This is a genomic window from Streptomyces sp. NPDC059897 (genome assembly GCF_042730865.1).
Taxonomy (GTDB): Bacteria; Actinomycetota; Actinomycetes; order Streptomycetales; family Streptomycetaceae; genus Streptomyces.
Genome location: NZ_JBHWKQ010000030.1, coordinates 1 through 56805 on the forward strand (window position 1 = coordinate 1; position 56805 = coordinate 56805).

Here is a 56805-nt window from a genome sequence, read left to right on the forward strand (position 1 = left end):
GTCTCGCTCGGGGCCGCCGCCTTTGTCGTTCAGTGCCGTACGCGGCAGTTCAAGTGCCGTACGCGGCAGTTCAGTGCCGTACGAGGATCAGGCCTCGCGGCGGTGTCGCGCGCGGCCGCCGTTCTCGGCGCTTGAGGCCTCCGCCTTCTCGCGGTCGGCCTCCTTCTGCCGCTCGGCCTCCTCCATCTCCGCGAACACGTCGATGGGCGCGGGCGCCTTGGCCAGGAAGACCCACGTGAGCCACACGGCCAGCAGGAACGGCGGGATCTTCAACGCGACGAGCACCCAGCCGAATTGGGTGTTGGCCGAGTCCGTGTCCGCCCAGAAGTACATCGGGAACAGGATCGCGCACTTGGCCAGGAGGATCAGGCCCCAGGCCCAACTCGCCTTCGCGTAGGCCTTCTTGCGCCCCGGGTTACGGGTGCGCCACGACAGGTTCTCCTTGAACACCGGCCCGAGGATCAGGCCGATCAGGGGCACCCCGCACAAGGTGGTGACGATGTAGGCGAGCGCGAGCCCCAGCGTGTAGAGCATGCCGGGCAGATAGAAGTCCTTGGCGTTGCCCGTCATCATCGCGAAGATCACGCCGAAGGCGACGCCGAAGACGCCGCTGAAGGCGTGCTTCACGGTGTCCTTCATGACCAGGCGCACGGCCACCATGACCAGGGACACCGCGATGGCCGCGATGGCCGCCATGTGCAGGTCCTTGTTGACCGTGAAGATGCTCACGAAGAGGAGGCCCGGCAGGACGGTCTCCACCATGCCCCGCACGCCGCCGAAGGCCTCGAAGAGCGCGGCCTCGGTCACGGACTTCTCCGTCACGTCCTGCCCGTCCTGGCCTGTGGATTCGCGGTCGGTCGGCTTGTCGAGGGACGTCACCGGCTACTCCCGTCCGAGCGGTCTGAGTTCGTACTTCGGGTTGAACAGCACCCTACGGCCCCGGCTCATCGAGATCCGTCCCGAAGCTATGAGTTTGCGCCCCGGCTCGATCCCGACGATCGAGCGCCTGCCGAGCCACACCACGTCCACCGCCGCCGAGCCGTCGAACAGCTCCGCCTCCAGTGCGGGAACTCCGGCGCGTGGCCGCAGGGTTACCGTGCGCAACGTACCAGTTACGGTGACCATTTGTCGGTCCGTGCAGTCGCCGATACGCGTGCAGCCGGTGGTCTCCGAGTCCTCGCGCAGCTCCTCCGACTCCAGGTCCTCCTGGGAACTGGACAGCCGGTCGAGCATGCGCCGGAACCGGCCCGCCGGCTTCTCGGACGCCCTGTCGGAACGCGGAACAGCACTCATACTGGAAGCGTACCTGGGCCCTGTGACAGGCTCGTACCCGCTGGTGTACCCGGCTTTCGCCCGGCTTCAACGCCCGGACCCTCCACCCGGACTCACCGCTCGAACCGGTACCCCATCCCGGGCTCGGTGACGAAGTGCCGCGGGTGCGAGGGGTCGGTCTCCAACTTGCGCCGCAGCTGCGCCATGTACACCCGCAGGTAGTTGGTCTCCGTCCCGTACGACGGCCCCCACACCTCCTGCAGCAGCTGCTTCTGGCTCACCAGGCGGCCCGTATTGCGCACCAGGACCTCCAGGAGATGCCATTCGGTGGGGGTCAGCCGTACGTCGTGCCCGCCCCGGTTGACCTTCTTCGCGGCCATGTCGACCGTGAAGTCCGAGGTCTCGACGATGCCCTCGTCCTCGGTCCCGCCCGTGGGCTCGGCCCGCCGCACGGCCGCCCGCAGCCGGGCGAGGAGCTCGTCCATCCCGAAAGGCTTGGTCACGTAGTCGTCGGCGCCCGCGTCGAGCGCCTCGACCTTCTCGTCGGACGAATGCCGCGCGGACAGCACCAGGATCGGCACGCGGGTCCAGCCGCGCAGCCCCTTGATCACCTCGACGCCGTCCATGTCGGGCAGGCCCAGGTCGAGGACGATCACATCGGGGTGGCGGGCGGCGGCCAGCTGCAGCGCCTGCGCCCCGTCCGTGGCGGCGTCCACCTCGTACTTGCGCGCCTTCAGGTTGATGACGAGGGCGCGCACGATCTGCGGCTCGTCGTCGACCACGAGCACCCGGGTCATGCGTTCCTGCCTCTCTGGGGTCCTGCTGCGGTGGGTGCGGCCTCCGGGGCCGCGTCCGGGGTGGTGGTGCGGGCGGCGGCCCGCAGGGTCAGGACCATGGTGAGCCCGCCTCCCGGTGTGTCCTCGGCGCCCAGCGTGCCTCCCATGGCCTCGGTGAAGCCGCGCGCCACGGCGAGCCCGAGGCCCACCCCGGCGCCGCGCGGAGCGTCACCGTAGCGCTGGAAGGGCTCGAAAATCCGGTCCTTCGCATCGTCCGGCACCCCGGGGCCGCGGTCCACGACGCGCAGCTCGACACGGTCGCCGAGCGCGCTCGCGGAGACGAGTACGGGCTTGTCGGACGGGCTGTACTTGACCGCGTTCTCGACGACGTTGGCGACGGCCCGCTCCAGGAGGCCCTTGTCGACGCTGACCATGGGCAGTGTCTCGGGCACGTCCAGGTCGACGCTGAGGTCCGGGTCGGGCACGCCGACCAGCGCCATCGGCACGACCTCGTCGAGGTCGATCTCGCGGATGAGCGGGGTCACGGTGCCGGTCTGGAGGCGCGACATGTCGAGCAGGTTCCCGACGAGGTGGTCGAGCCGGTCGGCGCCCTCCTCGATCCCGGCGAGCAGCTCGGCCTGATCCTCGGGCGACCAGTCGACGTCCTCGGAGCGCAGGGACGACACCGACGCCTTGATGCTCGCCAGCGGGGTGCGCAGATCGTGCGAGACGGCGGCCAGCAGGGCCGTACGGATGCGGTTGCCCTCGGCGAGCGTGCGCGCCTGGTCGGCCTCGGACTGCAGGCGCTGACGGTCGAGCACGACGGCGGCCTGCGCGGCGAACGCGGCGAGCACGCGCCGGTCCTCGGCCGGCAGCACCCGCCCGGTGAGGGCCAGCGCCATGTGGTCGCCGACCGGCATGTCGACGTCGGCGTCCTCGGGGCGGCCGAGGGACTGCGGGCCCACGCTCGCCGCGCAGGTCCACGGCGCGGTGTCGCCCTCCCGCTCCAGGAGCGCCACGGACTCCATCGCGAAGGTCTCCCGTACGCGTTCGAGCAGCGCCTCCAGGCTGGTGTCGCCGCGCAGCACGCTGCCCGCCAGGACGGAGAGGATCTCGGACTCGGCGCGCAGCCTGGCCGCCTGGTGGGTGCGCCGCGCCGCGAGGTCCACGACCGAGGCCACCGACACCGCGACCCCTACGAAGATCACGATGGCGACGATGTTGCGCGGGTCGGCGACGGTCCACAGGTGCAGCGGCGGCGTGAAGAAGTAGTTGAGCAGCAGCGAGCCGAAGGCCGCGGAGGCCAGCGCCGGGAGCAGCCCGCCGACCAGCGCGGCGGCGACCGTCAGCGACAGGAACAGCAGCATGTCGTTGGCGAGGCCGAGGTCGCTGTGGGTGTGCGTGAGGACCAGCGCGAGCAGCGCGGGGCCGCCGACGCCGATCAGCCAGCCCCACACGATCCGGGACCGGCCGAGCCGCGCGCCGCGGGCGACGGGGAGGCCGCGCCCCTTGGCGACCTCGTCGTGCGTGACGATGTGCACGTCGAGGTCGGGCCCGGACTCGCGGGCGACGGTCGCGCCAACGCCGGGGCCGAACATGTACTGCCAGGTCTTGCGCCGCGAGGAGCCGAGGACGATCTGGGTGGCGTTGACGCCGCGGGCGAACTCCAGGAGGGCGGCGGGGATGTCGTCGCCGATGACGTGGTGGAACGTGCCGCCCAGGTCCTCGACCAGGGTGCGCTGGACGGCCAGTTCCTTGGGCGATGCGGCGGTGAGGCCGTCGCTGCGGGCGATGTAGACCGCGAGGACCTCGCCGCCCGCGCCCTTCTCGGCGAGCCGCGCCGCGCGCCTGATGAGCGTGCGGCCCTCGGGGCCTCCGGTCAGGCCGACGACGATGCGTTCGCGGGCCTGCCACGTGGAGCGGATGTTGTGCTCGCCCCGGTACTCCTGGAGGTACTCGTCGGCCCGGTCGGCGACCCACAGCAGGGCCAACTCCCGTAGCGCGGTGAGGTTTCCGGGGCGGAAGTAGTTGGAGAGCGCCGCGTCGACCTTGTCCGGCTTGTAGATGTTGCCGTGGGCCATGCGGCGGCGCAGCGCCTGGGGCGACATGTCGACGAGCTCGATCTGGTCGGCCCGGCGGACGACTTCGTCGGGGACCGTCTCCCGTTGACGTACACCAGTGATCGAATCAACCACATCGCCGAGTGACTCAAGATGCTGGATGTTGACGGTCGATATGACGTCGATGCCCGCACCAAGCAGTTCCTCGACGTCCTGCCAGCGTTTGGCGTTGCGCGAGCCCGGTACGTTCGTGTGGGCCAGTTCGTCGACGAGGGCCACGGCGGGGGCGCGGCGCAGTACGGCGTCCACGTCCATTTCGTGGAAGGCGGTCCCCCGGTACGCCAGTTCCTTGCGGGGTATCTGCTCCAGGCCGTGCAGCATCACCTCGGTGCGCGGCCGGTCGTGGTGCTCGACGAACGCGACGACGCAGTCGGTGCCCCGCTCCACCCGGCGGTGCGCCTCCGACAGCATCGCGTACGTCTTGCCGACGCCCGGCGCCGAACCGAGGTAGATACGTAGTTTGCCGCGCCTCCCTCGTCCCATGAACCTGAGCCTAAGGCCAGTGAGCTGTACAAATGGGCCGGAGGGCGGCCGTGCGGGCGGCTTTGACGCAACCCTGATGCGGCCCGCGGGCCCCTGACGCGCGAAACCGGGGCCGCGCACCCTCACGGATGCGCGGCCCCGGTCATGTACTGCGAAGGAGGTGCCTCAGCGGACCTCGGTGATCTCCGGGCCGCGGGCCAGCTGGCCCATGCCGCCGGAGAAGCGCGAGGCTTCCTGACCCTCGGCCTGGGCGCTCTCGGCGACCATCTGCGCGTCGTCGGGGAGCTTCAGGACGATCGGGTCGCGGGGGGCCATCGGGCCCTCGCCGCGCACCACGACGGTGTCGCGGAAGATCTGCTCCAGGAGCCCTGCCGCCTGCGGCTGCACGGCGCCCTGGCCCGAGATCACGCCGCGCAGGAACCAGCGCGGGCCGTCCACGCCGATGAACCGCACGACCTGGAAGCCGCCCGTGCCGTCCGGCAGCTGCACCGGCACCTGGGCCCGCAGCTCCCAGCCGAGCGGGCCCTCGATCTCGTCGATCACACCACCCTGCTGGGTGATGCCCGAGGCGATCTCCTCGCGGACCTCGCCCCAGATGCCCTCCTTCTTGGGGGCGGCGAAGGCCTGCAGCTGGATCGCGCTGTCCTGGAGGACGACGGTCGCCGCGACGATCGCGTCGCCCGCGACCTCCACACGCAGCTCCATGCCCTCCACGCCGGGGACGAAGACGCCGCCCAGGTCTACCCGGCCCTCGCCGGGCTCGCGGACCTCGGAGGAGTCCCAGGGGCCGTCGGGGCGGGGCTCGGGCTCGAGCCGGGCGCGCTCCTCCCCGTCCGTGTCGCCACTGTCGACGCCGTCGACGACCTGCTCGGCCTCGCCGGCCGCATCCTCGGCGGCGCCGTCCTTGTTACGACGTCCGAACACGTCACTGTCCTTCCCGGTCGGATACGACCGAAGCGTATCGATTCCCACCCTTTTGACCGTCCGCGCCGTCACCGGCAACGGTCGGGCCACCTACGGCAGCGTGCCCGCCGGTGGACCCGAAGCCCCCTTCGGCCCGCACCGAATCGGGAAGCTCCGCGACCTCCTGGAAGCGGACCCTCTCGACCTGCTGGACCACCAGTTGGGCAATCCGGTCGAAGCGCTCGAACCGCACGCTCTCGCGCGGATCGAGATTCACCACGATCACCTTGATCTCCCCACGGTACCCGGCATCCACCGTCCCGGGGGCATTCACCAGAGCCACGCCACAGCGTGCTGCGAGGCCGGATCTGGGGTGCACGAAGGCCGCGTACCCCTGGGGCAGGGCGACAGACACACCGGTGGGCAGAACGACCCGCTCACCGGGCGCGAGTTCGCACGCCTCGGTGGTCCGCAGATCGGCTCCCGCGTCACCGGGATGCGCGTACGAGGGCAGCGGCACGTCGGGGTCGACGCGCCGCACCAGCACGCCGAGTTCGTTGCCGGGACCGCTGGGGGCAATGCTCACGGGTTCACCTCGAAGGCGCGGGCGCGCCTGACCTGATCGGGGTCGCTCATGGCCGCCTGGATCTCTTCCTCGCGGCCGTTCTCGATGAAGTGGTCGACCTTGACCTCGATGAAGAGGGCGTCGGCGCGCACGGCAACGGGCCCGTCGGGGCCTCCGATCCGGCCGGTCGCGGTCGAATAGATCTTGCGTCCTGCGACGGCCGTCACCTCGGCGGACAGGAACAGCACCGTGTCCACGGGGACGGGCCGCACGAAGTCGGTCTCCAGGCGGCCGGTCACGGCGATGGCCTGGAGCAGCCAGTTCAGGGAGCCGAGCGTCTCGTCGAGCGCGGTCGCGAGGACCCCGCCGTGCGCGAGACCCGGCGCGCCCTGATGCGCGGGGCGCACGGTGAACTCGGCGGTGACGGTGACGCCTTCACCGGCCCGCGCCTCCAGGTGCAGCCCGTGCGGCTGCTCGCCGCCGCAGCCGAAACAGTGTCCGTAGTGCGCGCCGAGGAGCTCGCCCGCGGCGGGCGCGTCGGGGTGCCGCACCGGGGCTATGGCGTCGGCAGGGGGCGTCAGAGCTGCAGAAGTACCACTCACAGCCGCAGACCTTACCCGCGCGTCCTATCAGTGCACGCATCGTGCCAAGCTTGACCCCATGGAGCTCTCGACGACGCCTTACGACGAACGACTCACCGCGCCGCGTTCGTGGTGGCTGATCACGTTCATGGTGGGGGTCGTGGGGGCCATCATCCTGCTGCCGTTCGGCACGTTGCCGCTGCTCGGCGGATTCGTCGGCGGCCTGCTCGTCGCGGCCGTGATCACCAGTGCGTACGGCTCCGCGCGGGTGCGCGTCGTGGCCGACTCGCTCGTCGCGGGCGACGCGAAAATCCCGCTGTCGGCCCTCGGCGAGGTGCACGTCCTGGACGCGGAGGAGGCCCGCGCGTGGCGCACCTACAAGGCCGATCCGCGCGCCTTCATGCTGCTGCGCAGCTACGTCCCGACCGCGGTGCGGGCGGAGATCACCGATCCCTCGGACCCCACGCCGTACGTGTACCTGTCGACGCGCGAGCCCGAAGCTCTGGCGAAGGCTCTGAGCCGCGCCTGACAGCGGGCCGCCCGCGGGCTCAGGCCCCGATCTCCAGGGCGTCCGGCGGGTCCTCCAGGGACGGCAGCTCGCTCAGCGCCTCCCAGGGCACCTGGTGCCGCCGCAGGTCCTGACGTACGCGGTCGGCGAGCTTCTTGGTGTCGCGCCGGTTCATGAACGCCCCCACCGCCGCGCCGATCATGAACGGCGTCAGGCTCGGCAGGTTCCGCACCATCCGCTTCATGATCTGCTGGCGCAGCTCGCGCTTCATCTGGCCGCCGAGCGCCGCGTTGATCGTCGTCGGCTTCGCCACGTCGATGCCGCGCTCTTCGGTCCACGAGGTCAGATAGGCGGTGCTGCGGTCCTTCAGATTCCCGGGCGGGCGCAGCCCGTAGACCTCGTGCAGCTCGGCGATGAGCTTCAGCTCGATCGCGGCCACACCGGTGATCTCCGTGGCCAGCTCGTACGGCATCGCGGGCGGTACGGGCAGCATCGCGGCGGCGCCGACTCCCGCGCCCACGGTGGACGTGGCGGCGGACGCGCCCGTGACCAGCTTGTCCGCGAGGCGCTCGGGGTCGAGGCCGGGGAACTGCTTGCGGAGGGTCGCCAGGTCCCGCACGGGAACCCGCGGCGCGCTCTCGATGATCCGGTCGGCGAGAAAGCCGATCGAGGCCTTGGCGGCAGCGCCGCCCTTGGCCAGCCCCGTTCTGGCTGTTCTGGCGCTTCTCGCGACGGCGCCGCCTCTGCGCGCACCGTCACTGCCGGCCGCCGGGGTCACCGGCAGGTCGCCCGTCGACTCAGGGGCGTCCGCCGATTCGAGCGAGGCTTCTTCTCCGGGGGCACCGGGCTCCGCACCGGGTGCTCCTGGGAAAGAGCCTCGCTCGTCGTCACGCACGGCCTCTGACGGGCCTTGAACCGCTCCGTCGGCCTTCTTGCCGTGGAAGCGGCGCTTCCAGGGCGGGGTCGAGCTGGTCATGCCCGACCCTTCCCTAGTCGCAGTCGCGGCAGATGGGCTGCCCGTTCTTCTCCCGCGCGAGCTGGCTGCGGTGGTGCACCAGGAAGCAGCTCATGCAGGTGAACTCGTCCTGCTGCTTGGGCAGGACACGGACGGCCAGCTCCTCGTTCGAGAGGTCGGCGCCCGGAAGCTCCAGGCCCTCCGCCGCCTCAAACTCGTCCACGTCGACGTTCGACGCCGACTTGTCGTTACGCCGCGACTTCAGTTCCTCAATGCTGTCTTCGTTGAGGTCGTCATCGGTCTTGCGTGGGGTGTCGTAATCCGTTGCCATGTCGCTCTCCCCCTCTGGGTGTCTGCGGTGTCTCAAGCGCCGTAACGCATGAGAGGCCGGACTTGTGCCCGACCTGAGGCGGAGATTTTGCCTCACATCAAGGTCTGTTACTCAATCGACACCCAACTGGACCCCTCACGAGTGATCGTCTTGGGTGGCGAACGGGACCGTACACGGTCCGATTGCCGCACTGCACGGGCGCCACCCCGTGTACTTCCCGTGATCAAGGCGCCCGAAAACCCGGACTTTCCCGGCTTTCACACGGCTTTTGCGATCACGGAGAGTGGACGGCCGAAAAAACGCCCATGTGATCGATCACACACGGAGATCCTCGGCGCAGGTCCGGAAAATTCAGCCAAAAGCGAACGTCCCCAGCGCGTCGGCGGAAGCATGTCAGATCCATGCGCGGGACGCACATCGAACCGGCCTAGATCGGCAGGGTGACCCGCATCACGAGCCCACCCCCCTCGCGCGGCTCCGCTGTGATGCGGCCGCCATGGGCGCGCGCGACGGACCGGGCGATGGAGAGCCCGAGGCCCACGCCCTTGTCACTGCCGGTGCGCTCGGTCCGCAGCCGCCTGAACGGTTCGAAGAGGTTGTCGATCTCGTACGCGGGGACCACCGGGCCCGTGTTCGCCACCACCAGGACCGCCTGGCCGTGCTGGGCCTCCGTGTCCACCTCCACCCAGCCCCCTTCGGGGATGTTGTAGCGGACGGCGTTCTGCACGAGGTTCAGGGCGATGCGCTCCAGGAGCACGCCGTTGCCCTGGATCACTGCTTCCCTGCACTCGCCGCGGATCTCGACGTTCTTCTCGTCGGCCTCGGCCCTGGCCTGGTCGATCGCCTGCGAGGCGACCTCCGCCAGGTCCACGGGCTTGCGCTCGACGATCTGGTTGTCGCTGCGGGCGAGCAGCAGCAGGCCCTCCACGAGCTGCTCACTGCGCTCGTTCGTGGCGAGCAGCGTCTTGCCGAGCTGCTGGAGCTCCACGGGCGCGCCCGGGTCGGAGAGGTGCACCTCCAGGAGGGTGCGGTTGATCGCGAGCGGTGTGCGCAGTTCGTGCGAGGCGTTGCCGACGAAGCGCTGCTGCGCCGTGAACGCGCGCTCCAGGCGGTCCAGCATCTCGTCGAAGGTGTCCGACAGCTCCTTGAGCTCGTCGTCGGGACCGTCGAGCTCGATGCGGCGCGTCAGGTCCGTGCCGGCGACCCGGCGCGCGGTGCGCGTGATCCGGCCGAGCGGGGACAGCACGCGGCCCGCCATGGCGTAGCCGAAGGCGAAGGCGATGACGGCGAGCCCCATCAGGGCCATCAGGGAGCGGCTGAGCAGCACGTCGAGGGCGTGCTGGCGCTGCTTGTTGACGCAGGCGTTCATCAAGTCGTTCAGCTCGCTCGCCGAGATGTTCCCCGGCGGGAAGTTGCAGCTGGTGCTGATGACGTGCCCGTCGGTGACCTTGAACGGCAGGTCGCTGCCCACGTCGAGGGCCTGCGCGGCCAGCAGGTAGATGATCGAGAGCAGCAGGATGCCCGCGATCAGGAACATGCCGCCGTACAGCAGCGTGAGCCTTATCCGGATGGTCGGGCGGAGCCAGGGGAAGGGCGGCTCGGCCTTCGTCCCGGGCTTCCATGTCGGTTTCGGCGGCGCCGGAGAGGGTGGCGCGGGTGCGGCGGCCATCGAGGGATCAGATCCGGTAGCCCGAGCCGGGCACAGTGACGATGACGGCGGGCTCGCCCAGCTTGCGGCGCAGGGTCATCACGGTGACCCGCACGACGTTGGTGAACGGGTCCGTGTTCTCGTCCCAGGCCTTCTCCAGGAGCTGCTCGGCCGAGACGACGGCACCCTCGCTGCGCAGCAGCACCTCGAGGACCGCGAACTCCTTGGGGGCGAGCTGGATCTCCTTGCCGTCCCGGAACACCTCGCGGCGGTTCGGGTCGAGCTTGATCCCGGCGCGCTCCAGTACGGGCGGCAGCGGCATGCTCGTACGCCGCCCGAGGGCCCGCACACGGGCCGTCAGCTCGCTGAACGCGAAGGGCTTGGGGAGGTAGTCGTCCGCCCCGATCTCCAGGCCCTCCACGCGGTCACTGACGTCGCCCGAAGCGGTCAGCATGAGGATGCGGGTGGGCATGCCCAGCTCGACGAGCTTGCGGGCCACGTCGTCGCCGTGCACGAGCGGGAGGTCGCGGTCGAGAACGACCACGTCGTAGTCGTTGACGCCGATGCGCTCCAGGGCGGCCGCACCGTCGTACACGACGTCGACGGCCATGGCCTCCCGGCGGAGTCCGGTGGCCACCGCATCGGCGAGCAGTTGCTCGTCCTCGACGACGAGTACGCGCACGTCGCTTGTCCTTCCTCTGGTCGCCCACCTGCGCGTTTCTCGGGCGCGCGGGCAGGTTCGGGGTTTGCTGTGGTCACCATCCTGCCCCTTTCGGCCATAAACCGGCTGTAAGGCGGACCGGCGTCCCGGGGAATGCGGGATTTTCTGCGCGGGTTGAGGTTTCTGCGGAAGGGGCCTTGGGGAGGACGGCTGTACACCCGCGATCACGCTTTGTATGTGGCATGCCACGAGCCGCTGTCGAGACCGCACATCCGCCAGGGGCGACTCGGGACGTGATCGACCCTTCCCAGGGCACACCCCCGTGCCATCGACCCACGACCCAGGACGAGGGGGCGCAACCATGGACGCATTCACCGCAGGACTTCTGCAGCGCATTAGGGCGGCCGAGACCGACCTGTCGCGGGCGCGCGAGACCGGCGACGACTTCCTTGCCGAGGTCGAGCAGGGCGAGCTGGACGACCTCCGCCGCCTCGCCGCCGAGCATGGCGTGGAGGTTCACGCCTCGAGCGTCTGACGCACGCAGAAGGGCCCCGGCGCCTGGTTCGATCCAGGCGGGCGCCGGGGCCCTTTCGTGTGCGCTCTCTAGTCGTGCCAGGCGCCGAGTTCTTCCAGCCAGTTCTGAAGCGGCTCGAAGACACCGGGGGGCGCCGCGATCGTCAGCTCGGGCGAGAGCGGCTCCCCGGGACGGCCGCCGGTGCGGGCGCCCGCCTCGCGCGCGATGAGGTCGCCGGCCGCGAAGTCCCAGGGGTTCAGGCCGCGTTCGTAGTACGCGTCCATGCGGCCGAGCGCCACGTCGCAGAGGTCGATCGCGGCCGAGCCGCCGCGCCGGATGTCGCGCACGCGCGGCACCAGCTGCCCGAGGACCTCGGCCTGGCGGGCGCGGCGCGCCTCCAGGTAGCCGAAGCCGGTGCCGACGAGGGCCTGCTCAAGGGGCGGCGCCACGCGGGTGTGCGCGGGGCGGTCGTTCACGAAGGCGCCCCCGCCGAGGACGGCGCGGTAGGTCTCGGCGCGCATGGGGGCGGCGACGACGCCGACGATGGTCTCGCCGTCCTTGCGGGCCGCGATGGAGACGGACCAATCGGGGCGCCCGTACAGGTAGTTGACCGTGCCGTCGATGGGGTCGATCACCCACTGGACGCCGCTGGTGCCCTCGCTGGAGGCGCCCTCCTCGCCGAGCACCCCGTCGTCGGGGCGGCGCTCGGCCAGGTAGTCCGTAATCAGCTTCTCGGAGGCGATGTCCATCTCGGTGACGACGTCGACGGCGCTCGTCTTCGTGGCGGCGACGCCGAGGTCCTCGGGCCTGCCGTCGCGCAGGAAGACGCCGGCCCGGGCCGCCGCCTCCAGGGCGATCTCGAGCAGCTCCGCCTTCAGCGACGCGAGGTCGTCGGCGGTGTGGGCGGCCTCGGTGGCCTTGGGATCGGTCACGTGACTGTCCTTACGCGTACGGGCTGTCGGCGCCGGCGGCGGCCGGCTTCGGGGTGCGGGCGGGGCAGCAGCCCACGGGGCAGAGGTCGTGGCTCGCGCCGAGGGCGCCGAGCGCGCAAGGCGCGACGTCCGCTCCCCTCTCGGTGGCGGCCCGCTCCAGGGCCAGCTCCCGTACGGCGGCTGCGAAGCGCGGGTCGGCTCCCACGGTGGCGGAGCGGCGCACCGGAAGACCCAGCTCCGCCGCCTTCGCCTCGGCCTCGGTGTCGAGGTCGTAGAGGACCTCCATGTGGTCGGAGACGAAGCCGATGGGCGCCATGACGACGGCCGGGACGCCCGCCGCGTGGCGCTCCTCCAGGTGGTCGCAGATGTCGGGCTCGAGCCACGGGATGTGCGGGGCTCCGGAACGCGACTGGTAGACGAGCTGCCAGGGGTGGGCGACGCCGGTCTCCTCGCGCACCGCGTCGGCGATGAGCCGCGCGACCTCCAGGTGCTGCTTCACGTACGCGCCGCCCTCGCCGTGCTCCTCGGCCGGTCCGGAGGTGTCGGCCGCCGCGTTCGGAATGGAGTGCGTGGTGAAGGCGATGTGGGCGCCCGCGCGGACGTCCTCGGGGAGCTCGGCGAGGGACTTCAGGACGCCCTCGATCATGGGGCGCACGAAGCCGGGATGGTTGAAGTAGTGCCGCAACTTGTCGATCCGCGGCGGCTCCAGGCCCTCGGCCTCCAGCACGGCGAGCGACTCCGCCAGGTTCTCCCGGTACTGGCGGCAGCCCGAGTACGAGGCGTAGGCGCTGGTGGCGAGGACGAGGATGCGGCGGTGGCCGTCGGTGACCATCTCGCGCAGCGTGTCCGTCAGGTACGGCGCCCAGTTCCGGTTGCCCCAGTAGACCGGCAGTTCCAGGCCGTGGTCGGCGAAGTCCTTGCGCAGGGCGTCGAGCAAGGCCCTGTTCTGGTCGTTGATCGGGCTGACCCCGCCGAACAGGAAGTAGTGCTGCCCGACCTCTTTGAGCCGCTCCTTGGGGATGCCCCGGCCGCGCGTCACGTTCTCCAGGAACGGGACGACGTCGTCGGGGCCCTCCGGGCCGCCGAACGAGAGCAGCAGCAGGGCGTCGTAGGGGCGGGCATCGGGGCTGGCAGCGTGCGCTTCTGGCATGTCTTCGATCCTGCCACCCGGCACTGACAGGCGGGAAACCGCGTGTGCGCGGGTCGTGGCGCGCGTAAGCTGTATCAACCACTTTTATGCCTTACCGGAGTCGAGTTGCCCAGCCCCTACCGCGCCATCTTCGCCCCGCCCGGAACCAAGAGCTTCTCCGCGGCCGGGCTCCTGGGCCGGATGCCCCTGTCCATGATGGGCATCGGCATCGTCACGATGGTCTCCCAGCTGACCGGACGCTACGGACTGGCCGGCGCCCTGTCCGCGACGGTGGCGCTGTCCGCCGCGCTGATCGGTCCGCAGATCTCCCGGCTCGTCGACCGGCACGGGCAGCGCCGGGTGCTCCGGCCGGCCACGCTGATCTCGCTCGTCGCCGTCACCGGTCTCCTGCTGTGCGCGAAGTACGAGGCGCCGGACTGGACCCTCTTCGCGTGCGCGGCGCTCGTCGGCTGCGTCCCGAGCGTCGGCTCGATGATCCGGTCCCGGTGGGCGGCCCTCTACGGAGACGTCCCGCGCCAGCTGCACACCGCGTACTCCTTCGAGTCGGTGCTGGACGAGGTCTGCTTCGTCTTCGGGCCGATCATCTCGATCGGCCTGTCCACGGTGTGGTTCCCGGAGGCGGGGCCGCTCCTGGCGGGCTGCTTCCTCGCGGTCGGCGTCTTCTGGCTGACGTCGCAGCGGGCCACGGAACCGGTGCCGCACCCGCGTGAGCAGCACAGCCGCGGATCGGCGCTGCGCGCGGGCGGGTTGCAGGTTCTGGTGGCGACCTTCGTCGCGACGGGCGCGATCTTCGGCTCGATCGACGTCGTCACGGTTGCCTACGCCGAGGACCTCGGGCACAAGTCGATGGCCAGCGTGGTGCTCGCGGTCTACGCGGCCGGCTCCTGCATCGCGGGCGCCCTGTTCGGCCTGCTGCACTTCAAGGGGGCGCCCGCTCCCAGGTGGCTGGTGGGTGTCGTCACGATGGCCGTGAGTATGATCCCCCTCCAACTGGTCGGGAACCTGCCACTCCTGGCCGTGGCGCTCTTCGTCGCGGGCCTGTCCGTCGCACCGACGATGATCACGACGATGGCCCTCGTCGAGCAGCACGTACCTCGCGCGAAGCTGACCGAGGGCATGACCTGGGTGAGCACCGGACTCTCGGTCGGCGTCGCGCTCGGCTCCTCCGTGGCCGGCTGGGTGATCGACGCGGCCGGTGCGGAAGTCGGGTACGCGGTGCCGGGAGTCTCCGGCGCCGTCGCGGTCCTCGTCGGGCTCCTGGGCTACCGCCGGCTGAAGCGGCCGGTTCCGCAGCGGGGAGGAAGCACGGATGAGCAGGGCACAGCGGGGCACGCCGGGCACGCGGACGGGCAGCCGGAGGGGCAGCGAAGCCTGGCGTAACTGGGCGGGGAACGTCACCGCACGCCCCGCGCGCGAGGTGACGCCCGCCTCTGTCGAGGAGCTGACGGCAGCGGTGCGCGGCGCCGCGCAGGACGGCCTCAAGGTGAAGGCCGTCGGCTCAGGCCACTCCTTCACGGCGGCGGCCGCCACCGACGGGATGTTGATACGCCCGCAACTGTTGACCGGAATCCGCAGCATTGACCGGGCGAACGGGACCGTCACGGTCGAGGCCGGCACCCCGCTCAAGCGACTCAACATGGCCCTGGCCCGCGAGGGCCTGTCGCTCACGAACATGGGCGACATCATGGAGCAGACGGTCTCCGGCGCCACCAGCACGGGCACGCACGGCACGGGCCGCGACTCGGCGTCGATCGCCGCGCAGATCAAGGGCCTTGAGCTGGTCACCGCGAGCGGCGAACTGCTCACCTGCTCCGAGAAGGAGAACCCCGAGGTCTTCGCGGCCGCCCGCATCGGCCTCGGCGCCCTCGGCATCATCACGGCGATCACCTTCGCCGTGGAGCCGATCTTCCTGCTCTCCGCGCGCGAGGAGCCGATGAGCCTCGACCGGGTGCTCGCGGACTTCGAGGAGCTGCACGCGGAGAACGAGCACTTCGAGTTCTACTGGTTCCCGCACACGGGCAGCTGCAACACCAAGCGCAACAACCGCAGCGCGGGCCCGGAGGCCCCCGTCTCGAAGTTCAGCGGCTTCGTCGAGGACGAGCTGCTCTCCAACGGCCTGTTCCAGGTGGTCAATTCGATCGGCCGCGCCGTGCCCGCCACCATCCCGTCGATCGCCAAGGTCTCCAGCCGGGCACTGTCCTCCCGGACGTACACGGACATTCCCTACAAGGTCTTCACATCGCCGCGCCGCGTGCGGTTCGTGGAGATGGAGTACGCGGTTCCGCGCGCGGCCCTCGTGGACACCCTGCGCGCGTTGAAGTCCATGGTCGACCGCTCGCGCCTGCGGATCAGCTTCCCGGTCGAGGTCCGCACCGCCCCGGCCGACGACATCACGCTGTCCACGGCGTCCGACCGGGAGACCGCCTACGTAGCCGTGCACATGTACAAGGGGACGCCGTACCACCGGTACTTCACCGCGGCCGAGCAGATCCTCACCTCCCACGAGGGGCGTCCGCACTGGGGCAAGATGCACACCCGCGACGCGGAGTACTTCGCGCGCGTGTACCCGCGCTTCGGCGAGTTCACGGCGCTGCGCGACCGCCTGGACCCGGACCGCGTGTTCGGCAACGCCTATCTGCGGCGGGTCCTCGGCGACTGAACCGGCGACCCCCGAAGGGGCACGCATCGGGTCACTCCGACTGCGGCTGGACGTCCGAGCCCTGCGTGGGCGCGGTGGTCGGGTCGGTGGTGCTGCCACTGTCCGAACCGGAGTCCGAGCCGCTGTCGGAGCCGGAGTCCGAACCGGAGTCCGAGGACCCGCTGTCCGAACCCGAGTCCGAATCCGAGTCGGAGGACCCGCTGTCCGAACCGGAGTCCGAGCCCGTGCCGGAACCGTCGGTGGCCCCCGTCGACGGAGTGGAGCTCGGGTCCGGAGCGGTGGTGGCCGGGTCGTCGTTCTGCTGCGTACCGCTGTCCGAGCCGCTGCTGCTGCCGTCGGACGGCGCCTGCGTGGTGTCCGGAGTCGGGTCGCTGTCGGACGACGAGTTCCGCCCCTTGAAGGCGTCGCCGATGGTGGTGCCGCCACCGCCGCCACCGAAGGTGTGGCCCGACACCAGTTCGTACGTCGTGATGCCGCACATGGTGACGCCGAACACGAGGGCCGCGGCGATCAGCGGCCGCTTCCAGCTCTTGATGCGCGAACGGTGCACGGTGCCCTCGGTGAACTCGTCGTCGACGTCCGCGCCGCCTTCGGCGAAGTCGCCCTCCGGGGCACGCAGCATCCGCGTGGCCTCGTCGACCGTCTCCGGCCTGATCAGCTGGGTCTTGTCGGGGTCGGCCGCGGCGGTCGCGCCCACGGCGCCCAGCAGCTGGGTCTTGTCGGTGTCCTCGTCGGGCAGCAGGTCGGCCACGGCGCCCGTGTCGAGGAGCTGGGTCCCGGCGGTGGCCGAGTCGGGGATCCGCTCCATGGCGGTGGCCTGCTCGATCGCGGAGACCTGCGGCAGCGCCGACGCCTCCTCGGCGTCCGCGGCCGGGGTCGCGCGTGTCCCCCAGGTCGTCGTGGTCGGCAACGCCGTCACGGCCGGCCGCGGCGCGGGCGGCTCGGAGCCCGTGACCATGGAACGCGTGGCGTCCATCGAGGAGTCCGAGCGGAACGTACGGGGCACGGGCGTGCCCTGCGCCGTCACCGGCACCTGCCGGGTCTTCGGCTTCACCACCCGGACGTCGCGTATCTGCTCACCGGTGCGCCTGAAGAAGTGCTGGAAGAGCGTGCCGCCGCAGGTGGCGAGGGCACTGACCACACCGGCGCCGAGGATCGTCCCGTAGACACCGAGGCCGGAGGCGAGCTTCGCGGCCACGACGGCTGCGACCGCGCTGCCCGCCACCTGCGGGACGCTCAGATCGAGCCGCTTCCCCTTGGGTGCTTCCTCCTCGTTCTCGGATATGTCCTCGGAGATCTCCGGCTTCTTGCCCATTGTTGGAACTTGCCTGCCTTTCTCGACAAAACCACCCATGCCCCATCGAAGCTCCCAAGAGTAAGCGAACTCCCTAGGACACAAGAGAAAGGACGTATCGGAGGAGGAATCAGTTCCGGTTCCGGAGATTTCGTGAAGCAGAACACGCGGCGCCCACACATCACCCGCAAGGTTCGGGAGCCCGCGGCCCCAACTCCCGCGCCCCGCCAGAACTTCGGCGGCGTGCCGATCCACGCAAGTGGCCCGAATGGAGTACTGTTGCGAGCCCTGGGTCCGGTCTCCCGCCAGGGTGCTCGGGTCCTGCCAGGACCGTGGGGAGGGGGTTCGCTGCACAGGGTGACGGAGTCCGTCACTTAGCGTTGCGAATAGGTAACCGTGCCATAACGGCGAACCAGGGCCCATGCCCGACACGCCGGGCAACTCGGCAAGGTTGTGGCAGGCTGCACCCGGGCAGGCCACACTCGACTAGCGGAAGCAGCGACGCACGTGACGTCGGCAGGCACCACCCGGGAGGTCCCCATGCCCGAACTGCGTGTCGTGGCCGTCTCTAACGACGGCACACGGCTGGTGCTGAAGGCTGCGGACAGCACGGAGTACACGCTGCCGATCGACGAGCGCCTCCGGGCCGCCGTACGTGGCGACCGTCCGCGCCTCGGCCAGATCGAGATCGAGGTGGAGAGCCACCTCCGCCCGCGCGACATTCAGGCGCGTATACGGGCCGGCGCGACCGCCGAGGAGGTCGCGCAGTTCGCCGGCATCCCGGTCGACCGGGTGCGCCGCTTCGAGGGCCCCGTGCTCGCGGAGCGCGCGTTCATGGCCGAGCGCGCCAGGAAGACCCCCGTGCGCCGCCCCGGTGAGAACGCGGGACCCCAGCTGGGCGAGGCGGTGCAGGAGCGCCTCCTGCTGCGCGGCGCCGACAAGGACACGGTCCAGTGGGACTCCTGGCGCCGGGACGACGGCACGTGGGAAGTCCTGCTCGTCTACCGGGTCGCGGGCGAACCGCACTCGGCGAGCTGGACGTACGACCCGCCCCGCAGGCTCGTCCAGGCCGTGGACGACGAGGCGCGCTCGCTGATCGGCGAGTCCGACGACATCGGCACGCCCGAACCCACGTTCCCGTTCGTGCCGCGCATCGCCCGGCTGCCCCGGGACCGCCCCCTCGACCGGGCCCTGGACCGGCAGCTCGAGCGGCCCACGCCGCCCGCGGAGCCGGAGCCCGAGGAGACGGAGCTGCCGGCGATCGCCTCCTCGGCCCCGCCGGAGCGCGACTCGCTGACCAGCCTCCTGGAGGCCGTGCCGAGCTACCGCGGCGACCTCGCCGTGCCGGAGCGCCCCTCGGTGGCTCCTGAGCGTCCTTCGGTGGCACCCGAGCGTCCCGCCGTGGCTCCCGAGCCGCCGCAGGAGGAGCCGGAGGCCCCCGCGGCCGCCGAGGTGGAGGAGTCGGCGGCTCCCGCGGCCTCGGCCGGGGCCGGATCGGCGTACGCGGACATCCTGATGCCGCGCGCCGTCGCAGGTCACCGCGACCGCCTCACCGGCACCACCGACCGCCAGGCGGAGGCCGACGGGGTCCGCCCCGGCCGCCGTGCCGCCGTGCCGAGTTGGGACGAGATCGTCTTCGGCACGCGCCGCAAGAAGCAGGAGTAGCCCACCTCTTGTACGGGAATGGGGCCCGCGCCGTTCACTCGGCGCGGGCCCCTTTCGCGTACGGGAGGCTTGGGACGGCCTGCTACTGCGGGTCCGGCCCCGTGGCCACCGGGCGCGCCTCGTCGGCGGACCACTGGGACCAGGAACCGACGTACAGCCGGGCCTCGATGCCCGCCACGGCGAGCGCCAGGATCTCGTGCGCGGCCGAGACGCCCGAGCCGCAGTAGACGCCGACCTGGCCCGGATCGCCGTTCGCGCCAAGGGACTTGAAGCGGTCCGCGAGTTCGGCGGCCGGGCGGAAGCGGCCGTCGTCGCCGACGTTCTCCGTGGTCGGGGCGGACACCGCGCCCGGGATGTGGCCGCCGACGCGGTCGATGGGCTCCACGTCGCCGCGGTAGCGCTCGGCGGCCCGGGCGTCCAGGAGCAGGCCGGAGCGGGCCAGCTCCGCGGCGGCGTCCGCGTCGAGCAGTCCGGTGGCACCGGGTGCAGGCTCGAAGGTGCCCGGCTCCGGCGTCGGGGACTCGGTCTCCAGGGGGCCGTTCCAGGCGGCGAGTCCGCCGTCGAGGACTCGCACGGACGGGTGACCCGTCCAGCGCAAGAGCCACCAGGCGCGCGCGGCGGCCCAGCCCTGACCGCCGTCGTATACAACGACGTCTCGGTTGGCCGAGACGCCTGCGGCGCGCATCGCCGCGCCGAACCCGGACAGCTCGGGCAGTGGGTGCCTGCCCTCGCCGGGTCCCGCGTGACCGGCGAGTTCCGTGTCGAGGTCGACATAGACCGCGCCCGGCACATGGCCCGCCGCGTACTCGGCACGACCGTCGAAGGCGGGCGCTCCCGCGGCCTTCGCGACGCTGAGCTGCCAGCGGACGTCGAGCAGTACGGGGGGCCGCTCGCCCGCCAACTCGCTCGCAAGTTCGGATGCGGAGATGATGGCATTCATGGGCCCATCCTTGCTCATGCTCTGGCCCGCGCGCTCCCGGTCGTATAGCGTGCTCGATCGACTACCGAGCGTCTATTGACCGGACATGGCAGGGTCGTGGCGCCGAAACGTATGCGAAACACCGTTTCGGGCACCCACAGCGGGGAGTCCGCTGGTTTCGGCGCGGCCGAAGAGCGTCGCGCGGCACCGAGTGCCACGATCGACACGGCGCCACTGACATGTGGGATCCCGAGCCGCGGGCCCCGAGGGTTCCGTTCCGAGGAGAGAGTGACGATGACCGAGGCAGCAGCCCGGCGCGTACCCGGCACCCCTTGCTGGGTGAGCCTGATGGTGCACGGCATGGCGGCGACCCAGGAGTTCTACGGGGCGCTGTTCGGCTGGGAGTTCAGGCCCGGCCCGCAGCAGCTCGGCCCGTATGTGCGGGCGCTCCTCGACGGCAAGGAGGTCGCCGGGATCGGCCAGCTGCCGCCCGACCGTCAGCTGCCGGTCGCCTGGACCCCCTACCTGGCCTCGGACGACGTGGACGCGACGGCCGAGACGGTGCGGCACTGCGGCGGCACGGTGGGCGTGGGCCCGCTGGACGCCGGGGAGGCCGGCCGGCTGGCGATCGGCTCCGACCCCTCGGGCGCGGTGTTCGGGATCTGGCAGGCCGCCGAGCACGCGGGCTCGGCGGTGACCGGGGTGCCGGGCGCGATGGCGTGGAACGAGCTGGTGACGCGGGAGACCGCGAGCGTCGCGAAGTTCTACCAGGCGGTCTTCGGATACACCGAAGAGGCCCTCGTCTCGGCCGACTTCGACTTCCTCACCCTGCACCTGGAGGGCCGTCCGGTCGCCTCCGTGCACGGCGCCGGTCATGCCCTGCCTCGCGACCAGGGCCCGCACTGGATGACGTACTTCAAGGTCGAGGACGTCGACGAGGCCGTGGAGCGGGTCGCCGACCTGGGCGGCCATGTGGTGTCTCCCGCCCGGGAGGGCTCGCAGGGGCGGGTGGCGACGGTGGCGGATCCGGAGGGGGCGGAGTTCTCGATGGTGGCGTCGCCGGCCACGTAGGGCGGCTGTCGGCGCCTGTGTTTCGGTCAGGCCGAGCCGACGCTCAGGCCGAGCCGACGGGCAGCACGTCCGGGGAGAGTGCCGCCGCGTGCGCCGTGGCGCTCGTCATGCGGCGCCGGTGATGGCGTCGGCACAGCACTTCGTAGCCGATCTCGTCCGGCATGTGGTTCACATCGCCGACGACGACCTGGGCGCCCTCGACGACCATCGCGCCGTTGACGGTGCGGGCGTTGTGCGTGGCGCGGGCGCCGCACCAGCACAGCGCCTCCACCTGCAACACCTCGACCCGGTCGGCGAGTTCGACCAGGCGCTGCGAGCCGGGGAACAGCTTGGAACGGAAGTCCGTGGTGATGCCGAAAGCGAAGACGTCGAGTTCCAGCTCGTCGACGACGCGGGCCAGCTGGTCGATCTGCCCGGGCGCCAGGAACTGCGCCTCGTCCGCGATCAGGTAGTCCACCCTGCCGCCGTGCGAGAGATGCTCGACCACGTACGCGTAGACATCCAGGTCGTCCGCGACCTCCACGGCGTCCGTGACCAGGCCGAGGCGGGAGGAGAGCTTGCCCTCCCCCGCCCGGTCGTCGCGGGTGAAGATGAGGCCCTGGAGGCCGCGCGCCGAGCGGTTGTGCTCGATCTGCAGAGCGAGGGTCGACTTCCCACAGTCCATCGTTCCGGAGAAGAACACCAGCTCGGGCATGGGGAGTTGAGCACCTTTCGCGATACGTGAGGGGTTGCCGAAGCGGCCGACGGGGCCGGAGGGGTCAGGACCGCACTTCCAGCAGGGGCACGAGCTGCTCCGCCGGGGTCATCGAGCCGTGGTTGCCGACCATCTGGGACTCCTTCGGCTCGTTCCGCGAGGCGATGAGGAGCACGTCGTCGCGGGCCGCGGCGATGACGTCGCCGAGCCGGTCGTACACACGTTGATCAACCTGTGGACCGAACCAGCCGGCCGCGATCGCCTCGTCGCGCGAGGCGATCCAGAACTGCTCGCCCAGCACCTCGCGCCACACCGTGAGCACATCGCTCGCCGCGCCGGGCACCGCGTACACATGGCGGGCTCGGCCCTCGCCGCCCAACAGGGCGACGCCCGCGCCCAGTTCCCAGTCCTCGTCGAAGTCGATGCGGGACTGCTCGTCGAAGGCGATGTCGACCATGCCGTGGTCGGCGGTGACGTACAGGGCGCTGCGCGGGGGCAGTTGCTCGGCGAGGCGCTGCGCGAGCCGGTCGACGTACATGAGCTGGCCGCGCCAGGCGTCGGAGTCGACGCCGAAGCGGTGCCCCTTGCCGTCGACCTCGCTGTAGTACGTGTAGACCAGCGAGCGGTCGCCCGCGGCCAGCTGCTCGGCGGCCAGGTCCATGCGGTCCTCGCCGGAGAGGCGCCCGTAGAACGTGCCGCCGCTGAGGGCGATCTTCGTGAGGGGCGTCGATTCGAAGTGCGGTGCGGACACCTGCGCCGTGCGCACGCCCGCCTCGTGGGCGCGCTGGAAGATCGTGGGGTACGGCTGCCAGGTCCGCGGCTTCGTCCACGGGTTCCAGCGGAGCTGGTTCATCAGCTCGCCGGTGTCCGGATTGCGCACGGTGTAGCCGGGCAGGCCGTGCGCGCCGGGGGGCAGTCCCGTGCCGACGGAGGCGAGGGAGGTCGCGGTGGTCGCCGGGTAGCCCGCGGTGATCGGGCGGCCGGTGCCGCCGCGCGAGGACGGTATGAGCGAGCTGAGGAACGGGGCCTCGTCCGGATGCGCCCGCAGCTGCTCCCAGCCCAGGCCGTCGATCAGGAACACGCAGGCGCGGTCGACCGGCCGCAGCTCGGGGATGCCGGCGGCGCAGCCGGGCACGCCCAGGTGGGCGCCGATGGTGGGCAGCAGATCGGCGAGGGATCCGGTGCCGTACGCCGGGACGGGAGCGGAGTGGACGGGCAGCGGCTCTACGTCGTCCCAGGCGGCCTGCGTCATCGACGGCCCGCGTCCGCGATGGCCTCGGAGAGGGACTGGGAGAAGGCAAGGGCCTGGCGCACGGTCTCCGGGCCGTCCCCGGCCTCGCTGACGCGCAGGCTCAGGTCGTCCGCAGTCGTGCTGCCCGTGTATCCGTGGTCCGCCTCGCAGTTGGGGTCGCCGCAGGTCGCGGGCTCCAGGTCGATGCGGGACACGGCGCCCCAGCCGATGGTGAGGACGACCTCGCGCGGCAGCGAGCCCGGGACGTACTTCTCCGGGTTGGCGACGACGCGGCTGAGCACGACCGACGAGATCCGGCCGATCTGCACGGACTCCGTGGACGTCGTCGCGTACGACGTCGGGGACGTGCTGTCGGCCGCCTGCTCGTCGGTGTGGCTGACGATGAAGCGGCTGTCGGTCAGGACCAGGACGGTGACATGACGACGGACCTCGTTCGCATCGAACGTGGTCTCCTGGTGCACCAGATACGACGAGATCGGCTCGCCGCCGACCGCGGCTTCCACCGCCTCGGCCACGAGAGCGGGGTAGTAGCCGCTGCGCTCGATCGCCGTGCGGAGCCCTTGGGTCGTCGTACTGGTCTTGGCCATGGGGTCCATCCTAAGGCCCGTAAAGAGACTGCCGGTGCCCCTGTGGATAACTCTCCGTGAGGGCTTCGTACGGTGTGGTCGCGAGGCGGTTCAGTAGGCGGCGGGCAGGGTGCGTGGGCCCGATTCGTCACGGCCGTCGCGGGCGGGCGGCGGCGCGAGCCGGACGGAGGCGCCGAGGACGGTCAGTCCGCGCTCCGCCACGACGACGGGTTCGAGGGCGACGCCGACGACCTCGGGGTGGTCGTCGACCAGGCGCGACACCCGCTGCAGCAGTTCCTCGAGCGCGGGCGTGTCCACGGGGGCGGCGCCGCGCCAGCCGAAGAGGATCGGGGACGTCTTGATGGACCGCACGACGGCCTGCGCGTCCTTGTCGGTCACCGGGATCAGCCGGTGCGCGGTGTCACCGAGCAGCTCGGACGCGGCTCCGGCGAGCCCGAAGGAGAGTACGGCGCCCGCGGCCGGGTCTATGACGGCGCGTACGACGGTGTCGACTCCGCGCGGCGCCATGGACTGCACGACCGGCCGCAGTTCGGCGGGCTTGCCTAGGCGCTGGGTCAGGTCGTCGTAGGCGCGCCGCAGCTCGCTCTCGCTGGACAGGTCCAGGCGTACGCCGCCGAGGTCGGGGCGGTGCCGCAGATGCGGGGCCGTCGTCTTCAGGGCCACCGGGTAGCCGAGCGCCCGCGCCGCCTGTGCGGCCTCATCCGGGCCCGGCGCGGGGAGCGTGCGGCGGACGTCGATGCCGTAGCGGGAGAGCAGCGCGCGGGCGTCCTCCGGGGCGAGGTCGGCTCCTCGCGGGTCGCCCTCCTTGGCGAGCAGTTCCGTGATGAGCTCCGCGGCCCCTTGTTCGTCGATGGCGTCGTACTCGGGCACCTTGCCGGGCGCTGCGGCGTCGCGTCGCCACTGGGCGTACTTGGACACCTGGGAGAGGGCGCGGACGGCGCGCTCGGCGGCCGGGTAGGCGGGGATGAGGCGCGGGGCGAGCTCGGCCTCCGCGGGGGGCGGCCCGTCATCGGAGGCCGTCTCGGGGGTGGTGCGCTGTGGTGGTGTGCCGGGCGCGTTGGGGCCCGTGCTGGCCGCGGCGGAGAGTGCCTCCGCGAGGCCACCCAGTTCGACGTGGACGACCAGCACCGGCTTCGTGGGTCCGGTGGCGGCGGCCGCGCTCAGGGCGGCGGCGAGTTCCGCGTCCTCCGAGGGGCCCTCCCCCACGGCGGGTATGGCGGTGACCACGACGGCGTCGGTCTTCTCGTCGGCCATGGCCTGCTCGAGGGCGGCCCGGAAGTCCGCGGCGGAGGCGGCCGTCGTCAGGTCGAGCGGCGGCTTGGGGCGCAGCCCTTCGGAGAGGCACACGTCGTACGTGAGGAGACCGAGCGACTCCGAGTTGCCGAGGATGGCGACGCGCGGCCCCTCGGGCAGCGGCTGGCGGGCCAACAGGAGTCCGGTGTCCACGAGTTCGGTGATCGTGTCGACCCGGATGACCCCGGCCTGGCGCAGCAGCGCGGAGACGGTGGCGTACGGGAGGCGGGTGGCGCGCACCGCGTGGCCCGTGGGCGCGATGCCGCTGTGCCGGGCGCCCTGGACGACCACCAGGGGCTTGGCGGCGGCGGTGCGGCGGGCGAGCCGGGTGAACTTGCGGGGGTTGCCGATCGATTCGAGGTACATGAGGGCGACGTCGGTGTCCGCGTCGTCGTACCAGTATTGAAGGACGTCGTTCCCCGAGACGTCCGCGCGGTTGCCCGCGGAGACGAACGTGGAGACCCCGCTGGCGCCGGTCACTCCCCCGCCCCTGCGGTGCAGTCGGGACAGGAGGGCGATGCCGATGGCGCCGGACTGGGCGAACAGGCCGATGCGCCCGGGGCGCGGCATCTCGGGGGCGAGCGAGGCGTTGAGCCGGACCTCCGGTGACGTGTTGACGACCCCGAAGGCGTTCGGCCCGACGATGCGCATCCCGTAGCTGCGGGCCTGGCGGACCAGGGCGCGCTGGCGCTCGCGGCCCTCCGCACCGCTCTCGGCATAGCCGGCGGAGACCACGACGAGGCCCTGTACGCCGCGCTCGCCGCACTCGGCGACGACCTCGGGGACGTCGGGCGCGGGCACGGCGACGACGGCCAGGTCGACGGGTTCGGCCGGGTCGATGTCGCGTACGGAGCGGTGGGCGGGGACGCCGTCGATCTCGGCGACGTCGTCCCCGAACGCCTGGTTCACCGCGTAGAGGCGCCCGGTGAAACCCGCGTCCTTCAGGTTGTCGAGGACGCTGCGGCCCACTCCTCCGGCCGCACGCCCCACGCCGATCACGGCGACGGAGCCGGGCGCGAGCAGACGCTGCACCGAGCGGGCCTCGGCGCGCTGCTCGCGCGCGTGCTGCACCGCGAGCGAGGCCTCGGTGGGCTCGATGTCGAACTCCAGGCGGACGACGCCGTCCTCGAAGCTGCGCTTCTGCGTGTATCCGGCGTCCCGGAACACCTTGATCATCTTGCTGTTGGCGGGCAGCACCTCGGCGGCGAAGCGGCGGATGCCGCGCTCGCGGGCGACGGCCGCGATGTGCTCCAGGAGCGCGGAGGCGACGCCGCGGCCCTGGTGGGCGTCCTGCACGAGGAAGGCGACCTCCGCCTCGTCGGCGGGCGCGGTCGCGGGCATGCCGTGCGCGTTGATCCTGTCGTAGCGCACCGTGGCGATGAACTCGCCGCCGATCGTGACCGCGAGGCCGACCCGGTCCACGTAGTCGTGATGGGTGAAGCGGTGCACGTCCTTGTCGGACAGGCGGGGGTAGGGCGCGAAGAAGCGGTAGTACTTCGACTCGTCCGAGACCTGCTCGTAGAAGCTGGTCAGGTGCTCGGCGTCGGCGGTCGTGATGGGCCTGATCCGCGCGGTGCCGCCGTCACGCAGCACGATGTCGGCCTCCCAGTGGGCGGGGTACGCATGCCGGTCCGACGGGGTCTCCATGCCGCAAGCGTAGGGCCGGGCACTGACATATGGCGGTCGGTCGTACGGGTCGCGGCCCGTGCGTGCGGAAGGCACCCTATGGAGGACCGAAGGGCCGTGCCGGTGAGGACCTGGGTCCGCGTCACGCACGCCTCCCGATATGGAACACTGGTCTAGACAACCGTGAGACACCTGAAGGGCAGCATCACATGGCTGAGCGCCGCGTCAACGTCGGCTGGGCCGAGGGCCTCCACGCCCGCCCCGCTTCCATCTTCGTCCGCGCTGCCACGGCCGCCGGCGTTCCCGTGACGATCGCCAAGGCCGACGGCAACCCCGTCAACGCCGCCTCCATGCTGGCCGTGCTCGGCCTGGGCGCGCAGGGCGGCGAGGAGATCGTGCTGGCCTCCGACGCCGAGGGTGCGGACGCCGCGCTCGACCGTCTGGCGAAGCTGGTCGCCGAGGGGCTCGAGGAGCTTCCCGAGACCGTCTGACACAAAGACGAAAAGCAGTACGTCTGAGCCGCGTGCCCCTCTTCGGGGCGCGCGGCTTTTTCGTTCACCATTGCGGCGCGAAATCGAGACTCGGAATCGCGACTCGAAATCGCGGCACGAACGGGTCGACGAAGAACAGGGAGAAGCGGGCAGCAATAGGCAGCGGGAATTCCCCGCACCTCGTTCGACCCATTCTCCGAATAGCGCACTTCTTTGTATACGGCGCCGTTGTTAAACCTGACGCCCCACCGTGTTGACTGCATGTTGCGAAGACCTCACACGCTCCCCCGCGCGGGGGACGCGCAGCCTGTGGGCGGCCGTCGCGCGCTCCGTGTGCAGGGCGGCCAGGGTCCGCGCACGCTCCGCGTCGCCCCGCGCCACGGCGTCGACGATGGCGCCGTGCTCGGCCCAGGACTCGGCCGGCCTGGCCGGGCTCTCCACCGCGTACATCCAGGCGATCTTGTGGCGGAGCTGGGTGAGCAGGGTGATCAGGCCCGGGCTGCCGGAGGCCTGGACGAGGGTCTCGTGAAACCAGTTGCCGAGGGAGCGCAGGTCCTCGCTCTGGCCCCGCCTGGAGCGCTCCTGACCCAGCCTGACCAGGCCGCGCAGGACCTTGAGGTGGGCCTCGGTGCGGCGCTGCGCGGCGCGGGCGGCGCCCATCGGTTCGAGCAGCATGCGGATCTCCAGGAGGTCGGCCGCCTCCCGCTCGGTGGGTTCGGCCACGCACGCGCCCGCGTGCCTGCGCGTGACGACGAACCCCTCCGCCTCCAGGGTGCGCAGCGCCTCCCTGACGGGCACGCGCGAGACCCCGTAGCGGCGCGCGAGCAGTTCCTCGGTGAGCCTGCCGCCGCGCTCGTAGACACCAGCGACGATGTCGTCGCGGATCGCTGTGCATACCGACTGCGCGGGAATGCGCATGACTCGACCTCCGCCTCAACGCCCGCGATACGCGGTCGATTGACGCCCGGTCAAGCACGAATGACGCGCGGCCGGAACGTTTACCAGGAGACTCTATTCCACCGGAGTTGAATTTCCGACGAGGGAACTGAATCCGGGGATATTTTTTGGACAGTGCAGACCCACGCACGCGAAAGCCCCGGCTCGGTGAGCCGGGGCTTTCGTGGAGTGCGCTGACGGGTCAGACGTTCACACCGTGCTGGCGCAGGTACGCGACGGGGTCGATGTCCGAGCCGTAGTCGGCGCCGGTGCGGGCCTCGAAGTGCAGGTGCGGGCCCGTGACGTTGCCGGTGGCTCCGGAGAGGCCGATCTGCTGGCCGGGGGTGACGTCCTGGCCGACGGAGACGCCGATCGAGGACATGTGACCGTACTGGGTGTACGTGCCGTCGTTCATCTTGATCACGACGTTGTTGCCGTACGAGCCGCCCCAGCCGGCCTCGACGACGGTGCCCATGCCGACGGCGTGCACCGAAGTGCCGCTGGAGGCGTGGAAGTCGATGCCGGTGTGGCTGCCGGAGGACCACAGGCCGCTGCCGGCCTGATAGGCGGTGGAGACGTACGAGCCGGCGATCGGCGACACGAAGCTGTTCAGGCGCTTGCGCTCGGCCTCACGGGCGGCGCGCTCCTTGGCCTCGCGCTCCTTCTCGGCCTTCTCCGCGGCGCGCTTCTTGGCCTCCGCCTCGGCCTTGCGCTTGGCCTCCTCGGCCTTCTTCTTGGCCTCGGCCTCGGCCTTCGCCTTGGCGGCGGCCTTCTGCTGCGCGGTGGCCTGCGCGTCAATCTGCTCGGCCAGGGAGTCGCCGATGGCGATGGCCTGCGTGAGGCCGTCGTGCGGGGCTATCGCGGTGTCGGCGGCGAGAGCGGGGGCGGCGAGACCGCCCACCACGCCCGTCGTGGTGATGGCGGCGACGCCCGCGACCTGAGCGGTGGTACGCGTCAGGCGGCTGGGACGGCGGTGCTTCCCGGTGGCACGGGTGAACCCCATGAAGTGGCTGGTCCTTTCCTTCCTTCTCGCCTACCGGGTTAGCTGACGGGTTCGGAGCAGGAAGGTCTCCTACGGGCCCCCTCCCCTCGCGGGAAGAGCGCCCGATTCACCCCAGGGACTTCGGTGGGTCCCCGGCTCCCCTGGCTCGCACCACGGGGACTCGGCGATGACTGTCCGGTGTCGCGGGCGCGACGTACGTCTGGCGGACAGCCGGAGGGAACGCTAAGCGGGGCGTCTTTGGATCGACAAACAGAACCCGGCTTTTGTAGTGCACGCCACAGGGCAGAGAGGCAACCTCTACATCAATTCGGACATTTGTGATCGTGTGGTGATTGGAGATGATCGTGACGGACGCCACGAAGCCCCGGCCGCCGATACCGGCGCCGGGGCTTCGTGGTGTGCCTCGGGAGAGGTGTGCCTCAGGAAGCGGACTCAGCCCGCGACCACCGTCACCTCGCCGATGCCGAGCGCCTTGACCGGCTCCTCGATCTGCGCGGCGTCGCCCACCAGGATCGTCACCAGCCGGTCCGCGGGGAACGCGCTCACGACGGCCGCCGTGGCCTCCACGGTGCCCGTGGCGGCCAGTTGGCGGTACACCTGCGCCTGGAAGTCGTCCGGCAGGTGCTGCTCGACCTGGTCGGCGAGGGTGCTCGCGACGGCCGCCGCGGTCTCGAACTTCAGCGGGGCCACGCCCACCAAGTTCTGTACGGCGGTGTCCCGTTCGGCATCCGTCAGGCCACCGGCCGCCAGCGTCCGCAGCACCTTCCACAGGTCGTCGAGCGCGGGACCGGTGTTCGGCGTGTCCACCGAGCCGCTGATGGCGAGCATCGCAGCGCCGCTGCCGTCGGGCGCGGAACGCAGCACCTGGGCGAAGGAGCGCACTCCGTAGGTGTAGCCCTTCTCCTCGCGCAGGACGCGGTCCAGGCGCGACGTGAGGGTGCCGCCCAGGCAGTACGTGCCGAGGACCTGCGCGGCCCACACACGGTCGTGCTTGTCCGGTCCCACCCGGCCGATGAGCAGCTGCGTCTGCACGGCGCCCGGGCGGTCCACGATGACCACGCGGCCGGTGTCGTCCGCGACGACCGGCGGCACGGGGCGGGGCTCGGCGGTGCCGCCCGTCCAGGCGCCGAGCGTGTCGGCGAGGAGGGCGTCCAGGTCGATGCCCGTCAGGTCGCCCACGACGACCGCCGTGGCGGTGGCGGGGCGTACGTGGCGGTCGTAGAAGGCGCGCACGGCCGCCGCGTCGATGGCCGAAACGGTCTCCTCGGTGCCCTGGCGCGGGCGCGACACGCGCGCGTCGGCCGGGAACAGCTGCTTGGAGAGCTCTTTGGCGGCGCGCCGGGCCGGGTTGGCGCTCTCGTGCGGGATCTCGTCCAGGCGGTTGCGGACGAGGCGCTCGATCTCGCTGTCGTCGAAGGCGGGGGCGCGCAGGGCGTCGGCCAGGAGGGCGAGGCCCTTGGAGAGGCGCGAGGCCGGCACTTCGAGGGAGGCACGGACGCCGGGGTGGTCGGCGTGCGCGTCCATCGTGGCGCCGCAGCGCTCCAGCTCGGCGGCGAACTCCTCGGCGGAGTGCTTGTCGGTGCCCTCGTTGAAGGCCCGCGCCATGATGGTCGAGACGCCGTCGAGGCCCTTCGGCTCGGCGTCGAGCGGCGCGTCCAGGTGCACCTCCACGGCGATCACCTGCTGACCGGGCCGGTGGCAGCGCAGCACCGTCAGACCGTTGGGCAGCGCGCCGCGCTCCGGGGCCGGGAACGCCCACGGCTTGGGCTCGCCCGCCTGCGGCCGGGGGTGGAAGTCCATGTTCGCGAGCTGCTCGGTCACTGGCCCGCCTCCTCGGTGATCTCGGCGGTCTCGGTGTCGGCGGGCGCGGTCGGCTCGTACACGAGGGACGCGCGGTTGTCGGGGCGCAGGCGCGCCTTGGCGATCTCCTGGACCTCCTCGGCGGTCACGTCCAGGACGCGCCCCACGGCGGTCAGGGCGAGCTGCGGGTCGCCGAACAGGACGGCGTAGCGGCACAGCTCGTCGGCGCGCCCCGAGACCGTGCCCAGGCGGTCCAGCCACTCGCGCTCCAACTGGGCCTGGGCGCGCTCCATTTCCTCGGGGCTCGGGCCCTCCTCGGCGAACCGGGCGAGCTCCTCGTCGACGGCGGCCTCGATGACCGGCACCTCGACGTCTCCGGAGGTCTTCACGTCCAGCCAGCCCAGCGAGGGCGCCCCTGCGAGGCGCAGCAGGCCGAAACCGGCCGCCACGGCGGTGCGGTCACGGCGTACGAGGCGGTTGTAGAGGCGCGAGGACTCGCCGCCGCCGAGGACGGTCAGGGCGAGGTCGGCGGCGTCGCACGCGCGCGTGCCGTCCTGCGGGAGCCGGTAGGCCGACATCAGGGCGCGCGCCGGGACCTCCTCCTCGACGACCTCGCGCTGCTGCTCGCCGATGACCTCCGGGAGCGCGCCGTCGCGCGGGGCGGGCTTGCCGTCGTGGCCGGGGATGGAGCCGAAGTACTTCTCGACCCAGGCCAGCGTCTGCTCGGGGTCGATGTCGCCGACGATCGACAGCACCGCATTGTTGGGCGCGTAGTAGGTGCGGAAGAAGTTCCGCGCGTCTTCGAGGGTGGCCGCGTCCAGGTCGGCCATGGAGCCGATCGGCGTGTGGTGGTACGGGTGCCCCTCGGGGTACATGAGGGCGGTCAGCTTCTCGAACGCCGTGCCGTAGGGCACGTTGTCGTAGCGCTGGCGGCGCTCGTTCTTCACGACGTCCCGCTGGTTCTCCATCGACTCGTCGTCGAGGGCCGTGAGCAGCGAGCCCATGCGGTCGGCCTCCAGCCAGAGCGCGAGCTCCAGCTGGTGGGCGGGCATGGTCTCGAAATAGTTGGTGCGCTCGAAGCTCGTCGTACCGTTGAGCGAGCCGCCCGCGCCCTGGACGAACTCGAAGTGTCCGTTGCCGTGCACTTGCTTCGAGCCCTGGAACATCAGGTGCTCGAAGAGGTGAGCCAGGCCCGTACGGCCCTTGACCTCATGGCGCGAGCCGACGTCGTACCAGAGGCAGACCGCCGCGACCGGGGTCAGGTGATCCTCGGAGAGCACCACGCGCAGGCCGTTGGCCAGCCGGTGCTCGGTCGCTGTCAGGCCGCCGGAGCCGGCCTCGGCGGTGGCCGTGTGACCCATGGGCATGTACGTCCCTTCGATCGCGGTGCAACGCGAATACGCGGTGAGCTCTGGACTGCGGCAGGTCCTGGAACACTGAACTGCTGCGAGTGCTGCCACTGTATGCAAGCGTGCTGGCACCTGGCGAAGTTCCCGCCGGGGCTACGCCGTGAGCGAGCAGGCGGCCCCCTCGGGGCCGCGCGACACCCGGTACTGAAGGGCCGCGAGCGGCGTTGTCAGTGCGGCGGTCCACAATGGTCCGCGACAGTTCCCGTTCATGTAACCGTTCTTGTAGGTGAAGGAGCCGCAGCCGCGATGGCCCGCCGCAGCACGAAGACCCCGCCGCCCGACGACTTCGAGGAGAAGATCCTCGACGTCGACGTGGTCGACGAAATGCAGGGCTCCTACCTGGAGTACGCGTACTCGGTCATCTACTCACGCGCCCTGCCCGACGCCCGCGACGGGATGAAGCCCGTCCACCGTCGGATCGTCTACCAGATGAACGAGATGGGCCTGCGCCCGGAGCGCGGCTTCGTGAAGTGCGCCCGCGTCGTCGGCGAGGTCATGGGTAAGTTGCACCCCCATGGCGACTCGTCGATCTACGACGCACTGGTGCGCCTCGCCCAGCCGTTCTCCATGCGCGTCCCGCTGGTGGACGGGCACGGGAACTTCGGCTCCCTGGGCAATGACGACCGCCCGGCCGCCATGCGTTACACCGAGTGCCGCCCGGACGCCGCCGCGTCCCTCATGACGGAGTCGATCGACGAGAACACCGTCGACTTCGTCGCGAACTACGACGGCCAGGAGCAGGAGCCGCTCGTCCTCCCGGCTGCGTACCCGAACCTGCTGGTGAACGGCGCGTCGGGCATCGCGGTCGGCATGGCGACGAACATGGCGCCGCACAACCTGGGTGAAGTGATCGCCGCCGCGCGGCACTTGATCAAGCACCCGGGCGCCGACCTCGACACGCTGATGAAGTACATCCCGGGGCCCGACCTGCCGACGGGCGGCCGCATCGTCGGCCTGTCCGGTATCAGGGACGCGTACGAGACCGGCCGCGGCACGTTCAAGATCCGCTCGACGGTCTCCGTGGAGAACGTGACGGCGCGCCGCAAGGGCCTCGTCGTCACCGAGCTGCCCTTCGCGGTCGGCCCCGAGAAGGTCATCTCGAAGATCAAGGAACTGGTCGGCTCCAAGAAGCTCCAGGGCATCGCCGACGTCAAGGACCTCACGGACCGCGAGCACGGCCTGCGCCTGGTCATCGAGATCAAGAACGGCTTCGTGCCGGAGGCCGTCCTGGAGCAGCTCTACAAGCTGACGGCCATGGAGGAGTCCTTCGGCATCAACAACGTGGCGCTGGTGGACGGCCAGCCGCTCACCCTCGGCCTCAAGGAACTCCTCGAGGTCTACCTGGACCACCGCTTCGACGTCGTGCGCCGCCGCAGCGAGTTCCGCCGCAGCAAGAAGCAGGACCGGCTCCACCTGGTGGAGGGCCTCCTCGTCGCCCTGGTGGACATCGACGAGGTCATCCGCATCATCCGCTCCAGCGACAACAGCGCACAGGCGAAGGAGCGCCTGATCGAGCGCTTCTCGCTGAGCGAGATCCAGACGCAGTACATCCTGGACACGCCGCTGCGCCGCCTCACCAAGTTCGACCGCATCGAGCTGGACGCGGAGCGCGACAAGCTCAACGGCGAGATCGACGAGCTGACCGGCATCCTCGATTCCGACTCCGAGCTGCGCAAGCTGGTCTCCTCCGAACTGGCCGCCGTGGCGAAGAAGTTCGGCGACGACCGGCGCACGGTGCTCCTGGAGTCGGCGGGCGCCCCGGTGTCGGCGGTGCCGCTCCAGGTCGCCGACGACCCGTGCCGCGTGCTGCTCTCCTCGACCGGGCTCCTCGCCCGCACGGCGAACGGCGATCCCTTCACCGAAGGTGAAGGCACCAAGCGCACGAAGCACGACGTGATCGTCTCCTCGGTGCCCGCGACGGCGCGCGGCGAGATCGGCGTCGTCACGTCCGAGGGCCGCCTGCTCCGCCTGAACGTGGTCGACCTGCCACAGCTCCCGGACTCGGCCGCCGCGCCGAACCTCTCCGGAGGCGCCCCGGTCGCCGAGTTCCTCTCCTCCCTGGAGGCGGACGAGTCGGTCGTGTGCCTCATGACCCTGGACGAGTCCTCACCGGGCCTGGCGATCGGCACCGAACAGGGCATCGTGAAGCGCGTGGTGCCCGACTATCCGTCCCACAAGGAGGAGCTGGAGGTCATCACCCTCAAGGACGGTGACCGCATCGTCGGCGCGGCCGAGCTGCGCACCGGCGAGGAGGATCTGGTCTTCATCACGGACGACGCACAGCTGCTGCGCTTCCAGGCCTCCATCGTGCGCCCGCAGGGCCGGGCGGCGGGCGGCATGTCCGGCGTGAAGCTCGCGACGGGCGCGAAGGTCATCTCGTTCACCGCGGTCGACCCGGCGGTCGACGCGGTCGTGTTCACCGTGGCCGGCTCGCGAGGCACGCTGGACGACTCGGTGCAGACGACGGCCAAGCTCACGCCGTTCGACCAGTATCCGAGGAAGGGGCGTGCCACGGGCGGCGTCCGCTGCCAGCGCTTCCTGAAGGGCGAGGACTGCCTGAGCCTGGCCTGGGCGGGCCCGGCACCCGCGCGTGCGGCACAGAAGAACGGCACACCGGCCGAGCTGCCCGAGATGGACCCGCGCCGCGACGGTTCGGGCGTGTCGCTGCCGAAGACGGTGGCGTCGACGGCGGGACCGGTCTAGAGCACGTAGTCCGCGACTTCCTCCGCTTCGCCCTTGTCCTGGACGTAGCGGAGGACGCCCCACATGCCCTGCTCGTCGGCGGCGTGTGGGGCGTCGCTGTCTGCGCCACTGTCGGCGCCACTTTCTGCGTCGCTCTTCGCGGCGTCGAGCTGCTCACGGAGGGCGGTCGTGTCGATGCCGGACCCGATCAGGACGAGCTGGGTGAGACGCTCCTCGCCGCTCTGCCACGGCTCCGGGTAGAACCTCAGGAAGCGCCCCACAGCGTGCACGACGTACTGGTTGCCCGGGTCGCCCGCGCCGAAGTCGACATGTCCCTTGATGCGGTAGAGCCCCTCGGGCCTGCTGTCGAGGAACGCGATCAGCCGACGGGGATCCATGGGCACGTCGGAGGTGAACGCGACGCTGTCGTAGGCGGCGTGCAGATGCCCGTCGTGCGCCCCGGCACTGTCGCCCTCGTGCCGGTGCAGATCGTCGAATGACAGCTGCCCGATCCGCTCCTCGGTGGGGCGACAGTCGAAGAGCAGCGCCGGGTCGATGCGCCCGTACGACGCGGACACGACGGCGGCGCGGCCAGCCGCGGCCCGCACGACGCCCAGGACCCGCTCACGCTCGTCCGGGCCGACACGGTCACCCTTGTTCACCACGACGAGGTCCGCGATCCCCAGGTGCCGGTCCACCTCGGGGTGCTTCTCGCGGGTGGCGTCGAACTCGGCGGTGTCGACGACCTCGATCAACCCTCCGTACACGATGCGGGGGTTGTCACTGGCCAGCACCATGCGCACGAGTTCTTGAGGCTCCGCGATGCCGCTCGCCTCGATCACGATGACGTCAATGGCATGCACGTCATTGACGGGCCGGGTCAACTTGTCCAGATACACGTCGAGTTCACTGGCGTCGACGGCGCAGCACAGACACCCATTGCCGAGCGAGACCGTCGAGTCGCCCAGCTGTCCTGCGACCGCCATGGCGTCGATCTCGATCGACCCGAAGTCGTTGACGATCGCCCCGATCCGGGTGCCGCCGCTGCGATGCAACAGATGATTGAGCAATGTGGTCTTCCCCGACCCCAGGAAGCCGGCGAGGACGACGACGGGGATCTGCTGTGGGCTGGCCTTGCTCAACGCGACCTCTCTCACACCGGATCGCACGCCGCGGCGTGCGCGGCGGCGCACGCCGGTTCAGGGCCCGGCTCTCCTACGAACAATGAATGCCGACCCAGGATACGAGCGGGTGGAAAGGCTGCGAAGTGAACGATTGCTAACGGCGCCCGCTGGGCACACGTTGGACATGGCGCCGGTTTTCGCGAACTGAGCATCCACCCGTGCGCCTCCTCTCCGCCTCCCGCCGATCAGAGCCGCTCGGCACCCTGGGAGTCGGCAAGCGCGCCGCCCACCGCCGCCGGTTTCCGTCCCCGTCGCCCCGCATCCGACGACCGGCGCACGGTCGCCTGAATCGGGGGTTGACATGGCCACACAGAGTCAAGGGATATGCCGCACGGTAGTCGCCGCTGCCGTGGGCGGGCTCGCGGGTGGCACCGCGACACACCTATGGCATCGCTTCGGCCCTGACACGAAACGGGCCGCAAAGGAACGCCACCGCCTGGCCCGCGCACATCAACAGCGCATGCACTGGGAGTTGCTGAGCAAGGCGATCGATGATCCGGCCCTGGCGGTCGTGATCGACAACTACGGACTGGACCTCACCCCGCAGAAGCGGCGCCAGTACATGTACGCCAACCTCTGGTACATCAACGCCTTCCACAACTACGAATCGGGACTGCACGATCAGCGCGCACTGTTCGGCATCCTTCGGGAGCTGTTCCAGAGCCCGTACATGCGCGAGTACTGGGAGGCCACCCGCCCTCACCGCGCCTCCCTTGACCCCTCGTCCAGCGAGGCGGAGATCGGCCGCATGGCGGAGTCGCTGTTCCACGAGATCGAGGCCGCCGCGGACACGGAGGAGTGGTGGGTGGTGGGCGAACCGCCGTCGGACTGATGGATCCCAAAGCGGTGAGTTGCCCAGCAACTCCCCCTGGTGGGAGGTATCCTCACGCGTCATGAGGCGCGCTAAGCGACGTAACGCCTCATGAGGTGCACCCATGCAGCGGCGTAATGACGCGCCCCGAGAAGGAATCCGGTTCCCTTGAAGATCGTACGCCGCATCGGGGTGCCCCCGAGCGCACGCGGAAGCAGTTCCGGCGCCACCTGCCCCGATGTCTTCGAACTCAGCGATGGGAACTTCGCGGTGATCGGGACAGAAGCCACCGCGGACCTCAGACACGAGCTCCCCTCGGACGCCGGGGTCGCCGACTACGAGCGGATCGTCATCGTGAACCGGGAGACACTCGTGCGCGCCAAGGCAGACATCCCGGATTCCTGACGCACGCCCTCCGCCCGTTGGCCGACACCTTCCGGTCGTCGGCCAACGGGCCCACGTCAGGCAGGCCTTGGCACCGCCACCGGCGCCCCCACCCCCACATACCGCGCCGCCGGGCGGATGATCTTTGAGTCCTCCGACTGTTCGAGGATGTTGGCGCTCCAGCCGACGACCCTGGCCGCCGCGAACGTCGGCGTGAACATGGTGCGCGGCAGGCCGCACAGCTCCATGACCACGCCCGCGTAGAACTCCACGTTCGTGTGCAGCTCGCGCCCCGGCTTCAGCTCCGCGAGGATCGCCTCCACCTGGCGCTCCACCTGGACCGCGAATTCCACCAGCGGCCCGCCGAACCGCTCCGCGATGCCGCGCAGCATGCGCGACCGCGGATCCTCCGTGCGGTAGACGGGGTGGCCGAACCCCATGATCCGGTCCCCCGCGAGCACCCGCTCACGGATCCAGAAGTCGATACGGTCCGGCGTACCGATCGCGTCCAGGGTGTCGAGCGCCCGGCTCGGCGCCCCACCGTGCAGCGGACCGGACAGCGCCCCCACCGCCCCGACCAAGGACGCCACGACGTCGGCTCCGGTCGACGCGATGACCCGGCCCGTGAACGTTGACGCATTGAATCCGTGGTCAATGGTCGAGATCAGGTATTGCTCGATGGCCCGCGCATGCGCGGGGTCCGGCTCCGACCCGGTCAACATGTACAGATAGTTGGCCGCATACGAGAGATCCTCGCGCGGCTCCACCGGCTCGAGCCCCTCACCGAGCCGATGCAGCGCGGTGAGCATCGTGGGGACCACGGCCGTCGCCGCGACGGCATCCGCACTCCGCTGGTCCCGCCCGATGTCGTACACGGGCCGGAAGCCACGGGACGCACCGAACAACGAGAGCGCCGTACGCAGCCCGGCGAGCGGCCCGGAGACCGCACCCGCCCGGGCGATCGCCGGCAGCGCTGCCCGCACGTCCTCCGGCAGCCCGCGCTGCCCGGCGGTCTCGCGCGCGAAGGCGGCCGACCGCCCGGCGTCGGGCAGTTCACCGTGGAGCATCAGGTGCCACACGTCCTCGAACCCCCGGGTCTCCGCGAGCTCGACGGCGGAGTACTGGCGGTAGTGGTAGAAGCCCTCACGCCCCCTGACGTCCCCGAGTTCGGTGTCGGTGACGACGACACCGGCGAGCCCTCGCGGTACATCGACGGTCGTGGCAGACGTGGTCCCGTTCATCGGCATGTTTCCTCCCTGGACTTGATTCGACTGTCCATGCTTGACTCAATAACTGTCAATATTGATTGAATCAATGCAACGAGATCCGGATACGGTGACGCGCATGAGGGATCAAGAACCTGCGCCGACGCAGCAGGCCCGCCGCCTGACCACCAAGGAGACCGCCGAGCTGCTCGGCGTGAAGCCCGAGACGGTCTACGCGTACGTGAGCCGCGGCCAGCTCACCAGCAGGCGCGGGGAGAGCACACGCGGCAGCACCTTCGACGCCGCCGAGGTCGAGGCCCTCGCCCGCCGCAACAGGCGGGAGACCACGACCGGTTCGGGCACCGGCGAGCTGTCGGTACGCACGCGGCTCACCCTCATCGACGACGACCGGTACTTCTTCCGGGGGGTCGACGCGGTACGGCTCGCGACCCATCACTCGTACGAGGAGGTCGCGGAGTGGCTGTGGACGGGCAGGCTGCGCCCCGGAATCCGATTCGCCCCACCCAAGGAGTCGCTCGCCGCGGCCCGCAAGGCCATGGCCGGACTGCCCGAACTCAGCAGCCCCATCGACCGGTTGCGGGTGGCGGCCGTCGCCGCCGCGACGGCGGACCCGCTGCGCTACGACCTGTCCGAGGACTCCGTGCTCGGCGCCGCCCGCTCCCTCATCCCCACCCTCGCGGCGGCGCTGCCCCTCGTACAGCCGACGTACGTGGACGGCCCGCCGATCGCCCAGCGGCTGTGGGGGCGGCTGACCTACCGGGAGCCCGACGAGGCGTCACTGCGCGTCCTGGACATGGCCCTTGCCCTGCTGGTCGATCACGACCTGGCGGCCTCGACGCTCGCCGTGCGCGTCGCGGCGTCCGCGCGGGCGCACACCTACGCGGCCGTCTCGGCGGGCCTGGGCGTCCTGGAGGGGCCGCTGCACGGAGCGGCGAGCGGGATGGCCCACCGGATGCTCATCGACGTCCTCGACCGGGGCAACGCAGGATCCGTGGTCGCCGACGAACTGCGTTCGGGCCGCCGTGTGCCCGGGCTCGGCCACCGTCTCTACCAGGGTGAGGACCCGCGCGCGCAGGCGCTGTTCGGGGCGCTCGAGGAGCTGCCCAAGGCACAACCCGCCCTGATGGCCGCCCGCGACGTCGTGGCGACCACCGCGCGCCACACGGACCTGCACGCCAACGTGGACCTGGCGCTCGCCGTCTTCACCGCCTCGTTCGGGATGCCGGCGGAGGCAGGCGAGACGATCTTCGCCGTCGCGCGCACGGCGGGCTGGATCGCGCACGCCCTGGAGGAGTACGGAGAACGCCCTCTCCGTATGCGGCCGACGGGACACTACGTAGGTCTGCGCCCGCCGCAGCCCCTGCCATCGGCGCCATCGGCTTCCGCGGCGGAGTGACCGGTCGGGCGGGTTAGGGTCGCCGCTGTGAACACGTGCACGACCGCCTCGCGGGAACTTGAGGAACCTCTGGCCGGGACCGCGGCCACCGCACGCACCTGGCTGCTGATCGAACAGCCGGGGCCGTGGGGCGCGAAGGCCCTGGTCTCCAGCCATCTCGATCCCGAGGTGGGCCGCGCTCTGGAGGCGGCGGCCGACGGCACCGGCGTGCGCGTCGCCCTCATCCGCCGTCCGGGTCGGCACGCGGACCACCACGCCTCGCAGCGCCACCAGGTGTACGTGGCCCACACAGTCCCGGGAAAGACCTGGCTGCGCGGCACCACCGTCGCGGCTCCTGAAGAGCTGCTGCGGCTCGACTTCGCCGCCCTGGGAGCAGGTCGACACGGTAGCTTCGGCGCGCCCCACGAAGGCGGACCGCTCGCCTTCGTCTGCACGAACGGCAAACGCGACCGGTGCTGCGCGCTACTGGGACGCCCGCTGGCCTCCGAACTCGCCTCCTCCGAAGGAGAGGGCGCCTGGGAAGTCACACACCTGGGCGGCCACCGCTTCTCCCCCACTCTCCTTGTGCTGCCCTACGGCTACGCCTACGGAAGGTCATCAGCGGCCGACGTCAAGGAAACCCTTCAGGCGGTGCGCTCGGACCGGATCGTCCTCGATGGATGCCGTGGCAATTCCGCCTGGGACCGCCCGGGGCAGGCCGCCGAGCTCGCCGTGCGCCGGACGGCCGCCGAGTACCGTGCCGGTGTCCTGAGCGTCGTACACACTGCATCCGTGGATCGACCAACCGGTCCACCTGTTGATGCGCACGCGTACAACGCGTACTGGGACGTCACGGTGGACCACATGGACGGCCGCCGCTGGACGGTCGTGGTGGCCCGCGGCGCCTCGCTCCCGGCCCGTCCGGAGAGCTGCGGAGCCGCGCTCGGTTCCCCGGCGCGTATGGATGTCGTCGCCGTGCGTGAGGTTGCCGTCCAGCGCGGCTGACCTGGGCGCTCCGGGACGGGAACGCCGGGGAGATCCGTGCCACAAGGCCTTCGACCAGGGCCGACGGGCCCGTACCGTTCTGAGCCATGAGCTCGACTTCCCCTGCCCGTCGGCTGCGCTTCGGCCTCCCCAAGCGGGTGTTCGCCCAGGTACTGCTGATGCAGGTGGCGATCGCCGCGGGGGTGGCGGTGCTCGCCACGGGGCTGTTCCTCGCCCCGCTGAGCGACCAGCTCGACGACCAGGCGATGCGCCGGGCCCTGGCCATCGCGCAGACCACCGCCGCGGAGCCGCGGATCGCCGAGGAGCTGCGCTCCTCACGGCCGAGCCCGGACGGTCCCGTGCAGGCCGCGGCGGAGCGGATCCGGCGGGCCAGCGGCGCCGAGTACGTCGTGATCATGAACCGGGAAGGCGTTCGCTGGTCGCACACCGACCGCGGCCGGATCGGGCACGTCGTGTCGACGGACCCCAGCACGGCGCTGGGGGGCCGCGCGGTGATGGAGATCGACGAGGGGACGCTCGGCCGCTCCGCGCGCGGCAAAGTGCCGCTGAGGGCCGCTGACGGGGCCATCGTGGGAGCCGTCTCGGTCGGCATCGAGTACGACAGCGTCCGCGCGCGCCTCATCCACGCCATCCCGGGCCTGTTCGCGTACGCGGGAGGCGCCCTGGCCGTCGGGGCGCTCGCCGCGTATCTGATCTCGCGGCGGGTCCAGCGGCAGACCCGTGACCTGGCCTTCTCGGACATCTCGGCGCTCCTGGCCGAGCGCGAGGCGATGCTGCACGGCATTCGCGAGGGCGTCGTGGCCCTGGACCGCGGCGGACGGGTGCGCCTGCTCAACGACGAGGCGCAGCGGCTGCTCGGCGTGGATGCGCGGGTCATCGGGCAGCCCCTGGACGAGGCGCTCGGGGAGGGACGCACGACGGATGTGCTCGCCGGGAACGTCTCAGGGACCGACCTGCTGACCGTCCGTGGCCAGCGTGTCCTGGTCGCCAACCGGATGCCCACCGACGACGGCGGTGCGGTCGCCACCCTGCGCGACCGCACCGAACTGGAGCAGCTGGGCCGCGAACTCGACTCCACACACGGCCTGATCGACGCGCTGCGCGCTCAGGACCACGAACACGCGAACCGCATGCATACGTTGTTGGGCCTTTTGGAGCTGGAGATGTACGAGGAGGCCGTGGACTTCGTCGGCGAGGTGGCGGGGGCGCGCCGGGTGACCGCGGAGCAGATCACCGAGCGGATCGAGGACCCGCTGCTGTCGGCCCTGGTGGTCGGCAAGGCAACCGTGGCCGCGGAGCGCGGTGTCGCGTTCGGCATCTCCGAGGACACGTGGCTGCCGGACCGCCTGGTCGATCCGCGCGGCCTCGTGACCATCGTCGGCAATCTGGTGGACAACGCCCTGGACGCGGCCGCCGGTTCGGGGCAGCACGCGCGCGTGGAGGTGGATCTGCGGGCCGAAGGCCGTAGTGCCGTTCTACGGGTGCGCGATTCGGGACCGGGCGTCCCCGCCGACCAGCGGCAGACCGTCTTCGTGGAAGGCTGGTCCACCAAGGAGCCACCGGCACACGGCAAGCGCGGCATCGGGCTCGCCCTGGTGCGCAGGTTCGCCGAGCGACAGGGCGGCACGGCCGAGGTGACCGGCTCGCCCCTCGGGGGCGCCGAATTCGTCGTCGTCCTGCCCGAGGCCCTCACCGTGGACGTGCCGGACGTGACCGAGGTGGCCCGATGATCGACGTACTGGTCGTGGACGACGACACGCGCGTGGCCGACGTCAACGCCGCCTATGTGGCGAAGGTTCCCGGATTCCGTGTCGCGGCGACCGCCCACAACGCGGCGGAGGCCCTCGCCCGGATCGAGGAGCTCCATGTCGACCTGGTGCTGCTCGACCACTATCTGCCGGACCAGACGGGGCTCGCGCTGGCCCGGACGGTGCGCGAGCGCGGCCACCAGATCGACGTGATCATGGTGACCGCGGCGCGCGACGTGGGGACCGTGCAGGCCGCGATGCGCCACGGGGCGCTGCAGTACCTGGTCAAGCCGTTCTCGTTCGCGGGCCTGCGAGGCAAGTTGGAGGCGTACGCGACGCTGCGGCGCACCCTCGACGGCGGGGGTGAGGCGGAGCAGGCGGAGGTCGACCGGATCTTCGGCGCGCTCTCCGCCGGGCCCGCGCCCGAGCTGCCCAAGGGCCACTCGCCCACCACCGCTGAGCTGGTCCGCCGGGCGATGATGACCGCCGAAGGCCCGCTGTCGGCACAGGAACTGGCCGACGCCACCGGGCTCAGCCGGCAGACCGCCCAGCGCTACCTGAAGCTTCTGGAGCGCACCGGGCGGGTGCGGCTGAGCCTCAAGTACGGCGACACCGGTCGGCCCGAGCACCGCTACGAGTGGGCCGCCAGCCGCTGACTGCCGCCGCCTGGCCGCAGGGAGCGTGTCAGACCGCCCCCGCGCCCGTCAGCGCCCGTACTTCGGTCTCCGCGTGCTTGGCCTCGTCCGGCTCCTCGGGAGAGGTCACAGTGCCCAGCCAGCCCGCGAGGAAGCCGAGCGGAATCGAGACGAGCCCGGGGTTCTCCAGCGGGAAGTACTGGAAGTCCACACCCGGGAACAGCGATGCGGGGCTCCCGGAGACCACGGGGGACAGCACCACGAGCACCAGTGCGGGCACCAGGCCGCCGTACACCGACCACACGGCGCCCCGCGTGGTGAAGCCCCGCCAGAACAGGGAGTACAGCAGCACGGGAAGATTCGCCGACGCGGCGACCGCGAACGCGAGCCCGACCAGGAACGCGACGTTCAGGTCCCTCGCGAGCAGCCCCAGCCCGATCGCGAGCACGCCGACGCCGGCCGCGGCGACCCTCGCCACCGCGACCTCGCTCCACTGCTTGCCACCTGGCTTCCGGTCGGGGCCGCCCCTGCGGAGCGTGGCGTACAGGTCGTGCGCCACGGAGGCCGAGGAGGCCAGCGTGATCCCGGCGACGACGGCGAGGATCGTGGCGAAGGCGACCGCGGCCACGATCGCGAACAGCACCGTGCCCCCGGTGGAGTCGGCGCCACCGCCCAGGTCGAGGGCGAGCAGCGGAACCGCCGTGTTCCCCGCGGCATTCGAGCCCCGGACGGCCTCGGGACCCACGAGCGCCGCGGCGCCGAATCCGAGCACGATCGTCATCAGGTAGAAGCTGCCGATGAGCCCGATGGACCACACGACGGAGCGGCGCGCGGCCCGCGCGGTCGGCACGGTGTAGAAGCGCGACAGGATGTGCGGAAGGCCCGCCGTGCCGAGCACGAGCGCGAGGCCCAGGCTGATGAAGTCGAAGCGCGCGGTCCAGCTTCCGCCGTACTTCAGACCGGGCACGAGGAAGTCCGAGCCGTGCCCGCTGCGTGCGGCGGCGGTGCGCAGCAGCTGGTCGAAGTCACCGTGGAAGCGCGCCAGGACGAGCACCGTCAGGGCGATCGCCCCGCCCATGAGCAGGACGGCCTTCACGATCTGGATCCACGTGGTGGCCCGCATCCCTCCCATCGACACATAGACGACCATGAGCGCGCCCACGCCGACGACGGTCCAGGACTGCGCGGCGCCACTCGCCTCCCCGAGCAGCAGCGCGACCAGGCTTCCCGCACCCACCATCTGCGCCACCAGATACAGAACGGACACGGTCACCGAGGAAGTTCCCGCGGCGATCCGCACCGGCCGCTCCCGCATCCGGGCCGCGACGACGTCGGCGAGCGTGAACCGGCCGCAGTTGCGCACCAGTTCGGCCACGAGGAAGAGGACCACGAGCCAGGCCACGAGGAAGCCGACCGAGTAGAGCAGCCCGTCGTAGCCGAACAGCGCGATCAGCCCGGAGATGCCGAGGAAGGACGCGGCCGACATGTAGTCCCCCGCGATGGCGAATCCGTTCTCCATGGGCGAGAACAGCCGGCCGCCCGCGTAGAACTCCTCGGCCGAACCGTGCCGCTTGCGGCTCGCCCAGGTCGTGATGGCGAGCGTGACCGCCACGAACACGCTGAACAGGACCAGAGCCAGGGTCTGGTGCGCCCCGGTCACAGCCGACCGCCCTCGCCGCTCGCAGCGCCGTTCACGCGCGCGTGCCCGACGATGCCGCGCGTCATCTCCTGCGTGTCCCACCGCAGTTCGAGCGCCGCGCGATCACGCCGCAGCCGCGCATGACGCACGTACAGCCAGGTCAGCAGGAACGTACTGGCGAACTGCCCGAGGCCCGCGACCATCGCCACGTTCACGGCACCCGCGACCGGCTCGGCCATCAGGCCGGGCGCCGTCGTGGCGGTCACGACGTACGCGACGTACCAGACGAAGAAGAGCACGAACGCCGGGACGACGAACCGCCGGTAGCGCCTGCGCACCTCCTGGAACGCCGCGCTGCGCTGCACCTCCAGGTAGACCCCCGCCGCGCTCAGCTCGGACGGCACGGACTGGGCAGGCACGGCAGTCGAGGTCGCGCCCGGGCCGCGCCATTCACCCCATTCCGAGTCCGGCTCGTCGTACCAGGGATCGCCGCTGCCCCTCGTGGCAACGGCCCTGGGCGGTGCTGTCGCGCGCCCGTCGTGCTTGTCCACCGAACTCTCCTTGTCCGCGGCCCACTGCGGCCGCGGACCAAGGATGGACAGACCGGGAAGATCCCGGACGCTCTCCGCAGACCCTTCACCCCATTAGGTGATGGACAATCCGGGCAGTTTCGCGAGTCCGTGCTGATACGCGTAACGGACGGCCTGCACCTCGACGGAGGAGCAGAAGTGGATCATGCGGCCCCACCCGTGGGTGGAGCCGCATGCGGTGGACTGCTCGGCGGGGCGCGGTCTCCGCGCCCCCGCCCTCGTCGCTACATGTCGATGCGCGAGCGGTCGAGGGTCGACGCGGAGCTGCTGATGAACTCCTTGCGCGGCGCCACGTCGTTGCCCATCAGCAGGTCGAAGACGTGCTCCGCCGCCTCCAGCTCGCCGATGTTGATCCGGCGCAGCGTGCGGTGGCGCGGGTCCATCGTGGTCTCCGCGAGCTGGTCGGCGTCCATCTCGCCGAGACCCTTGTACCGCTGGATCGAGTCCTTGTACCGCACACCCTTGCGCTGGAGCTCGAGCAGCGTCTCGCGCAGCTCGCGGTCCGAGTACGTGTAGATGTACTTGTCCTGGCCCTTCTTGGGCTGGACCAGCTCGATGCGATGCAGGGGCGGCACGGCGGCGAAGACCCGGCCGGCCTCGATCATCGGCCGCATGTAGCGCTGGAACAGCGTCAGCAGCAGCGTACGGATGTGCGCGCCGTCGACGTCGGCGTCGACGAGCAGGATGATCTTCCCGTAGCGCGCCGCGTCGATGTCGAAGGTCCGGCCGGACCCGGCTCCTATGACCTGGATGATGGCGCCGCACTCGACGTTCTTCAGCATGTCCGTCACGGACGACTTCTGAACGTTGAGGATCTTGCCGCGGATCGGCAGCAGGGCCTGGAACTCGGAGTTCCGGGCGAGCTTGGCGGTGCCGAGCGCGGAGTCGCCCTCGACGATGAACAGCTCGCTGCGCTCCACGTCGTCGCTGCGGCAGTCCGCGAGCTTGGCGGGGAGCGACGAGGACTCCAGGGCCGTCTTACGGCGCTGCGCGTCCTTGTGCTGACGCGCGGCGATGCGCGTACGGGCCGCGGCGACGGCCTTCTCCATGACGGCACGGGCCTGCGCCTTGGCGTCGCGCTTGGTGGACGACAGGAACGCCTTGAGCTCCTTGGCCACGACGTTCGCGACGATCCTGTTGGCCGCCGAGGTACCGAGGACCTCCTTGGTCTGGCCCTCGAACTGCGGCTCCGCCAGACGCACCGTGACGACGGCCGTGAGGCCCTCCAGGGCGTCGTCCTTGACGACGTCGTCCTCGGCCACGCGCAGCACCTTCTGGGTGCGCAGCACCTCGTTCATCGTCTTCGTGAGCGAGCGCTCGAAGCCCGTCACGTGGGTGCCGCCCTTGGGCGTGGCGATGATGTTCACGAACGACTTGATCGTCGTGTCGTACCCGGTGCCCCAGCGCAGCGCGATGTCGACGCCGAGCTCACGCTGGACCTCGGTCGGCGTCATCTGCCCGTGCTCGTCGAGTACGGGGACGGTCTCCTTGAAGGTGCCCTGCCCGGTGAAGCGGAGGACGTCGCAGACCGGCTTGTCCTGCGCCAGGTAATCGCAGAACTCACTGATGCCTCCGTCGAAACGGAAGGATTCCTCACCCTTGCTGCCGCCCTCGCCGAGGCCGTACTCGTCGCGGACGACGATGGTGAGGCCCGGCACCAGGAACGCGGTCTGCCGTGCACGCTGGTGCAGCTCGCTCAGGGAGAGCTTGGCGTCCTTCAGGAAGATCTGGCGGTCCGCCCAGTAGCGGACCCGGGTGCCCCTGCGCGCCTTCGGGACCTTCTTGACCTTGCTCAGTCGCACCGAGGGGTCGAACGAAGCGTCAGGTCCGGCCTTGGCGAAGCCGCCGGGGACACCGCGCCGGAAGCTGATGGCGTGCGTGTGCCCGCCGAGGTCCACCTCGACGTCGAGACGCGCCGACAGCGCGTTCACCACGGACGCGCCCACGCCGTGCAGGCCGCCGGAGGCCGCGTAGGCGCCACCGCCGAACTTGCCGCCCGCGTGGAGCTTGGTCATGACGACCTCGACCCCGGAGAGGCCTGTCTTGGGCTCGACGTCCACGGGGATGCCGCGGCCGTTGTCCCGCACCTCTACGGATGCGTCGTCGTGAAGGATCACTTCGATGCGGTCGCAGTAGCCACCGAGGGCCTCGTCGACCGAGTTGTCGATGATCTCCCAGAGGCAGTGCATCAGGCCACGACTATCGGTCGAGCCGATGTACATGCCCGGACGCTTGCGTACGGCTTCGAGCCCCTCAAGGACGAGCAGGTGCCGCGCGGTGTAGTTGGAACCGTCCCGGTCTGCTCCGGTCAGCAGCGCTGTGGACGGCACGGACGTATCGGCGGTCACGCGGTTCGCTCCTCGCTGAATTTCAGATGGGGCCCTCACAAATGAAGGGCCGGCGTCGGTCGCCGTTCAGAGGGTACCGAGGCCTGGTAGAGCCTTTGTCACGCCACCCTCACCTCAGCCCAGACTAGTCCAGGATCGCATGTGTGTTCGATCCCTCGATGGGGTGACGCCCACATCACGTTCCCTTCCAGGCATGAACCATTTAGGCTCCGGGCACGTCCTCATGAACAAACCGGCAACCAGCCGGGGGAGGACCGACCTGACAGAACGCGCGAACCCGTAAGACGTTAGAGACGCAATACGGCACATTCGCCGCCACCCGGCGACAGACAGCCGGCCTCGAAGAAATTTTTCGAGGAAAAGCCGCGAGCGGGAACGTTTTCGGCCTGGTTGGATGTTGACCCTGGTACGACAGCTCGTCGAGCTAGAGAAGAGGCGACGTGACTACTGTTCTGACCCCCGCGACCCCCCTGACGGCCGCTGACCGCTGTGACCGTTGCGGCGCCCAGGCATATCTGCGCGTCGTCCTGATCAGCGGTGGTGAACTGCTCTTCTGCGCCCACCACGGTCGCAAGTTCGAGCCGGAACTCAAGAAGATCGCCGCTGAGATACAGGACGAGACGGAGCGGTTGACCGCTGCTCCGGCAAGCGCCGAGACCGAGGAACGCTGACGCCTCGCACACACGACGAGCCAGCTCCGGCATCAGGCCGGTGATCGGGCGGCTGCTCCTGACCACAGGAGCAGCCGCCCGTCCTCGTATCCGTGCGACGCGTCAGGCGTGCTGCTGCATGACCCGCAGCGCCTCCGAGGCGCGCGTGTAGACGCCGGGAGACCCCGCACGCCCGCACCCGTTCCCCCAGGACACGAGACCGACCAGCTTGCCCCCGGCGACCAGCGGGCCGCCGCTGTCGCCCTGGCAGGCGTCCCTGCCTCCGGCGGGCTCGCCCGCGCAGAGCATCGACGACGGCTTGTACGTCCCGGCCGTGCTGCCCGGCGGGTACGCCTTCCCGCACTCGGCGTCGGCGAGCACCTGCACCTGCGCGGCGTGCAACGTCCGCGCGTAGTCGCCCGCTCCCGTCGTGTCACCCCACCCGTAGACGGAGGCGTCCGTGCCGGCCTTGTATGCCGGGTCCCCCTTCCCGGCGATCGGGAGCACGTATCCCTCGGGCAGCCGTGTGTCGAGTGTGAGGACCGCCACATCACCGGCGTTCGTCCGGCCGTCGTACGCCGGGTTGATCCATTCGCTGCGCACCGACACCTCGGCACCGTTGGACGATTCGAGATCACCGCGGCCGACGATCGCCTTCAGGTCCCGCATCTGGTCGCGCGGCCCGCCGAGCACGTCCCCGCTCAGACAGTGCGCCGCGGTGAGCACCGTCGAACGTCCGACGACCACTCCCCCGCAGAACTGACCCGCGCGGGTACCTCCGAACCGGTCACGACTCGCGAGCGCCACCACCCAGGGGCTCTTGGCGGCGTCGACCTGATGACCTCCGACGATCCCCTCGTCGGCGGCCGCCGACTGGGGGGAGGCCAACGGCAGTACCGTCGCCGCGGCCAGCACGGCCAGTGGAGCGGTCAGCGCTCTCGCGAAAGGGCGTCGCATACGGTCTCCTCACTTTGGGTTGCAACGGCACACCCAGAGTCATTCAGGGGGACCCGCCACGCACCGCGAGGATCCGCTCACAAGCGCCCACGACGAAGGCCCGGCACTTGCCCGCGAACGGGAAGTGCCGGGCCTTCGTAGGGCCGTGCAGCGCCTGTGACTAGTCGAGGTAGTCGCGCAGGACCTGCGAGCGCGAGGGGTGGCGCAGCTTCGACATCGTCTTGGACTCGATCTGGCGGATGCGCTCACGCGTCACGCCGTAGACCTTGCCGATCTCGTCGAGGGTCTTCGGCTGACCGTCGGTGAGACCGAAGCGCATGGATACGACGCCCGCCTCGCGCTCGGACAGGGTGTCGAGCACGGAGTGCAGCTGCTCCTGGAGGAGCGTGAAGCTGACGGCGTCCGCCGGGACGACGGCCTCGGAGTCCTCGATGAGGTCACCGAACTCGCTGTCGCCGTCCTCACCCAGGGGGGTGTGGAGGGAGATCGGCTCGCGGCCGTACTTCTGGACCTCGATGACCTTCTCGGGGGTCATGTCGAGTTCCTTGGCCAGCTCCTCCGGGGTGGGCTCACGGCCCAGGTCCTGGAGCATCTGGCGCTGCACGCGCGCGAGCTTGTTGATGACCTCGACCATGTGCACCGGGATGCGGATGGTGCGGGCCTGGTCGGCCATGGCGCGGGTGATGGCCTGACGGATCCACCAGGTGGCGTACGTGGAGAACTTGTAGCCCTTGGTGTAGTCGAACTTCTCGACCGCGCGGATCAGACCGAGGTTGCCCTCCTGGATGAGGTCCAGGAAGAGCATGCCGCGGCCGGTGTAGCGCTTGGCCAGGGAGACCACCAGGCGGAGGTTGGCCTCCAGGAGGTGGTTCTTGGCGCGGCGGCCGTCCTCGGCGATGATCTCCAGCTCGCGCTTGAGCTTGGGGGCGAGCTTGTCGGCGTTGGCCAGCTTGTCCTCGGCGAACAGGCCGGCCTCGATGCGCTTGGCGAGCTCGACCTCCTGCTCGGCGTTGAGCAGCGGGACCTTGCCGATCTGCTTGAGGTAGTCCTTGACGGGGTCGGCGGTGGCACCGGCGGCGGCGACCTGCTGGGCCGGCGCGTCGTCCTCGTCGTCGTCGGACAGGACGAAGCCCTGTCCCTCCTTCTCCTCGGCAGGCTCACCCTCGCCGGCCTTGCCGGCGGCGGGGGCGGTCTCCTCGGTCGCCTCGTCCTCAAGAAGGTCGTCGTCCTTCTTGGCGGCGGTCTTCTTCGCGGCGGTCTTCTTGGCGACCGTCTTCTTGGCGGCGGCCTTCTTGGCCGGCGCCTTCTTCGCCACAGCCTTCTTGACCGGCTCCGTCTCCTCGTCGACGGCCTCGACGGCCGGCGGCTCGGGGGTGGTGCTGGCGGCGACCTTCTTGGCGGTGACCGTCTTGGCCGCGACGGTCTTGGTCGCCGTGCGCTTGACCGGACTCTTGGCTGCGACGCTGCTCTTTCGGGGACGCTTGGGCTCAGCGGCACTGACCATCAGCGTCACACCCTCTTCCTCGAGGATCTGGTTGAGGCTGCGCAGAACGTTCTTCCACTGAGTGGCCGGAATCTGGTCGGCTTCGAACGCACGGCGCACGTCGTCGCCGGCGATCTGGCCATCAGCCTTTCCCCGCTCAATGAGCGCCATGACAGAGACGGATTCGGCGATCTCCGGCGGGAGCGTACGGGATGTGCTGGCCGACACGAACAACCTCTCGGAACGTTGGAAAACGGCTTCCGGCCCCGTCCTGTGTGGACCGGAGCCGACGACCGCCGGCTTGGGGATGGGCCGACGGCGCGGGCAGGAGCCTGGGAGATGCACAGCGCCACAAGCGGCTGCTGTATTCCCTCCTCGGCTGTCACCTCTTAGGTCATCGCGCTACCCCGAGGAGCGTTACGCCCAATCTGCGTGGTCCGAGTCACACCGCGTTATCGGTCAAAGACTGACTGATACGGACAGAACAGGTCATGCGGTTGAACTCGTCCGGCAGACGGCGACCCCAGAAGAACGGATCCCCAGAGGAGAACGAACCTTCCGCCTACGCCTCGGGTCGCCGAATGGCGCCCTTCTACACATGCGCCGCTTCCACGTCGCACATGCGGCACCGTTCGGCGACCCACGGTTCGCCCTCCCCGCCCTGTCGCGCCCCTGGCGCGGTCAGTGCTCGCGGGGAGCGGGCACCACGCGCTCCACCTCGGGGTGGACGGTGAGCAGCTGACGCATGGCCGCCTCGGCGGCCCCGCCGTCACCCGCCGCGAGCGCGTCGACGATGCGCGCGTGGTGCGCGACGACCGTCTCGTTCGGGCGGTCGCAGCCGATGACCGGGCCACCGGAGACATGCAGCGCGGCGGACACGATGCCGGAGAGGTGCTCGAGCATCCTGTTGCCCGCGAGCTGGATGAGCAGGGAGTGGAATTCCGCGTCGGCGCGCGAGAACGTGATCGCGTCGCCCTGCCCCAGCGCGTGCCGCATGATCTCCACCATGTCGGCGAGGCGCTGCTGCACGTCCTCCCGGCCGTGCCCCGCGGCGAGCCGCGCGGCGAGGGGCTCGATCGTCCAGCGCAGTTCGCTCAGCTCGCGTCGCTGGTCGTCCCGCTGCGGCCCGAAGGCGCGCCATTCGATGATGTCCGGGTCCAGCAGGTTCCAGTCGCTGACCGGCCGCACGCGCGTGCCGACGTTCGGCCGGGCGCTGACCAGGCCCTTGGCCTCCAGCACGCGCAGGGACTCGCGGACGACGGTGCGGGACACCTCGAATCGCTGGCCGATCTCCTCGGGAACCAGCGGGCGGTCGGCGCCGAGGTCGCCGGAGACGATCATCTGCCCGAGCTGCTGGACGAGTTGGCCGTGCAGACCGCGCCCCCGGCTGCCCCCGGCACGTCGGCCCACCCGGCCGAGATCCGGGTCGGGGCTCTCCCAGGCGGGGCCGCCGACACGGTCGGCGGTCGACTCCACATAGGGGTAGCGGTCGAGTTCGCCCGGTCCTGCGAGGCCTGAGTCGGCGGAGCGGGCGGCGGTCATCATGGTGTGCGCAAGGGTACTCACGGAATCTGTTGTCGGCTCCGCCCCCAACTCCCTTGAGGTCTTTGGTGAAAAGCACACGAAAGGGTGATCTCCCTCCCCACTGCACTTGACGCCTTATCGGAAAGAAGTGGGCGCACCACAGGGAGTTGCGCTCAACGAGGTGTCGGAAGGCGTCGGGTGGTCGTCACCGCGCCCGAGTGCGCAGCGCTGTGAGCAGATATGCGCAGAGCAGGGCACTCAACGACAACATCAGCGCACCGCCCACCGGTTGAGTGATCATCCGCATTGCGGCAGCGGCGAACCGCTCGATCCCGAACGGCCAGTCCACCAGCGCAAGATCACGAAGCCGTCCGGGAAGTCCCGCCGCTGTTCGCACAGATGGTCCTTCCAAGGCCTTCTGTACGAGCGGCACGATGACGATCGGCACGGCCACCACGGCGGCAAGCCCCGCTGCCGTGGACCGGAAGAGACCGGCCGCGAGAACGCCCGCCCAGGCGCAACCGACCACCAGAGCGAGCCAACTCACGCTCAGGGAAAGCCAATCGGCGGGAACTTGCGTGAGCTCCGGTCCGTATACGAGGTGGAGCAGCGCGGCATCACCGACGACGGTGAGGACGCCCAGGAGCAGGGCGGCCGCCGCACCGACGAGCAGCTTCGCGGCGAGAAGTCCCAGGCGGCGGGGGACGGTTCCGCGATCGGCCGCGAGCGCGGGGTGGCGGAATTCCTCGCCGAAGGCGAAGGCGCCGAGCAGTCCGGCCCCCAGGGCGGCGGGCGGCAGCGGAAGGGCCTGCGGCCACGCGGCGACCAGACGTGGCTGCGGGGTGTGTCCGGACCGCGCGAGCAGCACGGAGAGGAGCGCGGAGACGGCGAGAACGAGTGCGCCGGTGACAGGGCCGGTGGCGATGCCGGTCGCGCGACGCAGTTCGTAGCGCACGGGGCGCAGCGGGCCGCGTGCGGTGCGCACGGTGATCGGCGGCGGCAGCGTCGGCAGCGCGACGGACGTCTCGCGCGCGGGTTCGCCCCCAGGTGCACGGCCGTTCGAAGCAGCTCGGTGCTGCGCCTCCGAGGGCGTCGACGGCTCGGCGAGCGGCACGAAGGTGCTGGTGGGGGAAAGGGAGTTGAGGGGCGCGGTGACCGCGGAGGCCTCGGCCGGGCCGTCGGTCCCGTCACCGGCTTGGGCATCGGCGCCCGTGTCGGCGCTCGCCACGGCGCCGCCGTTGCGGCCGTTGCCGCCGTTGCCGCTGGCCGGCCTGTCGTCGGTGATGGGGGTCGCGGCCGCCGAAGGGCCCGCGTCGCCGATCTCGTCGGCGAGCTGATGCACGAGGATGCCGTGCCGGAACGCGATGTCCCCCACGTCCGCGCAGGTACTCCCGTACACCGACAGCCGGCTGCCGTCCTCCGTGATCACTTCGACGGAGCGCTTCGACGTGCGCGCCTCCTTCGCCAGAAGGACGCCGAACCTCGCGGCGTGCGGGCTGCGGACCGCGACCCGGGGCCGCAGCCGGGTACGGGCGAAGTCGGCGACATCCTGATCCGCCACCACCTTGCCCGCGTCGAGCGTGACGACGTGGTCGGCGACCCGGGCCGCCTCCTTGGCGTCCTCCGTGGTGAAGAGAACCGTGCCACCGAGCTCCGCATACGCCCTCAGGGTGCCGTGCAGCCACCTGCCCTCCCGGGTGGAGAGGCCCGCCGCGGGGTCGTCGAGCACCAGCGTGTGCGGGTCGGCGAGCAGCGCGCAGGCCAGGCCGAGCCGTCGGTCCATGCCGCGTGACAGGGTGCCCAGGCGTTCCTCCCGCAGGCTCACCAGGCCCACCACCTCAAGCACTTCGTCCGCGCGGCGCACGGGTACGCCGGCCGCGGAGCAGAGCATGCGCAGGTGCCCCCGGACGGTTCTGGCCGGGTGACCGGGCACGTCACCGAGCAGTACGCCCACTTCCCGCGAGGGATGGGCGATGCGGTGCAGCGGGCGGCCTCTGAAGTAGGTGACGCCACGGCCTTGTTGGAGTTCGAGCATCAGGCGTACGGCGGTGGTCTTGCCCGACCGTCGTGCGCCGAGCAGGGCGGTAACACGGCCGGCACGCGCGTCGAAGGACACGTCGTCGACGGCGGGCGGGCTCCCCTTGCGTGCGTTACTCGTCAGTCCGGTGGCCTGGATCATCGCTTCTCTCGCAGGATGGGCGACCGCTCGGCGGCCGGGGTCCGCCCGCCGGCAGGGCGACGGGCAAACCCCTGAGGTACTTCAGCAAGATAACGCGATATTTAGCACTTTTCGGGCATCGTGCTCGCGTGAGTGCCCACGATTCCGGGCCTCGTACGGGTGTCGCCGTGACCCGGCGGGCACTATCCGCGCCGCGCGTGAGCCGCGTGAGCCGCGTGAGCCGCGTGAGCCGCGTGAGCCGCGTGAGCCGCGTGAGCCGCGTGAGCCGCGTGAGGCGCGCCTCCTCGTCGCCGGCGTCGAATCGATCAGGCTTCCGGTCGCAGCATCGGCGGGTTGAGGAGCGTGGCCCCACCGGCGCGGAAGAGCTGGGCCGGGCGACCGCCCTGGCGGGTGGTGGTACCGCCGGTCGGCACTAGGAAGCCCGGGGTGCCCGTCACCTTGCGGTGGAAATTGCGCGGGTCGAGCGCGACGCCCCATACGGCTTCGTAGACGCGGCGCAGCTCGCCGACGGTGAACTCGGGCGGGCAGAACGCCGTCGCGAGCGAGGAGTACTCGATCTTTGAGCGCGCCCGCTCCACTCCGTCCGCAAGGATCTGCGCGTGGTCGAAGGCCAACGGTGCGGCCTGCTCGTCCTCCCGCCCGTAGCCGCCGTGCTTCAGCAGCGCCTCCACCGGGGCCCACCGCGCGCTGTGCGCGTCGCCGCCGGGGCGCGGCGCGGGCAGGTCGGGGGCGAGCGCGAGATGGGCGACGCTGACCACACGCATCCGGGGATCCCGCTTCGGGTCGCCATAGGTGGCCAACTGCTCCAGGTGTGCGCCGTTGTCCTGCGCCGGTGCCATCGGGTCGTGGGCGCACAGCCCCGTCTCCTCGATCAGCTCGCGCGCGGCCGCCGCGGTCAGGTCCTCGTCGTCCCGCACAAACCCGCCGGGCAAGGCCCAACGCCCTTGAAACGGCGGCTCACCCCGCCGTACCGCCAGCGCACAGAGTGCATGACGGCGCACGGTCAGCACGACCAGATCGACGGTGACTGCGAAGGGCGGAAAGGCCGACGGGTCGTAGGGCGACATGGAACGATCATAGTCGTCTGCCTGACGATAAACACTCCCTTCGCTCTCCTGCTCCGCTCTGCGTCGGGCGATGCACAGTGGTCCTTGCCCGTCAGGGCCCATGCCCGTCACACGCCCAACTGCAGTTCGTCCGAGGCCTCCTCCACCATGGCGAGGCCGAGCCTGCTGACGCGTACGGAGAACGCCTGGCCGGCGACCCGCAGCCCGGTCAGCCCGACCTCCCCCAGTGGGGCGCCGCGCATGGGCGACAACGTCACCGTCCGCGCCGGTACGTCGGGCCGGATGCCCACGAGAGCGGCCAGGAGGTGCACTCCGGCCGCGGCCGCTACGGCAGCGGGTCTGCACGCGGCGGGGTGCGGCATCGGAACGCCGCCCCCGACCCGCTGCAGCCCCGCGTACATCTCGGGCAGCCTGCAGTCGAAGGCGTCGGCCGCGTCGAGGACGCCTCTCAGCAGTGACGCCGCCTCCTTCTCGTACCCGGCGGCTGACAGGCCCGCGACGGCGACAGCGGTTTCGTGCACCCGCACCGCCCCCGAGTGGTGTCCGAATGGGTTGTACGCCGCCTCCTTCACCCCCAGGCTCCTGAGCCCCCACCCGGAATCGAGCCCGGGCGCGCCGAAGAGCCTCGCGAGATGCTCGGTCTGCACCTTGTCCAGCAGGCCCGGCGCCCGCGTGCCCGCGCCGAGCAACCCGGTGTCCAGAAGGTGGGCGGCGCCGCTGCCCAGGTACGCCGACCTGCGCCCGTCCGCCGTGCGCGCCGCCGCCGGTCGGCCCCCGCCGCGGTCCTCGACCCAGAAGTCCTCCTGGAAACGCCTCCGCAGTTCCTCGGCCCACTGACGCAGTTCGCCGCCGCCTGGTCTGTCGATGGCGTCCAGCAGATCGGCACCGAGCAGAGCGGCCCGGTGCGCGTGCGCCTGGGTCTCGCATCGCTGAGGGCCACCCGGGCCGGGATCCGGGATGTACAAGCCGCCGCGGGCGGTGGTCCGCAGCCACTGCAGACAGCGCTCGGCGGCGGGCAGCAACTCCGCCACCTCGGGCTCCCCCAGGCCCCAGCGTCTGGCCTCGGCGAGCAGGACCGGGAACAGGAGAGTCGCCTCGACCCCTGTGCAACTGGACGGCAGTTGTACACCCGCCTGCCGCCGCGGACCGGGCAGTTTCCCGAACTCCGCTCCTGGCTGGCGCAGTTGCGTACGGGCGAGGGCTCGCAGCGTGCCGACGGC

49 protein-coding genes and 1 riboswitch (1 of these 50 only partly in view) are annotated in these 56805 nt (G+C 70.8%); of the genes, 15 read left to right on the top strand and 34 right to left on the bottom strand.

Annotated features, from left to right (window positions below; all coding sequences use genetic code 11):
• Positions 1-87: 87 nt before the first annotated feature.
• The 7 genes from ACFV9W_RS27705 to ACFV9W_RS27735 form a co-directional block, all read right to left on the bottom strand.
• Positions 88-879, bottom strand: coding sequence for a DUF3159 domain-containing protein (locus ACFV9W_RS27705; protein WP_385765763.1), 792 nt, complete (start codon positions 877-879; stop codon positions 88-90).
• Between the two features lie 3 nt (positions 880-882).
• Complete coding sequence (locus tag ACFV9W_RS27710; RefSeq protein ID WP_385765766.1) at positions 883-1293, bottom strand: OB-fold nucleic acid binding domain-containing protein; 411 nt, start codon at positions 1291-1293, stop codon at positions 883-885.
• 92 nt (positions 1294-1385) lie between these two features.
• Positions 1386-2069: a response regulator gene (locus ACFV9W_RS27715; protein ID WP_385765769.1), complete on the bottom strand. Its 684-nt coding sequence runs from the start codon at positions 2067-2069 to the stop codon at positions 1386-1388.
• On the bottom strand, positions 2066-4651 hold the full coding sequence (locus tag ACFV9W_RS27720; RefSeq protein ID WP_385765773.1) for an ATP-binding protein: 2586 nt from the start codon (positions 4649-4651) through the stop codon (positions 2066-2068). The genes ACFV9W_RS27715 and ACFV9W_RS27720 overlap by 4 nt, the downstream gene beginning before the upstream one ends.
• 165 nt (positions 4652-4816) lie before the next feature.
• Positions 4817-5575: a DUF3710 domain-containing protein gene (locus tag ACFV9W_RS27725; RefSeq protein WP_385765776.1), complete on the bottom strand. Its 759-nt coding sequence runs from the start codon at positions 5573-5575 to the stop codon at positions 4817-4819.
• A 1-nt stretch (position 5576) separates the two neighbouring features.
• Positions 5577-6134, bottom strand: coding sequence for a dUTP diphosphatase (gene dut / locus ACFV9W_RS27730; RefSeq protein WP_385765945.1), 558 nt, complete (start codon positions 6132-6134; stop codon positions 5577-5579).
• Between the two features lie 2 nt (positions 6135-6136).
• Positions 6137-6721 carry a PaaI family thioesterase gene (locus tag ACFV9W_RS27735; protein WP_385765779.1) on the bottom strand — a complete coding sequence of 195 codons (585 nt, stop codon included), beginning with the start codon at positions 6719-6721 and terminating at the stop codon, positions 6137-6139.
• A 58-nt stretch (positions 6722-6779) separates the two neighbouring features.
• On the opposite strand from ACFV9W_RS27735, the gene ACFV9W_RS27740 reads away from it, so the two are divergent.
• The gene (locus ACFV9W_RS27740; protein ID WP_385765782.1) at positions 6780-7229 is read left to right on the top strand and encodes a DUF3093 domain-containing protein; all 450 of its coding nucleotides are present in this window, start codon (positions 6780-6782) and stop codon (positions 7227-7229) included.
• Between the two features lie 19 nt (positions 7230-7248).
• Here the strand turns inward: ACFV9W_RS27740 and ACFV9W_RS27745 are convergent, their stop codons facing one another.
• From ACFV9W_RS27745 to ACFV9W_RS27760, 4 genes are all read right to left on the bottom strand, one after another.
• Positions 7249-8184 (bottom strand): hypothetical protein, encoded by a 936-nt coding sequence (locus ACFV9W_RS27745; RefSeq protein WP_385765784.1) that lies wholly within the window; start codon positions 8182-8184, stop codon positions 7249-7251.
• Between the two features lie 13 nt (positions 8185-8197).
• Entirely contained in the window at positions 8198-8494 is a 297-nt protein-coding gene (locus ACFV9W_RS27750) for a DUF4193 domain-containing protein (RefSeq protein WP_018535993.1), read from the bottom strand.
• Between the two features lie 427 nt (positions 8495-8921).
• Positions 8922-10163 carry a sensor histidine kinase gene (locus ACFV9W_RS27755; protein ID WP_385765787.1) on the bottom strand — a complete coding sequence of 414 codons (1242 nt, stop codon included), beginning with the start codon at positions 10161-10163 and terminating at the stop codon, positions 8922-8924.
• 7 nt (positions 10164-10170) lie between these two features.
• On the bottom strand, positions 10171-10824 hold the full coding sequence (locus ACFV9W_RS27760) for a response regulator transcription factor (RefSeq protein ID WP_266714992.1): 654 nt from the start codon (positions 10822-10824) through the stop codon (positions 10171-10173).
• 340 nt (positions 10825-11164) lie between these two features.
• On the opposite strand from ACFV9W_RS27760, the gene ACFV9W_RS27765 reads away from it, so the two are divergent.
• Entirely contained in the window at positions 11165-11338 is a 174-nt protein-coding gene (locus ACFV9W_RS27765; RefSeq protein ID WP_385765791.1) for a hypothetical protein, read from the top strand.
• Positions 11339-11406: 68 nt separating this feature from the next.
• On the opposite strand, the gene ACFV9W_RS27770 is transcribed toward ACFV9W_RS27765, so the two are convergent.
• Both ACFV9W_RS27770 and ACFV9W_RS27775 read right to left on the bottom strand, forming a co-directional pair.
• Positions 11407-12195, bottom strand: coding sequence for an inositol monophosphatase family protein (locus ACFV9W_RS27770; RefSeq protein WP_385765948.1), 789 nt, complete (start codon positions 12193-12195; stop codon positions 11407-11409).
• 64 nt (positions 12196-12259) lie between these two features.
• Positions 12260-13399: a ferrochelatase gene (locus tag ACFV9W_RS27775; RefSeq protein ID WP_385765794.1), complete on the bottom strand. Its 1140-nt coding sequence runs from the start codon at positions 13397-13399 to the stop codon at positions 12260-12262.
• 105 nt (positions 13400-13504) lie between these two features.
• On the opposite strand from ACFV9W_RS27775, the gene ACFV9W_RS27780 reads away from it, so the two are divergent.
• Positions 13505-14779 carry an MFS transporter gene (locus ACFV9W_RS27780; RefSeq protein ID WP_385765797.1) on the top strand — a complete coding sequence of 425 codons (1275 nt, stop codon included), beginning with the start codon at positions 13505-13507 and terminating at the stop codon, positions 14777-14779.
• Positions 14709-16058: a D-arabinono-1,4-lactone oxidase gene (locus ACFV9W_RS27785; RefSeq protein ID WP_385765799.1), complete on the top strand. Its 1350-nt coding sequence runs from the start codon at positions 14709-14711 to the stop codon at positions 16056-16058. Before ACFV9W_RS27780 ends, ACFV9W_RS27785 begins: the two co-directional genes overlap by 71 nt.
• Positions 16059-16089: 31 nt before the next feature.
• Here the strand turns inward: ACFV9W_RS27785 and ACFV9W_RS27790 are convergent, their stop codons facing one another.
• Positions 16090-17373: a hypothetical protein gene (locus tag ACFV9W_RS27790; RefSeq protein ID WP_385765801.1), complete on the bottom strand. Its 1284-nt coding sequence runs from the start codon at positions 17371-17373 to the stop codon at positions 16090-16092.
• A gap of 519 nt (positions 17374-17892) precedes the next feature.
• Here ACFV9W_RS27790 and sepH point away from each other — a divergent pair.
• Positions 17893-19017 (top strand): septation protein SepH, encoded by a 1125-nt coding sequence (gene sepH / locus ACFV9W_RS27795; protein ID WP_385765804.1) that lies wholly within the window; start codon positions 17893-17895, stop codon positions 19015-19017.
• Between the two features lie 82 nt (positions 19018-19099).
• Here the strand turns inward: sepH and ACFV9W_RS27800 are convergent, their stop codons facing one another.
• On the bottom strand, positions 19100-19957 hold the full coding sequence (locus ACFV9W_RS27800) for a sulfurtransferase (RefSeq protein ID WP_385765807.1): 858 nt from the start codon (positions 19955-19957) through the stop codon (positions 19100-19102).
• Between the two features lie 273 nt (positions 19958-20230).
• Between ACFV9W_RS27800 and ACFV9W_RS27805 the strand changes: the two genes are divergently transcribed.
• Entirely contained in the window at positions 20231-21007 is a 777-nt protein-coding gene (locus ACFV9W_RS27805; protein ID WP_385765810.1) for a VOC family protein, read from the top strand.
• A gap of 43 nt (positions 21008-21050) precedes the next feature.
• On the opposite strand, the gene ACFV9W_RS27810 is transcribed toward ACFV9W_RS27805, so the two are convergent.
• From ACFV9W_RS27810 to ACFV9W_RS27825, 4 genes are all read right to left on the bottom strand, one after another.
• Complete coding sequence (locus tag ACFV9W_RS27810; protein ID WP_385765812.1) at positions 21051-21701, bottom strand: thymidine kinase; 651 nt, start codon at positions 21699-21701, stop codon at positions 21051-21053.
• A 64-nt stretch (positions 21702-21765) separates the two neighbouring features.
• Complete coding sequence (locus tag ACFV9W_RS27815; RefSeq protein ID WP_385765815.1) at positions 21766-22953, bottom strand: alkaline phosphatase family protein; 1188 nt, start codon at positions 22951-22953, stop codon at positions 21766-21768.
• Entirely contained in the window at positions 22950-23540 is a 591-nt protein-coding gene (locus tag ACFV9W_RS27820) for a DUF5998 family protein (protein WP_385765818.1), read from the bottom strand. Before ACFV9W_RS27820 ends, ACFV9W_RS27815 begins: the two co-directional genes overlap by 4 nt.
• Positions 23541-23630: 90 nt before the next feature.
• A complete protein-coding gene (locus ACFV9W_RS27825; protein WP_385765821.1) occupies positions 23631-26480 on the bottom strand; it encodes a GNAT family N-acetyltransferase in 2850 nt (949 codons plus the stop codon).
• Positions 26481-26668: 188 nt separating this feature from the next.
• Here ACFV9W_RS27825 and ACFV9W_RS27830 point away from each other — a divergent pair, with 188 nt between their 5' ends.
• The gene (locus tag ACFV9W_RS27830; RefSeq protein ID WP_030021209.1) at positions 26669-26950 is read left to right on the top strand and encodes an HPr family phosphocarrier protein; all 282 of its coding nucleotides are present in this window, start codon (positions 26669-26671) and stop codon (positions 26948-26950) included.
• Between the two features lie 231 nt (positions 26951-27181).
• Here ACFV9W_RS27830 and ACFV9W_RS27835 read toward each other — a convergent pair whose 3' ends face one another.
• The 4 genes from ACFV9W_RS27835 to ACFV9W_RS27850 form a co-directional block, all read right to left on the bottom strand.
• Positions 27182-27868 (bottom strand): GntR family transcriptional regulator, encoded by a 687-nt coding sequence (locus ACFV9W_RS27835; RefSeq protein WP_385765824.1) that lies wholly within the window; start codon positions 27866-27868, stop codon positions 27182-27184.
• 220 nt (positions 27869-28088) lie between these two features.
• Entirely contained in the window at positions 28089-28889 is an 801-nt protein-coding gene (locus ACFV9W_RS27840; RefSeq protein ID WP_385765827.1) for a M23 family metallopeptidase, read from the bottom strand.
• A 13-nt stretch (positions 28890-28902) separates the two neighbouring features.
• Positions 28903-29065: riboswitch (cyclic di-AMP (ydaO/yuaA leader) on the bottom strand.
• 256 nt (positions 29066-29321) lie between these two features.
• A complete protein-coding gene (locus ACFV9W_RS27845; protein WP_385765951.1) occupies positions 29322-30689 on the bottom strand; it encodes a M16 family metallopeptidase in 1368 nt (455 codons plus the stop codon).
• 17 nt (positions 30690-30706) lie between these two features.
• The gene (locus ACFV9W_RS27850; protein ID WP_385765954.1) at positions 30707-32050 is read right to left on the bottom strand and encodes a M16 family metallopeptidase; all 1344 of its coding nucleotides are present in this window, start codon (positions 32048-32050) and stop codon (positions 30707-30709) included.
• A 294-nt stretch (positions 32051-32344) separates the two neighbouring features.
• Here ACFV9W_RS27850 and ACFV9W_RS27855 point away from each other — a divergent pair, with 294 nt between their 5' ends.
• Positions 32345-34801, top strand: a complete 2457-nt coding sequence (locus ACFV9W_RS27855) for a DNA topoisomerase (ATP-hydrolyzing) subunit A (RefSeq protein WP_385765830.1) — start codon at positions 32345-32347, stop codon at positions 34799-34801.
• Here ACFV9W_RS27855 and ACFV9W_RS27860 read toward each other — a convergent pair.
• Positions 34798-35922: a CobW family GTP-binding protein gene (locus ACFV9W_RS27860; RefSeq protein ID WP_385765832.1), complete on the bottom strand. Its 1125-nt coding sequence runs from the start codon at positions 35920-35922 to the stop codon at positions 34798-34800. The two genes, ACFV9W_RS27855 and ACFV9W_RS27860, sit on opposite strands and share 4 nt — an antisense overlap.
• A gap of 343 nt (positions 35923-36265) precedes the next feature.
• Between ACFV9W_RS27860 and ACFV9W_RS27865 the strand changes: the two genes are divergently transcribed.
• Positions 36266-36796, top strand: coding sequence for a DUF6082 family protein (locus ACFV9W_RS27865; RefSeq protein ID WP_385765834.1), 531 nt, complete (start codon positions 36266-36268; stop codon positions 36794-36796).
• 147 nt (positions 36797-36943) lie between these two features.
• Positions 36944-37180: a hypothetical protein gene (locus ACFV9W_RS27870; RefSeq protein WP_385765837.1), complete on the top strand. Its 237-nt coding sequence runs from the start codon at positions 36944-36946 to the stop codon at positions 37178-37180.
• Positions 37181-37236: 56 nt separating this feature from the next.
• On the opposite strand, the gene ACFV9W_RS27875 is transcribed toward ACFV9W_RS27870, so the two are convergent.
• Positions 37237-38406 (bottom strand): citrate synthase/methylcitrate synthase, encoded by a 1170-nt coding sequence (locus tag ACFV9W_RS27875; protein WP_385765839.1) that lies wholly within the window; start codon positions 38404-38406, stop codon positions 37237-37239.
• Positions 38407-38503: 97 nt separating this feature from the next.
• Here ACFV9W_RS27875 and ACFV9W_RS27880 point away from each other — a divergent pair, with 97 nt between their 5' ends.
• The 4 genes from ACFV9W_RS27880 to ACFV9W_RS27895 all read left to right on the top strand — a co-directional run bounded on the left by ACFV9W_RS27880 (position 38504) and on the right by ACFV9W_RS27895 (position 43169).
• The gene (locus tag ACFV9W_RS27880; protein ID WP_385765842.1) at positions 38504-39781 is read left to right on the top strand and encodes a citrate synthase family protein; all 1278 of its coding nucleotides are present in this window, start codon (positions 38504-38506) and stop codon (positions 39779-39781) included.
• A gap of 27 nt (positions 39782-39808) precedes the next feature.
• A complete protein-coding gene (locus ACFV9W_RS27885) occupies positions 39809-40765 on the top strand; it encodes a sucrase ferredoxin (RefSeq protein ID WP_385765844.1) in 957 nt (318 codons plus the stop codon).
• 86 nt (positions 40766-40851) lie between these two features.
• Positions 40852-42495: an ATP-binding protein gene (locus ACFV9W_RS27890; RefSeq protein ID WP_385765847.1), complete on the top strand. Its 1644-nt coding sequence runs from the start codon at positions 40852-40854 to the stop codon at positions 42493-42495.
• Positions 42492-43169 carry a response regulator gene (locus tag ACFV9W_RS27895; protein WP_385765850.1) on the top strand — a complete coding sequence of 226 codons (678 nt, stop codon included), beginning with the start codon at positions 42492-42494 and terminating at the stop codon, positions 43167-43169. Before ACFV9W_RS27890 ends, ACFV9W_RS27895 begins: the two co-directional genes overlap by 4 nt.
• A gap of 28 nt (positions 43170-43197) precedes the next feature.
• Here ACFV9W_RS27895 and ACFV9W_RS27900 read toward each other — a convergent pair whose 3' ends face one another.
• From ACFV9W_RS27900 to ACFV9W_RS27910, 3 genes are all read right to left on the bottom strand, one after another.
• Positions 43198-44808 (bottom strand): cation acetate symporter, encoded by a 1611-nt coding sequence (locus ACFV9W_RS27900; RefSeq protein WP_385765854.1) that lies wholly within the window; start codon positions 44806-44808, stop codon positions 43198-43200.
• Complete coding sequence (locus tag ACFV9W_RS27905) at positions 44805-45338, bottom strand: DUF485 domain-containing protein (RefSeq protein WP_385765857.1); 534 nt, start codon at positions 45336-45338, stop codon at positions 44805-44807. The genes ACFV9W_RS27900 and ACFV9W_RS27905 overlap by 4 nt, the downstream gene beginning before the upstream one ends.
• 263 nt (positions 45339-45601) lie before the next feature.
• A complete protein-coding gene (locus tag ACFV9W_RS27910; RefSeq protein ID WP_385765859.1) occupies positions 45602-47725 on the bottom strand; it encodes a type IIA DNA topoisomerase subunit B in 2124 nt (707 codons plus the stop codon).
• Between the two features lie 440 nt (positions 47726-48165).
• Here ACFV9W_RS27910 and ACFV9W_RS27915 point away from each other — a divergent pair, with 440 nt between their 5' ends.
• Complete coding sequence (locus ACFV9W_RS27915) at positions 48166-48396, top strand: hypothetical protein (RefSeq protein ID WP_385765862.1); 231 nt, start codon at positions 48166-48168, stop codon at positions 48394-48396.
• Between the two features lie 102 nt (positions 48397-48498).
• Here the strand turns inward: ACFV9W_RS27915 and ACFV9W_RS27920 are convergent, their stop codons facing one another.
• The 6 genes from ACFV9W_RS27920 to ACFV9W_RS27945 all read right to left on the bottom strand — a co-directional run.
• Positions 48499-49332: a S1 family peptidase gene (locus ACFV9W_RS27920; RefSeq protein ID WP_385765865.1), complete on the bottom strand. Its 834-nt coding sequence runs from the start codon at positions 49330-49332 to the stop codon at positions 48499-48501.
• Positions 49333-49492: 160 nt separating this feature from the next.
• A complete protein-coding gene (locus tag ACFV9W_RS27925) occupies positions 49493-51043 on the bottom strand; it encodes an RNA polymerase sigma factor (protein ID WP_385765868.1) in 1551 nt (516 codons plus the stop codon).
• A gap of 453 nt (positions 51044-51496) precedes the next feature.
• Positions 51497-52381, bottom strand: coding sequence for a FadR/GntR family transcriptional regulator (locus tag ACFV9W_RS27930; RefSeq protein WP_385765870.1), 885 nt, complete (start codon positions 52379-52381; stop codon positions 51497-51499).
• A 163-nt stretch (positions 52382-52544) separates the two neighbouring features.
• Positions 52545-54518 (bottom strand): ATP-binding cassette domain-containing protein, encoded by a 1974-nt coding sequence (locus tag ACFV9W_RS27935; protein WP_385765873.1) that lies wholly within the window; start codon positions 54516-54518, stop codon positions 52545-52547.
• 305 nt (positions 54519-54823) lie between these two features.
• Positions 54824-55585, bottom strand: coding sequence for an NUDIX domain-containing protein (locus ACFV9W_RS27940; protein WP_266714958.1), 762 nt, complete (start codon positions 55583-55585; stop codon positions 54824-54826).
• Positions 55586-55692: 107 nt separating this feature from the next.
• A protein-coding gene (locus ACFV9W_RS27945; protein WP_385765956.1) for a glycogen debranching N-terminal domain-containing protein crosses the window boundary here: on the bottom strand, positions 55693-56805 show its 3' portion. The gene runs 816 nt beyond the window's last position; the window shows 1113 of its 1929 coding nt (coding positions 817-1929); its start codon lies beyond the right edge, outside the window — the gene reads right to left on this strand; its stop codon occupies positions 55693-55695.

Bases quoted from the DNA above. Each gene is read 5' to 3' on its own strand.
- sepH (WP_385765804.1), top strand. From the start codon at position 17,893: ATGCCCGAACTGCGTGTCGTGGCCGTCTCTAACGACGGCACACGGCTG.
- ACFV9W_RS27710 (WP_385765766.1), bottom strand. From the start codon at position 1,293: ATGAGTGCTGTTCCGCGTTCCGACAGGGCGTCCGAGAAGCCGGCGGGC.
- ACFV9W_RS27805 (WP_385765810.1), top strand. From the start codon at position 20,231: ATGACCGAGGCAGCAGCCCGGCGCGTACCCGGCACCCCTTGCTGGGTG.
- ACFV9W_RS27935 (WP_385765873.1), bottom strand. From the start codon at position 54,518: ATGATCCAGGCCACCGGACTGACGAGTAACGCACGCAAGGGGAGCCCG.
- ACFV9W_RS27765 (WP_385765791.1), top strand. From the start codon at position 11,165: ATGGACGCATTCACCGCAGGACTTCTGCAGCGCATTAGGGCGGCCGAG.
- ACFV9W_RS27815 (WP_385765815.1), bottom strand. From the start codon at position 22,953: ATGACGCAGGCCGCCTGGGACGACGTAGAGCCGCTGCCCGTCCACTCC.
- ACFV9W_RS27920 (WP_385765865.1), bottom strand. From the start codon at position 49,332: ATGCGACGCCCTTTCGCGAGAGCGCTGACCGCTCCACTGGCCGTGCTG.
- ACFV9W_RS27855 (WP_385765830.1), top strand. From the start codon at position 32,345: ATGGCCCGCCGCAGCACGAAGACCCCGCCGCCCGACGACTTCGAGGAG.
- ACFV9W_RS27830 (WP_030021209.1), top strand. From the start codon at position 26,669: ATGGCTGAGCGCCGCGTCAACGTCGGCTGGGCCGAGGGCCTCCACGCC.
- ACFV9W_RS27850 (WP_385765954.1), bottom strand. From the start codon at position 32,050: ATGGGTCACACGGCCACCGCCGAGGCCGGCTCCGGCGGCCTGACAGCG.
- ACFV9W_RS27720 (WP_385765773.1), bottom strand. From the start codon at position 4,651: ATGGGACGAGGGAGGCGCGGCAAACTACGTATCTACCTCGGTTCGGCG.
- ACFV9W_RS27890 (WP_385765847.1), top strand. From the start codon at position 40,852: ATGAGCTCGACTTCCCCTGCCCGTCGGCTGCGCTTCGGCCTCCCCAAG.
- ACFV9W_RS27775 (WP_385765794.1), bottom strand. From the start codon at position 13,399: ATGCCAGAAGCGCACGCTGCCAGCCCCGATGCCCGCCCCTACGACGCC.
- ACFV9W_RS27790 (WP_385765801.1), bottom strand. From the start codon at position 17,373: ATGGGCAAGAAGCCGGAGATCTCCGAGGACATATCCGAGAACGAGGAG.
- ACFV9W_RS27750 (WP_018535993.1), bottom strand. From the start codon at position 8,494: ATGGCAACGGATTACGACACCCCACGCAAGACCGATGACGACCTCAAC.
- ACFV9W_RS27875 (WP_385765839.1), bottom strand. From the start codon at position 38,406: ATGCCGATGAACGGGACCACGTCTGCCACGACCGTCGATGTACCGCGA.
- ACFV9W_RS27810 (WP_385765812.1), bottom strand. From the start codon at position 21,701: ATGCCCGAGCTGGTGTTCTTCTCCGGAACGATGGACTGTGGGAAGTCG.
- ACFV9W_RS27895 (WP_385765850.1), top strand. From the start codon at position 42,492: ATGATCGACGTACTGGTCGTGGACGACGACACGCGCGTGGCCGACGTC.
- ACFV9W_RS27940 (WP_266714958.1), bottom strand. From the start codon at position 55,585: ATGTCGCCCTACGACCCGTCGGCCTTTCCGCCCTTCGCAGTCACCGTC.
- ACFV9W_RS27825 (WP_385765821.1), bottom strand. From the start codon at position 26,480: ATGGAGACCCCGTCGGACCGGCATGCGTACCCCGCCCACTGGGAGGCC.
- ACFV9W_RS27845 (WP_385765951.1), bottom strand. From the start codon at position 30,689: ATGGACTTCCACCCCCGGCCGCAGGCGGGCGAGCCCAAGCCGTGGGCG.
- ACFV9W_RS27880 (WP_385765842.1), top strand. From the start codon at position 38,504: ATGAGGGATCAAGAACCTGCGCCGACGCAGCAGGCCCGCCGCCTGACC.
- ACFV9W_RS27785 (WP_385765799.1), top strand. From the start codon at position 14,709: ATGAGCAGGGCACAGCGGGGCACGCCGGGCACGCGGACGGGCAGCCGG.
- ACFV9W_RS27820 (WP_385765818.1), bottom strand. From the start codon at position 23,540: ATGGCCAAGACCAGTACGACGACCCAAGGGCTCCGCACGGCGATCGAG.
- ACFV9W_RS27840 (WP_385765827.1), bottom strand. From the start codon at position 28,889: ATGGGGTTCACCCGTGCCACCGGGAAGCACCGCCGTCCCAGCCGCCTG.
- ACFV9W_RS27740 (WP_385765782.1), top strand. From the start codon at position 6,780: ATGGAGCTCTCGACGACGCCTTACGACGAACGACTCACCGCGCCGCGT.
- ACFV9W_RS27835 (WP_385765824.1), bottom strand. From the start codon at position 27,868: ATGCGCATTCCCGCGCAGTCGGTATGCACAGCGATCCGCGACGACATC.
- ACFV9W_RS27715 (WP_385765769.1), bottom strand. From the start codon at position 2,069: ATGACCCGGGTGCTCGTGGTCGACGACGAGCCGCAGATCGTGCGCGCC.
- ACFV9W_RS27745 (WP_385765784.1), bottom strand. From the start codon at position 8,184: ATGACCAGCTCGACCCCGCCCTGGAAGCGCCGCTTCCACGGCAAGAAG.
- ACFV9W_RS27865 (WP_385765834.1), top strand. From the start codon at position 36,266: ATGGCCACACAGAGTCAAGGGATATGCCGCACGGTAGTCGCCGCTGCC.
- ACFV9W_RS27800 (WP_385765807.1), bottom strand. From the start codon at position 19,957: ATGAATGCCATCATCTCCGCATCCGAACTTGCGAGCGAGTTGGCGGGC.
- ACFV9W_RS27755 (WP_385765787.1), bottom strand. From the start codon at position 10,163: ATGGCCGCCGCACCCGCGCCACCCTCTCCGGCGCCGCCGAAACCGACA.